Raw genomic sequence first — 54508 nt, 5'->3', positions numbered from 1 at the left:
AATTCAGCGCCAAGTTTGAAGCGGTGCCCGTGGCTGGCAGCACTAAGGCATCCATGAGCACGGGCTCGGCCAGCGTGGACTGGAGCAAGGTGGAACGCATCAAGGCCACGGATGCCTCAGGCGCTGCGCACCAGACCAGCATCTTTGGCGCGCCGGCCTCCCCGGGCAACCTGAAGAACAACACCGTGTTCCTGCCCTGGGGCAATACTGCGGCCAAGGACACCTTGAACGTGACCCACCAGGGCGCAGGCAAGCCCTGGCTCACGCTGCAGTCGGTGGCTGCGGTGCAGCTGAAGGCACCCTTCTTCGCGGGTTACCAAATCAAGAAGACGGTGACGCCTGTGGAGCAGGCCAACAAGAACCTGCCCGCTGGCAGCTACACGCGCGGTGACGTGCTGCGCATCAGCATCGAAGTAAACGCCAGCGCCGACATGACCTGGGTCGCCATCACCGACCCCGTGCCTGGCGGCGCCACCATCCTGGGCAGCGGCCTGGGCCGCGACAGCGAGATCGCTACGCAGGGCGAGAAGAAGGAAGGCTACGGCTGGGCCGCGTTCGAGGAGCGCAGCTTCGAGTCCTTCCGCAGCTACTACGAGTACCTGCCCAAGGGCGTGGTGAAGATGGAATACACCATCCGCCTGAACAACGTCGGCGAGTTCTCGCTGCCACCGTCACGCGTGGAGGCGATGTATGCGCCGGAGATGTTTGGGGAGGCGCCGAATGTGAAGGTTAAGGTGGAAGCGGCGAAGTGAGGCAATTCTTTGCAGCCGGGTTTACAGCACTGGCGATTGCGGCCCAAGCCGCTCCGCCAGTTCCAGCAGGGACATACCTGTTGGAGCAAGGTGAAGGAACCTTGAAGGTCAAGACGAACCAAACTTTCTCTATTGACACCCTTGGTACCAATGCTCACACCTGCAACTTCACTGGAAAAATTTCCGATGAACCAATTCAAGTGGAAGACAGCGCCTGCTATTTGAGCTTCACTTTGCAAGGTGCGAACATCCTTGTCTCTGCTCAAAATCGTTACGTTACAAAAGAAGAACTTGGCTGCAGCTCCTTTTGCGGCTACCGAGCATCATTTGACGGCGGTCTTTTTTACTCATTACCCAATTGCACGCCAGACGCAGTATCCAAAGTGCGTCAAGAATTCAAAACGCAATATGACCGAAAGGACTACGGCACAGCCAAAAGAACGTTGTCAAAACTTCTATCGCGATGCGAACGCATACTGCACTGGTCAGATTTAGATTGGGTCCGCAACGATATGGCGTTGGCCCAATACAAAACCGGGGACAAAGCTGCCTGCCTGCAAACACTCCAACCGTTGACAAATATCGCTTCAATCACAGAGTCCGAACTTCCTGAAAGCTATCCCCCTTTTGAAGCCGAGTTGATCCTTCCCATTGCAAAAGCAACGCGCACCAATCTTAAATTGTGTGGTGCATCTGGGCGCTAGGTCTGTAACACCACCTCACCAAACCGCAGGTGGTGCAAGCTCTCCCGCACGATCACCATCGCCGCATAAAACTCCGGCACCGTAGGCAAGGCCTCATGCCCGCTGGGTCGCCCTTGGCTCACCATGGCGATTCGGTTGAACAGGTCTTCCACTTCGTCCAAATTCCATCGCAATACGGCATCCGGCGCTGCACCCACACCTTGCAGAATCAATGCAGCGCCTGACCCACGCAACTGCAACAGATTCGTACGCACCAGCTTGGAGGCCAGGGGCATCACTACATCTTCGGTCTTCTCGATGGCGTGTTCAATGTCGAGTGGGGTGGGCGGTGTGTGGCGCATCCATTGACGCGCCAGTGATGCGGTGCCCAGCGGCAGGTCTTGCTGGAGGACTACACGGCCGTCTTCGGTGCAGAGCACGGTGCTGCTGTCTGTGCCGAGCTGGAGTGTGGTTTGTGCTGTCATAGGGCGTCCTTATTTAGCAGGCCTTCAAGCAGTGGGCTATATACAAGCGCAGTGGGGCACCTCAAAGCGCCGTCAAGGCATCATCACGCAAGCCCACCAAGACCGCCTCGCCGCTACTGCGGTCGACCCGAAACTCTCCGTAGCGGGCGCTGCTGAAGCGTTCGGCATCACCCTCCTGAAAGAAAAAAGCGTTGGTGCCCAGCCAGACTTGGCCGTTGCGAATGCGGTAGCGCAGCTTGAGTGGGGGCGCCGGTTCGGCAGCGCTAAGGGTGGCCACGTGGTCGGATGCCAGTGCTACGCTGACCCAGCGCACCTCACCTTCGCGTGGCGACTGTGCGGGGTTGCTGGCGCTGGGAGCAAGTGACATCTCCAGCTCTTGTACCAGCGCAAAACGCAAGGCCATATAGTCCCCTTGCATCAACGAGCGGGGGTCTACCGGGACGAGCTGCAGGTAGACGATTTCGCCGTCACTCTTGATGCGTTCTTTGCCGTAAATGGCATAGTTCACCGCGCCCAATACCAGCAATGCACCGAACAGTATCAATAGGCGCGCAACCGTAAAGTGTTTGTTCATGGCTTCGTTTCCGGTGTGGCCTTTGGTGACTGCACGTGAGGCCAGCAACAGTGCCACCCCCATCGCGATCATCAGCAGGGACTTGAGCAACAAGCTCGTTCCAAGCGCGTAGTAAAAGTGAGAAATGTGCAGCAGCACCGCAAGGATGCAGGCGCCCATCAGCGCACGGCTTCGCAGGGTAAAGGCCGCTGCCACGGCGCCCAACGCTGCGCCGGCGGACAGCATAGGCCATAAGGCCAGTCCGTTGAGTTGCACTTCTGCACCATGCCCCCACCAGACAAGATTCTCAAAGGGCTGCGACGCAATCGTGCCAAATGCCAGGCCAATGATCAGGCCCTGCAGCACCGGGCGTGTCATCGCTGCCCAGCCGCGCGCCACCCATTGCGCCTCGGTGCGGAGCAGCCACCATAAGGCCACCAGCATTGGCCCCCACGCCAGGGCCCAGCCGAGTAAGGCATAGCCACGCGAGGGGCTCACGTAACTCGAACTGTTCCACTTGGGTTCGCCGAACAAGCCAAAGCGCAGCATCATGGCCCAGGCGATCATGGCAAACAGCGTTGACATGCTGCGGTGCAGCGGGTTGGGCATCAGCAGCACCATCACCGTTTGCAGCGCGACGGCGGTACCAGCAATGACGGCGATGCTTTGGTTGTCTTCATTGAGCACAAACAGCATCAAGCACTGCCCAGCGACAGACAGTGCGAGCGCCAGTTGTGAGGTAAAGGTACCCTCGCGATCCACCTTGAACAAACCCCAGGCAGAGGCCAGCAGCACCAGAGCACTGATAGCCTCCGCGCCCGCCGAGTCGGGACTAAACACCAGCGCTACGAAAACCAGCAAGAAGGCCCCTGCAAGCCAGCCGCTGGCACCAAGTAGAAGGCTGATGTACCAGGGGCGTGGTGTGCCAGCCTCATTGAAGGCCAGCGTTGCGTCAGCGGGGGCGAGGCCGCGTGTTTGCAACGCACTCAGCAGCTCTTGTGGATTCAGGGCCTTCATGCGTGAACCTCCCGCTTTGCCGCGACTTGCCACGCCCGCACCCAGTGCATCAACAGCATGCCAGCCGCTGTGGACGTACCGATGAGCCAGAACGCCACCATGAAGAAGGCGCTGACATCGTGGAACTGAATGGTCTTGATGAGCCAGGTGGTCGAGATGGCGATCCAACTGGCTGCGATCAAGGCGATGTTGAACACGTCACGGCGCCGCCTCCAGGTCAGTACGGCAATGGCCGCGCAGATCAGCAAAAAAACCAGCATCACGGGGGTACCTGGATTGCCGCTGCGGCTGAGCGCATCTATACACGCGGCCGTTCCATAGGCCATGCCGAAACTTGAGAGCAGGCGGACCAGCCACTGGGGCGCGGCTGCCACGAAGCGTGTGTTGGCCACAGCGCTGAACACCGCTGCGGCGGCGAAGTTGATCAAACAGGGCAGCATCAACAAGTCGGCGTGGCCGATGCCCCAGCCATCGAGCAGACGCCAAAACACATGGCCACTGCCCAACCAGCCACAGAGCAGGGCCAGGCCCACGTTCAGCACACACCACCACAGTGCCCACAGCGCACCCGATCTGCCTGCCAGTGCAAACGGCAAACTCAATGCCGCCCAGGTGAAAAAAAGTTCGTGCACGTCGGCACCCGTTTGGTAGGACTGACCAAAAAGCGCCAACACGGCACCGGTCAGCAGTGTGGCCAATAGAAGCCCTGCTTGACCTAGCCGCTGGGGTGGTGCCCGCCATAGCGCCACAACAACCCCAAAGAGCAGACCTGACTGCAGCAGCACAAAGCGGCCCAGCACGCCATAGTCTTGCCAGTTCGCAGCCACAAAAAACAGCACACCTGCACCGAGTGCCCCCAGGCCGGCACCGCGCAGCAATTGCGCTAAAAAGCGCCGCCACTCTGGGGCGTCGGGGCGACTTCCGCTGAGGCTGAGTACTAGCCCCACACCCTCCGCGTCAAGTTGCTGCTGCTGGCAGAAAGTGTCAAGCGAATGTCGGTTCATGACGCAGAGGTCCATTCATTGTTGCACCAGCGTGCGGTAAGACGGAACGGCCGCGAATGCGTCCGCAGGCTTGCTGAATTCCACCGCGCGGCTACTGGCGTCCTGCAATGACACTGCCCACTTCTTCAGGCGCTCAACGAATGCTTTCTTTTCCGCAGACGCCTGAATGGCGTCCGCCTGCCAGTCCGCGAGATAAGTCCCCCTAACCCCCAACACACTGGCGAGCACCCGAAGGTCTAGGTTATACAAGCGCCCACCACTGCGACTTTGCGTAATACGGATGGCGAAGTTCGTTCCTTCACTTTTTGAAGGGTCAGAAGCGTTCGCATCAATGGTCAAACAGTTGTCATACAGGCTCGCACCTTTGTTGACCGACACGATATGCGTGCCCGCACACGGCGAGCCTCCCATGTAAAGGTTGTCCCCCGTAGAGGTCAGGTTGACCAGGACCGCCATGGAAGCAACAGCTGTACCTGTGGCATCTACCTGCAGCAGGGTCACCTCCCCATGGTGGAGGGACTCTGCAGCCCCCAGTGTGTCCGACATGCTGGTTTCGATCTTCACCAACCGCCATGCGCCTGTGTCCAAGTACATCGGATAGCCGCTGATCGTTGTCGAAGCCGCAATTTCACTCCCCTTTTTCATTGGCACGGGCTTGCCATCCTTGAACAAATCGGCCGAAAACACCGAAGACGTTGCGAAGATGAAGACCAACAAAGTACCAACCAAATGCATAAAGCTCCCTAGAAAATCAATATTTGATGTTATTTGACCTTATGGTCCGTTACTTGGTTATTCTGGAAGTCCCGGCAGCACTCTCGTTGCGTCCCAGCACTTCACGACGCCTCAGAAAGTGCGCGGCAACCCCTGCGCCGAATGCTCCGGTTAGGGCGCCAAAAACGCTGAGTTCTGGCGAGAAGGGGCGGTCTGCACTGCCGACAACAGCCGGCAAGATGTACATGATTGCGGCACCAACAAGCGCCCCCAGGATGGACGCCGACTGTTGTGGCCTCGGTAGGCGGCAGGTGAACGCAAATAGTACGGGCCCCAGACAGAGACTGGTGGGGACCGCGATGAAGCCCGCAAACAGCCAGATTGCGGGACTTGCAAAGAGCACATCGACGGGATGGATCCAGAAGCCACTCGGTGCGACCAGTTCGGCCATGAACCAGAACACCGGTGCCGCAAGTGCTGCTGCCACTCCGCCGAGAAGAGACGCCTTGATCCGCGCCCGCAAAGCGCGGTTGCCATGTTCATCGTGCATCACAACACGACTTGAGCATTTTTTCGAACCGCGTATCCGTGGGCTCGACGCGGTGCAATGCGGCATCTTTGTGCAAGTTTTCCAGCACAGGGGCTCCACCTTGTTGGATTGCCTCACGAATGGTCAACTCCGCCACAGTCACATCACCATTCAAGAACTGGGCGTAGCCCAAATTGGCGAGTACTGCAGCGCATTCTTCTTGCGCGCAAATGAGTGCGGCCTTTTGCAAGTCGGCCACCGCGCGTGCCAGCAGCAGTGTTGGACTCTGGGCATTTAACAGCAGCCGCTTTGATTCCACCACCCGTGTATCTGAGGCGTTGCTCAACGCCCGCGCTACCAGGGTGCTAATTTCGGAGTCATCGTCTTGGGCAAAATGCTCTGCCAGCAAATCGTTTACTCGCCGTTCTTCTTGCAGCTTGTCGGTCATGCCGAAGCCCAGCGCCAAATTGCTCAGGCTTAGGGCCAGCACTTTGCGCACACCGGGCGCTGTGTCTTTCGAAAAATTAGCATGAATCAATTGGTACAAAATCCCAGCATCGGCATACTCTTCTTTAACGGTCAGCTGTTGCGCTGCGTTATAGAGCCTGGCGGCCACATACTCGCGCAGTATCGGGCTCGGGTCTTCACTAAACATTTCTACAACCCGGTCGTAATTCACCCGTACGCTGCGCGTGTCGGAAAGAGCTTTCAGGCTGACAGCGCGGTTAAAAAAAGCAAATGCAACCTGTTCACGCCTTTCGTTTGACAAGTCAACCTGGTAGGTCCGTACCACCCGGTCATACGCCTCAATGGCTTGCCTGTAGCGTTGCAATTTGTGCAGTGTGGCTCCCATGTTCACCGTGCCTTGCAGCACGACTTCCTGCACCGCACTATCACCCCGACGGTCTAGCGCATTGCTGAGTAGCGCGTAGCTAGCAACAGCTTCCTTCAGTTGGCCTTGGTCGGCGAGTGCCGCGCCTTTGTTAAACAGCGATTGCATTGCTACCAAACGCAGCGGTACGTGCGTGCTGGTTCCATAGCGGGTGTAGACCGTGTCGTAGAGCGCCATGGCCTTCGCAGTTTGTCCCAGTGCTGCCAAGCTAATGGCCTTGCCATACCAGGCCCGCCCCAGTTGTACCAACACAGGCGCGGCCTTGTCAGCCGCGTACCGCTGAACGACCCCATCGTAGGTGTACAAGGCCTGCGCCGTTTCGCCCAATCTTTGCAGACCGATGGCCTTGTTCACCTGCGCCTGCGCGACCCGTTGGCGTATCTGTGGCGACGACGCTCGCCCATAACGCTCTTTTATTTGGTCGCACAGGGCAACGGCGGCTCGCACATCGGTATGCGAGAGCTGCACAGCGGCATTGACCAAGGCCACCGCGACGCTGGCTTGCAGGGTGGGTTCAGTCTCCGTACCAAAGCGGGCGTCAATGCGTTTGTAGGCCGCAATAGCGGCCTCAGCGTCTCCGGCCTTTTGCCAATTGATGCCTGTGTTAAATAGCGCATCTGCCAGCTTTTCTTTGAGCACTAGCTCCTGGCGTTGACCGTATTCGCGATCAATCAGCGCATATACCGCGCGCTCAGCTTCCAGTTGCTTCTGCTGGCCCAGGTCGTAGCCTTTGTTGATCAGCGCTTTGAGCACTTGCACCAGTACATTGGGGGCAGGGTCTTGGCCAAACCGTTCGTACACCAGGTCGTAGGTGGCGGCGGACTCTGCGGCCTCGCCGCTTTGCGATAGCGCGTTGGCCTTGTTCAGCATGCCCTGCGCCACTTGTTCGCGGATCCGTGGGTCCTGGCTTTTGCCAAAGCGGGCATACACCAGCTCTGATACAGGCACGTTGCCATACGACTGGGCCTCTGCGCTGGTATACGCCAAGCCCAGCGTTTGGCTGAGGGCAATACCAACAGTCAGCAACCACCCTGCCAACACATTTGCCAATAGCTTGAAAGGTTTGCACTGCATGTCTGTGGTGTAAGTTTTCGTGAGGCTCCGCGTAAAGTCAGCGTCCCTGTTTTTGATGAGCTTACCCACGCTCACTTTTGTCTCGGGTGAACAGCGTCACCAACAGGGGCAGCAGCGCCAAAGTAAACAAGGTGCATAGACAGGCGACCCAGAGCGGGTAGCCATCCGGGTTGCCCAATGCGAAGTACTTGAGCGCCACATAGCCCAGGGCCAGCGCCATCAGCAAGCTGACGCCGGGCAAGAAGACGCGAAACAGAAACGTCATGCCGAAGGCTTGCACTCCCTCCATCGGGCGGCCCAGTGCGTACCAGACCGTGGCCCACAAACAGTAGCCCAGGATAAACAGCATGACGCTCGCCCCCAACCACAGCCCCACGGTGCGGGGACTGAGCTCTGTGGCCGCGTGGTCCCCTGGGGCGTACACCACCGTGAGCTTGGCCCCCTCCATGGGAATCTCGGTCGATGCCACTGTGCTGGACAATTCCAGCGGCACGCCGTCCGGCCCGATAAACCGCACCTGGGCGGTATGCATCAGGCGCTGGCCCCTCACAGTCCGGTCTCGGGAATCTTTTTCTTCGTAGTCGCGCAACTCGGAGGTGTAGCCCACAACTGTCGCGCTATAGCTGGGCTTGGTGGCCAGGGCGTATAGCGCTTGACCTGTCCAGTAGGTAAAGGGGACGAACAAGGCAATCAACGTAAAGAGGATGATGACCACCAGCGTGCTGGTTCCCTTGCCGGGTTGTGAGCGCTGCGACACGCGTCGCCCCAACCAATACGCAGCACCGAGGAACAGAGCGCTGGTAACAAGGAATACCTGGCCTGCAGACGTCAATACCATGGGTTCGGCTCCGAAGGCGGATGTATGAAAGGATGGGTCAAAACTCAGGAATGGGAACACTCCCGCTGATCAGCGTGAGCTGACCCGGTGTGGCTACGTAAATCGTTCGTTCTCGAATCTTCTTCGTGGGCAGCAATTCACCGTTGGTCCCCAATTGGCTCAGTCTGCCGTTGTACAACACCTGCAGATGGTTGCCCTGGAACTTCCACTCGCTTTGAATATCCAGACACTCCCCGCTTCCGTCCGTTGCATCTTCCTTTGCATGTGCAGAATGGTCCAAGGCGCTACAGGCGCCATGGGCACCATCGTTGTCTACCGACAAAGCAATGCCTGGATTCAGCAAGGTCGCTAGATCGCCTTGTAGACCGACGACCACCAACCACCTGCCGCAATAGCCTTGCCAGCAACTTCCCCATTCGGCAGTGACGGCAAAGTGCCCCTCCTCCAATTTGACAATGCTGGTCCTGCCAATGTTGCCTTCTACGCCGCTGGTTGCCACAGAATCCTGTCGGGTCACCATCCTCCACCCTGCGGCACTCTGCTCAAAGAAGTAGGCACCAATCATGCCGGAGGACGCATGACCGTCGTATGGACGATTGTTCTCATCGACGGGTAGAACTTGGGTCACCAGGGCGGCATGTGTGTCGTCCAGCCTCACCACATACAGAGGAGAGATTTCTGCCGGCGTCCCGGCCACGCCCACTTCAACGGGCGTATCGGTGGTGGCCGACAAGTCCACGGGTTGAACTTTGGCGTCACCCGTCGGCGTCCAGCTGGGGAACGGCAGAACCATCAGGTCATTGCGATCCAGGGTTTCGGAATATCGAATGTCGGATTTCTCACACCCCGCCAACAACAGACTGGCCGCGATCAACGCGCAATGAATTACGAACTTGCTAAATAACTTCATTGGATTCACACAAAGGAGCGTTGGAGGGATGGGGCTTGCGGTCGCGAATCATGAGCAGCAAGGGGCCCACTATCCATACGCCCAGCAAATAGACACGCACAAAGTCATCAACCCCCTCTTCCGAAGCGGTTGCAATCGGCATGAAAACCAGTGCCGCACCTACGACTGCGGCACATGCGAAGACCTTTGCGCCAAGCCAGGCGCGTGGTTTGTTTGCCAGAAAAAAAGCGACCACCCATGGCCAACTGATCAAGACGAATATGGGCACTCCCAACAAGCGCTCCATACCGGAAAGATAACGAAACTTCATTGTGGGTGCGCATACCAATGCGCCTACGATGAGCAGCGTGCTCAACAGCAATGACAGGACTACGATGAGACGTGTGTTTCGCATGCGTGGCTTTTGACGTTCGATCTCAGCGGAAGTCGATAGGAGGCGCGAATGTACCATGCACCCCCTGCCTCAGCATCCAGCTGCGCCGCCACTTCACGCTCACTTCACAGACTTCACTTTCACTTCATCGTCGGCCCCTAGACTCGCAGTCTTCTACAAGGAGCGAACAATGAAGGCGATGATTTTTGGCAAGTTTGCCGGGCTGCTGTTGGTGGCGATCTTGCTGCTGCTGGGCCTGGATCAGATCACCAGTCTGGTCCAAGAGCGCCAAGGGCGACACCAGAGCGCGGTAGACAGTGTGGCCAGCAGCCTGGCTGGCAGCCAAACGCTGCTGGGGCCACTGGTACACGTGCGGTGCACCGAGGAATGGAACGCATCCGACAACGAAAAACGCCCGGTGCAGCAGCGGCGCGAATTCACCCTGGTGGCGGCGCCCAGCAGCCTCGCAGCAAGCGGCAGCAGCCAGGTGGAAGCCCGCGCACGAGGCCTGCACGCTACCCAGGTCTACACCTACAAATCACACATCACCGCACAATGGCCTAACTTGAAGGCGGTGGCTATGGGCCGGCAAAACACCGGCTCCAAAGTGCAATGCGACGCCCCGGTGCTGATGCTGGCAGTGTCCGACGCACGCGGCATCCGCCAGGCCGAGGTCAAGATCAACGGTGCAGTGCAGGAAGTGCAGGCCGGCACGCCGCACCCGACCTACCCACGCGGAATCCAGGCCAGCCTGCCCAACAACATCCAAGTCAACGCCCCGCTGGTGGCCGAGGTGGAACTAGAGCTGCTCGGCACCGAAAGCCTGAACTTCGTGCCCGTGGGCAACGCCACCCAGGTCAATCTGACGTCCAACTGGCCTCATCCCAGCTTCACCGGCCAGTTCTTGCCCTCAGAGCGCAACGTCAGCGAAAAAGGGTTTGAGGCCACCTGGCGTATCTCCGCATTGGCCAGCAACGCGCAACAATCGGTGCTGAGCCAAGGTGCACTGTGCAATGGCAACAGCATGGGCAGTTCCATCCATGACAGCCCCCGCGATGCGGTCACGGCCACCGCTGCAGTGGCCGGCAGCACCGACTGCGTGGAGACCCTGGGGCTGAGCTTTATCGACCCGATCAACACCTATTCGCTGTCCGACCGGGCCACCAAATACGGCCTGCTGTTCATCGTGCTGACCTTTGTGGCGGTGGGTTTGTTCGAGTTCATGCGCGGATTGCGAGTCCATCCCGTCCAGTACTTTCTGGTGGGCGCGGCGATCAGCATCTTCTTCCTGCTGCTGGTGAGCCTTTCAGAACACATCGCCTTCCACCTCGCCTACGCGATTGCCGCCAGCGCCTGTGTGCTGCTACTCAGTTACTACGCCAGCCACATGCTGCACAGTTGGAAGCGCGGATTGCCGTTCGGCGCGGGCATCGCCGCCTTGTACGGCCTGCTCTACATGCTGCTGCAGCTGGAGCAGACAGCGCTGGTGGTGGGTGCGTTGGCCCTGTTCAGCGTGCTGGCCGCGGTGATGATGCTGACGCGCAAGGTCGACTGGTACAGCCGGCTGCAAAGCCCACCCATCTCCACCTCTGCCGCCCAGCCTGAAGCGCCATGAATAGCTTCACTTTCCGCCCCCACTGGCTGCTCGCCGCCCTGGCGCTGCTGGCCGTCGAAGTGGCCATCGCCCGCTATGCACCACAGGGTGTATTGCGCGGCTTTGGTGGCGATGTGCTTGTCGTGGTGCTGGTGTACGCCTTGCTGCGGACCTGCGTGGCGCAGCCAGCCGCGCGGCTCGCGCTGTGGGCGCTGTTGTTCGCCTGTGCCATTGAGGGCCTGCAAGGCCTGGGCATGGTCGACGTGCTCGGCCTACACGACCAGACAGCACTGCACCGCATTCTGCGCATCGCGCTGGGCACCACCTTCGACGTGTGGGACCTGGTGGCCTATGGGTGCGGCTGGCTGGTGTGCCGCGCGCTGGATCTGCTCAGGCTTGCTTTTCGCTGGCCAGTATTTCAGCGGCTGGAATAGTCCATAAATTCTGTAAACATCGTATCAAGGCAACGCCCACTCAAGCCGTTGTCTTCGTAGTAATTCCAGCGATAGGCCATTTCTGTGTTGTCCCGACAAGCCACACCGTCGTACAACTTACCGTAGGTGGCTCTGGCACCCGAGGACGATCGATAACTATCCTTACTTTCAGCCACCAGCACGCCGTTTTCGGGATAAACCCTTAACACACCAAAAGACGCGTTGCTCGGTATGTCGTATTCAACATAAAGTGCGTTTCGCTCAGCATCCAGGCCCGTATTTGTTATCAATATAAAAACAGCCTGTTGTTGCGCAACTAGCTCTTGCTGCGTCAGGTGGACAAATGATGGGGATTTTATTTTCGTACTGAATGTCAGTTTTGAGCCTAGCACCAACAGAGGTTTTCGTTCGCCCGTAGCAGCAGAATTAAACCGATGCAGAAGCGTTTTTTTAAACTTGTTGACGACGGCCGAGAAAATTTCATCATCGCTAAAACGTTGATGCTGAAGCTCCAAAGCCCACACAGGGCTTGCGGCATACAGCAGCATTGCAGCTATTAATTTTTGTGTTTTTAAATAGATCATCATTACGCCCTGCCCCTACCCCCGCAACAGCCCTTCCAGCATCGCGACCAAACACCGCTTGGCATCATCCAGCGCCGTAAGCCCTTTGTTGTCATCGGCGGGCATTGAATCCATTGCGCCATACAGCGCCCCCAGGATGATGCGCGCAAGCCTCTCCGCATCATGCCCCCGAAAAATACCATGCGCTTGCAGCGCGTCAATCTGGGCGCGCATGGCGCCCAGGCCTTGCCGCTGCCGAATCTCGCCCCACACCTGCGCGCCCAGCACCGCAGGCGCCTCCACCAGCATGAGGCGGCGTAGCGGCGCATTGGCTCCCGCTTGCAGCACGGTGTCGACGGACGCCAAAAACGCATCCCATACGCCACCACCGCTGTCGACGATGCCTTGACTTGCAGCTACTGCCGCCTGCACCAACTGTGCGTCTACCTGCTCAACCACGGCAGCAAACAAACCTTTTTTGTCGCCGTAGTGGTGGTACAGCGCGCCCACGGTTACGCCAGCATCGGCGCAGATGCTGCCCACGGGCGCCTTCTCATAGCCCTGTTCGCTAAACCAGCGCAGCGCGACACGCTGCAGCGCGGTCTGCGTGGCGCTGGCGTTTTCTTTGCGGCCGTCGCGTTTGATGGGGGTTTCAGCCATGGGTAACGTGGGTGACAACAGGTTTCTTTACAAACATAACGCGATTATGTATTCTCCGCTTCACTTCATCAACCCGAGACTCTTCCATGCACATCGTCGCCCAAATCTTCATCGCCCTGGTCTGCCTGATCCACGTGTACATCTTCTTGCTGGAAACTGTACTGTTCAAGAAACGCGGCGCCAAGGTGTTTGGCATTCCACAGGCCGAGGTGGAGTCCCGCGCCGTGGCCATGTCCAACCAGGGTTGCTACAACGGCTTTCTGGCGGTGGCTCTGCTGCTGGCGCTGGTCGTGCCCGATCCATCCATTGCCAAAGCATTTGCCACGTACGGCCTGGCCTGTGTGGCGGTGGCAGGTATTTGGGGTGCGGCGACGGTGATGGTGCGTATTTTGTACATCCAGACTGTGCCTGCGGTGTTGGGGTTGACTGCGCTCTTTCTGCTCTAGAGAACTGCCTCAGCCGTACTATTTCTCGAGTATTCCTAGCTTCGCAGAGCCTTGGGCTTCGATCTTGTTGCCCATGGTTACCTTGCTGTCAATGTCCTCGATCCATACAGCGGAATAACTGTCGCCCAGTTCGCCATTCACGGCATAACGGGCATTCGCCTTTGGCGTGAATTCGATAACACCCGTCACCTGAAAAACCGTACTGGTCAATGCCTGAATAGGTGCCGCGTATTCGGTCCTTGCCTTGACATGAATCTTGACGGGGCGCTCAGCAACCAACGGTCGCTCCAGAATCTTCGGAGCCATCGACATGCCACGCCCGCGATTGACCACTCTGGTCTCCAACAAACTATCCACGATGCGCGCGTCATCTACACGCTCCGCAACAAAAAAATCCGCCTTCGAGGTGCTGTAGGTTTTTGCCGAGTCGACCAGCTGTGCCCTGGGCCCCGCATAGTTCTCGGGAACCGATGGCGAATAGCTCGAGCAACCGCCAAGGGCCAAAGCGGAACCGAGACAAAGCGCAATAAGGTAGCGATTCATAAATAATTCTTTCTGTGCAGCTACGGATTACACCAAACTCGCCAACGCCGCTGGCGAAAAGTCTGACAGCTCGGCCATGCGGCCATCGCGCACCTTTAGCGCCCAGTCCGGGTCGCTGATGAGTGCGCGGCCCACGGCCACCAGGTCGAAATCCCCGCGGTCAAAGCGGCGCAGCAGTTCGTCCAGCGATGCGGGCTTGGAGCTTTCGCCACCAAAGGCGGCGATGAATTCGCCACTCAGGCCGACCGAGCCCACGGTGATGGTGGGGCGGCCGGTGAGCTTCTTGGCCCAGCCGGCAAAGTTCAGGTCCGAGCCATCAAACTCGGGTTCCCAGAAGCGGCGTTGCGAGCAATGGAAGATGTCGGCGCCCGCGTCGGCCAGGGGCTGCAGCCAGGCGGCCATCTCGTCGGGCGTTTGCGCCATGCGCACGCTGTAGTCCTGTTGCTTCCATTGCGACAGGCGAATGATGACCGGGTAGTCGGGCCCCACTTCCGCACGCACGGCTTTCAGAATGTCGGCTGCAAAGCGGCCGCGTGCCACCAAGTCGCTGCCGCCAAAGCGGTCGTCGCGCTGGTTGGTGCCGTCCCAGAAGAACTGGTCGATCAGGTAACCGTGGGCGCCATGCAGTTCGATGCAGTCAAAGCCCAGGCGCTTGGCCGCGCCGGCGGCCTTGGCAAAGGCGGCAATGGTGTCGGCAATGGCCGAGTCGGTCATGGGTTCACCAAACTGCTTGCCGGGGCGCGACAGGCCGGAGGGCGAATCGATGGGCGACGGCGCCGTCCAGGTGGTGCGCGGGTTGCGTGCGGCGCCCACATGCCAGAGCTGCGGCGCCATCACGCCACCAGCGCTGTGCACGTTATTGATCACGTCTTGCCAGCCGGCCAGGGCTGCATCGCCCCAGAAGTGCGGCACATCAGGGTCGTTGGCGGCCGACGGGCGTTGCACCACCGTGCCCTCAGACACGATGAGGCCGACGGCCGATGCGGCGCGCTTGCGGTAATACTCGCTAACCTCTTTGGTGGGCACACCACCGGGCGAGAACGAACGGGTCATGGGAGCCATGACAATGCGGTTGGCGAGTTTGAGGCCCTTGAACGTGAAGGGTTGGAACAGCGGAGCGGCGTGGGACATACAGGCGGGGATGAATAAGTTGCAGGAAAAACCAGTTTACGGGGACGCGCCCAACCCATGGGGCTGCAGGGTCACCAAGGCTACAGGCGTTCATGCTTGTTAATATGCGGCGGTCAGCGGGATACAGGGATAGCAATGAGAAACACACCCGCTGATGTCTACAACTCTTTACGGGACACCAAAGTAGCAATGAAAAACTCAAGCATGTTCAAAGTCACCGCTCTCTCCACCGTGCTGGCCGCTAGCGCCCTGCTGACCGGTTGTGTTGTAACGCCGATGTACCCTGCGCCCGGCACAGCCAACAACCAGCAGCAACCCGCGACAGCACAGGCTGCAGTGCGTCCGGTGTACACCGCCCGCCTGTATCCCACCAATGACAACGCCGCCGCACTGGGACGTGTATCTGGAACTATCAGCAACCCGGAACGGGGCCACGGCGAGTTTGCATTTATTTTGGCCAATGAGAGCTTTTCTGGTGAAGCGACACGCCCACCCGGCTCCAACAAAGGCACGGCCAACGCTGCGGGCAACCGCGGAAGCTACGTCAAGTGCACTTACACCATGAGCAGTGCGCAGCTGGGCACGGGAACCTGCCTTTTCGCCAACGGCGCCACTTACGACATGCACATCTCTCAATAACTGGACCAGCAGCTTGCACTTACACGGTACGCCTGTGGTGCAAGCACTGCCAATGGGCCATCGTCACAGACATGCGCCCCCGAATAGCAACACGTTCCTGCAGCGTGTTGCTATTTTTTTGCTAGCTGCTTGCACATATTCCACGGGGGCTGCAGCCACTTTTAACGAAGTAAAGGCCGACTACCAGTCTTCCGACACACTGATTCTGGACCGCCACGGCGAACTGCTGCACCGCCTGCGCACCGATGCCACGGTGCGACGCGGGCAGTGGGTGGCGCTGGCCGATGTATCCCCTGCCCTGCGCACGGCGCTGGTGCTGTCGGAGGACAAGCGCTTTTACGAGCACAGCGGGGTGGACTGGCGTGCCGTGTCCGCCGCGGCCTGGGGCAATTTGTGGAACACCAAGACGCGCGGCGCCTCCACCATCACCATGCAGCTGGCGGGTCTGATGGACGAGGACCTGAAGCGCAGCAGTGGTGGGCGCAGTGTGGTGCAGAAGCTGGGCCAAACCTTCTCGGCCCAAAGCCTGGAGCGCGGCTGGCGCAAAGACCAAATTCTGGAGGCCTACCTGAACCTGGTGCCGTTTCGCGGCGAGCTGGTGGGCATAGACGCGCTGAGCCAGACGCTGTTTGGCAAGGCCGCCCACGGCCTGGACAACCGCGAGGCCGCCGTGGCCGCCGCCCTGGTGCGCGCGCCCAACGCCAAAGAGCCGCAAGTAGTGCAGCGCGCCTGCAGCGTGATGAAAACGCTGGAGCCCGCGGGCGCGGCCAATTGCGACGCCATGGACCTGTTTGTGGCCGGCGCGCTGCAGCGGCGCGACTACGCGGCCAGCGAGGGTATTGCGCCACACGTGGCCAGCCAGTTGGCCCGGTCCAGTGCCAACAACGCCCACCGCATCACCACCACGCTGCGCGCGCCGCTGCAACGCTTTGCCGTGCAGACCCTGCAAACCCATGTGCGCGAACTGGCGGGCCGCCATGTGGAAGACGCAGCCCTGCTGGTGCTAGACAACGCCACCGGCGAGGTGCTGGCGTGGGTCGGCTCCAGTGGGCCGCTGAGCAACGCGGCCGATGTGGATGCGGTCACTGCGCTGCGCCAGCCCGGCTCCACACTCAAACCCTTCCTCTACGCGCAGGCCATTGCCGAGCGGCGCATCACCGCCGCCTCGCTCCTGGAGGATTCGGCCACGCAGATCCAGACCACAGGCGGCCTCTACATTCCGCAGAACTACGATCGGCATTTCAAGGGCTGGGTGTCGGCGCGCACGGCGCTGGGTGCGTCGCTGAACGTGCCGGCGGTGCGCACGCTGGTCATGGTGTCGCCCGATGCGTTCCAGAAACAGCTGGTGCGCCTTGGTCTGCCGCTCAAAGAGAGTGGCGACTACTACGGCTACAGCCTGGCGCTGGGCAGTGCCGAGGTCTCGCTGCTGAACCTGACCAACGCCTACCGCGCGCTGGCCAATGGCGGACGCACCAGCCCCACCACGCTGTTGCCCGGCAAAGCAGCGCCTGCCATCCAGGCACTGGACCCGCGCGCTGCGTTCATCGTGGGCGACATCCTCAGCGACCCGCTGGCACGCGCCCGCACCTTTGGTACCGACAGCGTGCTGGCCACGCGCTTCTGGACCGCCGTGAAAACCGGCACCAGCAAAGACATGCGCGACAACTGGGCGCTGGGTTACTCGCAGCGCTACACCGTGGGCGTGTGGGTGGGCAACGCCAGCGGCGCGCCCATGTGGGACGTGAGCGGCACCACGGGCGCAGCGCCCATCTGGGCCGCGGTGATGAATTTCCTGCACGCCAAACAGCCCAGCCGCGCGCCCAAGCCACCCGCAGGCGTAGTGCAAAAGCCCGTGCAGTTTGCCAGCGCCGACAGCGCGTCCAACCTGGAGGCCGCGCGCACCGAGTGGTTTGTGGACGGTACACAGCAGGCAGCGTTTGCTATGGATTCAGGAGCTGCTCGCGCAATGGCTACGGGGGCTAGAGGCCAAAAAGGCTTAAAGAATGGCGCTGCGCCCACCGCCCGCATCACCGCGCCCACCACGGGCACCATCATCGCGCTGGACCCCGACATTCCGCCCAACCGCCAGCGCCTGACGCTGCAGGCCGAAGGCAGCAACCTGCGCTGGCTCATGGACGGCAAGCCGCTGGCCAAAGGCAACAGCGCGCAGTGGGCCCTGTGGCCGGGGCGGCACGTGGTGCAGATTGCTGATGCCAAGGGCCAGGTGCTGGACGAAGTACGCTTGGAAGTACGTGGCGCCGGAGTGAGAATGCGGCATGAATGAAGAACTGAAGGCGCTTGAATCCATGGGCCTGGTGCTTCCCAGCCCGGCTTACCTGGCGGGCGCACTGCTGTTTGGCATCGTGGGCTACATCGCGTTTCGGCGTGGCCGCAAGACCACGCAGCCGGTGCTGGTCTGGACCGGTATCGCCCTGATGCTCTACCCCTACGCCGCGTCAGAAACCTGGCTGCTGTGGGGCATAGGGCTCATCCTCACGGCCTGGGTCTACCTCAAGTGGAACTGAAATAGTCTGGGGACGAGGTGGTATGGTCAAACCATGAAAACACAAATCGATCATCTGGTAGTCGCAGCCGCGTCGTTGGAACAAGGCGTGGCGTGGTGCGAAGCCATGCTGGGCATCACCCCGGCCCCAGGCGGCGAGCACCCGCAGTACGGCACCCACAACCGCCTCTTCAAAATCGCCACGCCTGGCCACCCGCTGGCCTACTTTGAAATCATTGCCATCGACCCCGGCGCCAAGCGCCCGGCCAACGCACCCACCCGCCGCTGGTTTGACCTGGACGATGCCGCCCTGCAAGCCGCCGTGGCCACCGAGCCACGCCTGGTGCACTTTGTGGCCAACACCGACGACATCCGCACCGCGCGCGCCGCACTGAAGGCGCAAGAGATTGACCGCGGCCCGGCCATGCCCGCCAGCCGGCATTCCCGCCGCGGGCTGCTGCAGTGGCAAATCACCGTGCGCGAAGACGGGCAGCGCCTGTTCAACGGCGCACTGCCCAGCCTCATCCAGTGGGGCAAGCCGGACGACGCCGAGCCCCTGCGCCTGCACCCGCGCAACAGCCTGCCACGCTCGGGCGTGGCGCTGCAGAGCATCGCCATCACCCACCCCACCGCCGCCAAGCTACAGGCCGCCTATGACGCCATGGGCCTCACCGGCATCGATATCACCACCGGCCCGGCCAACCTGACCGCCACGTTGAAAACCCCCAAGGGTCTGGTCACGCTGCAAAGCCAGGGCATCTAACAACCTCCGCGTCCATGCCCACCCTCGCCTACGCCGTGTTCCCCACGCCTCTGGGCTGCTGTGGCATTGCCTGGGGTGCACATGGGCTAACCGGGGTGCAGCTGCCCGAAGCGGACGAAGCCGCCACCCGGGCCCGCATGGCAAAGCGCTTCCCGGGTTGCGCGGAGGCACCCCCGCCTCCCGACGTACAAATCGCCATCGCCGCCATCGTGGCCCTGCTGGAGGGCCACCCGACCGAGCCCACCGATCTGTCCCACTTGCCGCTTGACATGACCGGTGTGCCACCGTTCCACCAGCGCGTGTATGAGTTGGCGCGGCGCATTCCCCCGGGTGAGACCTTGACCTATGGTGAACTGGCCCGCCTGCTGGGCGAGCCCGGCGCGGCCCGCGCCGTGGGCCAAGCCCTGGGCGCCAACCCGTTTGCCCCGGTGGTGCCCTGCCACCGCATCCTGGCGGCGCAAAGTGGTGCGGGCGGTTTTTCTGCCCCTGGCGGCGTGTCCACCAAACTGCGCATGCTGCTGACCGAGCGGGCCCGGTTTGGCGGGCCGGGCCTGTTTGACGACTAAAAAACTTACCCCGTGTTCATGTGGGCCACGTTGTGGATAACCCACCGCACAACTGCCGGGAGCCGCACCAGATGGGGCTTCCAACACGACGCCCAAATATTAGGCACTTCATGATGCAGCGCCGCAAATAGTTGGCATATTTGCCAATGGAGAAAAAATTTGTGGTATCGATTGTGATGAATTCATGTATCTGACGAAACCCTGTTCACACGGCCCCGAGTTACCCACCCAGACTGTGCGCCACTTTGTGGATAACTATGTTCACAAGCCATAAAACCCGCGCCAATGCTGGGTTTGCAGGCCGTGCCTGCGAAATGACCACCTGGGGAACCTTCTGCGCCCGGGCACACTCCATATTGGTTGATTTCTTTTACCGCCACCCTATGCACCACACCACCGTCCACCCCACCGCCCACCTGTCCCGCCGCAAGCTCGTGGCCCTGCCCCTGGCAGCCGCCCTGGGGCTAGGCCTGGCGGCCTGTTCCCAACAAGACGCGGCCCCCGCCAAAGCCGCCGCCAGCGGCATGGCTCCGGCACAGGCCTACGACAAGATTGCGGCCGAGGGCAAGGGCTTCACCGTGGGTGCATTAATGAGCGCCAACCCGGTGTATGTGCTGTTTGATCCCCAGTGCCCGCACTGCGGCCACCTGTGGCAGGCCGCGCAGCCGCTGCTGGGCAAGGTGAAATTTGTGTGGGTCCCGGTGTCGTTTCTGAACGGCAAGAGCGCGCCGCAGGGCGCCGCCATCCTGAGCGCCAGCAGTCCGGCCGAATTCATGTCAGCACATGAGGCCTCCATCCTCGCCGGCACGGGCGGCGCGCCGCTGCCCGCCAGCGTGGCGCCCGAGCTGGAAGCCACCATCAAGGCCAACACCGTGCTATTCAACAGCCTGGCGGTGGAGTCGGTCCCCTATGTGGTGGCAAAAAACAGCAAGACAGGCACCGTGGTCAGCAACACCGGCGCCATGGACACCGCGGCACTGGCCGCCTTCCTCGGTGCCAACTAGGCTACGCGCGCCTAGTTCAGGCCTTCGAGCAAATCCCTTTGCAGCTCGGCCTGCGTGCCGATGCCGTCGTGGCGGCGCAGCAGCTTGCCGTCCTGGTACGTCAGGAACACGGGCAGCCCCCCCACACCCAGGGCCTTGGCAAACGGGTCCTGGCCCACGCCCGTCCAAGGGCGGTAGACCACGCGAATGAATTGGGCCGCAGCCCCGCTGTCCTTGGCCAGCGCCTCGTAGGTGGGGTTGCCGCGGATGCAGAAGGAGCAGGTGGTTTCAAACGAAGTGAGTTGCACCACCACCAGGCCCGGAGTTTTGGCCAGATGGGCCTCTACGCGGGTAGGGGCAAACAGAGGCAACACATTAGCGGGTGCAGTTTCTGTGGCTTGGGCCAGGGCGCAAGCCCCAACCAAACAGCCAGCCAAGAGGGCGAAGCCCAGCCCTGGTTTAGTATTTTTCATGGTCCACTCCCTGTCTAATCCAGTGGGTTTGTTCTTATCTGGAGCCGCGAGTGTACGCACGCAAGCAGCCATACTCAAGAAGAAAAATACGGAGATCCCATGAAACGCCAACTATTCCTCACTGTGGCTGCGCTGACCGTCGTTGGCGCCGGCGTGTTCTTCACCCTGCCCCGCATCGTGGATCAGCGCATGAACGGCGTAGCCCTGGCCGCACCCTACAGCGCCAGTGCGCGCGCCACCGCGTTGCACAACAGCCTGTTCGTGGCCGACCTGCACGACGACGCGCTGCTCTGGTCGCGCGATCTGCTCACCCGCTATAGCTACGGCCACACCGACTTGCCCCGGCTGCGGGAGGGCAAGGTCAGCCTGCAGGTCTTCAGTACGGTGACCAAGACACCCAAGGGCCTGAACTTCGAGCGCAACGCGGGCGATACCGACAGCCTCAACGCGCTGGTGATGGCCCAGCGCTGGCCGGTGGCCACTTGGAGCAGCCTGCTACAGCGGGCGCTGTACCAAAGCCAGAAGCTGCACCAGGCAGCGGCAGCCAGCCAGGGCGCCATGCAGGTGGTGCGCAGCCAGACAGAACTGGCAACGCTCACCCAAGGTGCAGCGCCCGCCAGCGGCAAGCTCATCGCCGTGCTGGCCACCGAGGGCCTGCACCCGCTGGAAGGCAAGCTCGACAACATCGACACCCTGTATGACGCGGGCTTTCGCATCATGGGCCTTACCCATTTCTTCGACAACGAAGTGGGGGGCTCGGCCCACGGCTTGGAAAAAGGTGGACTGACACCGTTTGGCAAGCAGGTAGTGGCCCGACTGCAAGAGAAAAGCATGCTGGTGGACCTGGCCCATGCCTCGCCCAAGGTAATCAACGATGTGTTGGCCATGACCAAGCGCCCCGTGCTGGTGTCACACACCGGTGTGCAAGGCACCTGCCCCGGCCCGCGCAACCTCAGCGACGCCCACATCAAGGCCATTGCCGCAACAGGCGGTGTCATCGGCATTGGCTACTTTGAGGGCGCGGTCTGCGGGCTGGACACGGCGGCCATCGTCAAGGCCATCCGCTATGCCGTGAACCTGGCCGGCGTGAAGCATGTGGCCTTGGGCTCGGACTTTGACGGCGCCACCAAAACCGCGTTCGACACCACGGGATTGGTGCTCATTACCCAGGGCCTGCTGGAGGCAGGATTCTCAGAGAACGATGTGACCGATCTCATGGGCAGTAATGTGCTGCGCCTGCTGCAGACCCAGTTGCCTGCCAGGTAAATGGAAACTGGTGCTACAAGACCGCGTAGCGCCCAGGCCGGTGGTTGACGGCGATGAACAGGTTCATCACCACCGCAGCCAACACCGAATAGGCCACACGCACCGGGTCCACCACGGTCAGGGCCAGCAACACGATGGTGCAATCCATGCCCATTTGCACCATGCCGGCGCGCCAGCCGCGCGACTGCTGCAGGTACAGCGAGACGATGGTGGCGCCGCCCAGGCTGGCGCGGTGCCGCGCCAGAAACAGACAACCCGAACCCAGCAGCAAGCCACCCAGCACCGCCGCGTAGGCCGGGTGCAGCCGATCAATGGCAAACAGGCGTGGTGACCACTCCGCCATGGCCGACAGAAAGGTAATGGCCACAAAGGTCTTGAGCGTGAACTCGCGCCCCATGCGCCGCCAGGCAAACCAATAGAACGGCAGGTTGATGAGGAAGAACAGCTTGCCCAGGCTCACGCCCGTGGCGTAGTGCAGAACAAAGGCCACGCCCGCCGTGCCACCGGTCAACAGGCCCGCCTGGCCAAACAGGATCAGCGCCAGGCTGACGAACAGCGTGCCGGTGAAGATGGCCTGCGCGTCTTCAAACAGCGTGTGCGTGTGTACCGGGGTGGTGAGGGTGTTCATGTCAGACATGGAGCAAGCATTGTGCCGCGCTCCATGCCCCAGGTGCTCACCAAGCGGCGGGGTCGACCTTGAAGTACCCGCACAGCTCGGCGTACAGCGCCGGGTACTCGGCAGCCAGCGCACGGCCCTGCTCAAAAAATACCTCGGTCACCACGGCAAAAAACTCGGCCGGGTCTTGTGCCCCATAGTGGTTCAGCAGGCCCTGCTCGTGCATGAAGGCCTGTCCACGCAAGTGCTCATAAGCCTCAGAGAACACCTGCTTCCAGCGCCTGGCGTTGTGCTGGGCATCGCCCCAGGCGGGCAGCGGTGCGCCAATGGCTTGGCCGTTTTCCTGGTCCAGCTGGTGGGCAAATTCGTGGATCACCACGTTGCGGCCATCGTCGGGCGTGGCTGCACCTTCCAGCACGTCCTGCCACGACAAAATGACTTGCCCCTGCGACCACGACTCACCCGCCAGCGCCTGGCGTTGCTCCTGCTGCACACCAGCAGCATCGGTGTGGCTGCGGTTGACCACAAAGGGGCCGGGGTACATCAATATCTGGCGCACCTGCGGAAAGTAGCTGGCCGCACCCGGGCGGTTGAGCAGCAGCAGGCAGGCCTGCGCGGCCACCACCACGCGCATGTCCTCGGTCACCTGCAGGCCGGCGCAGCCAATGAAGGTTTTCTCGGCCACAAACACCTGCATGTGCTTTTTCAGCTGCAGCTGCAGGTCCACCGGCAGGCGCGCCACCAGTGGCACGCGGCGGCGCAGCACCTTGCGCCAGTGCGGCGGAAACGGCTGCTGCTGCACACGGCTGCGGCGCCAGCGCTGCCAGCGTGGGTAGCCCAGCAGGCCCGCCACCAACAAGAGTGCGGCAACGCAAGTCACAAAAAAGGCCACGGGGCTCCGATCACAGGCGTTGGTCAGGCACTGTAACTGGAGGCCCCCTGGCCTTTTTCAAGCGCAGGTGCTTAGCGCGCCACCAGCACAGGCACAGGGCTCTGCGCCACCACTTTGGTGGCCACACTGCCCAGCACCAGGCGCGCCACGCCGGAGCGGCCGTGCGAGCCAATCACGATAAGGTCCGCCCCCTCAGTCTGCGCCGTTTCCACAATGCCATTCACAGCCGTGGCGTCTTCCACCAGGCGGGCCTGTAGCGCCACCGGTGCGCCGCCGCTCTGGCACAGCGCATCCACCTGCGCGTGGGCCTGGGCGGCATGTTGCTGGCCCGCCGCAACATAGGTCTGCAGCCCCATGGGATTGAGCTCTCCCACGCCCATATACGGGTAAGGGTCGGCCACGTACAGCGCGGTCAGCTTGGCGCCATGGATGCGGGCCAGGTCTACCGCCAACGCGGCGGCATGGGCAGAAGTCTTCGATCCATCTGTCGCCAAAAGAATGTGTTTGAACATAAGAGTCTCGCTAGGTAAGGGTTGAAACAAGCCTCCATGCTGCAACCCGGCTGCGCTACAGTCTTTGATCTGGGTCAGCGAAGCAAGAGACACGCTCACCCTAGCTATTTACTACTTTTTGTATAGCGGCTGTCGCACATAGCGTGCAGGCCGGAGCCCTTTTTTGTTACTAATCGTCAATATGAGAAACGCCCTTCTGCGCGGCCTGCTGATGACCGCCCTTCTGACCCATGGCGCCCTGGCGCTGGCCGTGCAAGACTGCGAATTCAACGGCAAATCCGTCAACCCCGACAATGGCAACGAAACCAAAGGACTGAACGGCCTGCTGCGCTGCAAGGACCGCGACACTGGCGAGATTGAGCGCGAGTACGAACTGCGCAACGGCGACTCCGTGGGCCTGTCGCGCTACTTCCGCAAGGGCCAGCTCTACAAGGAATTCACCATCACCGCCAACGGCCCACACGAGGGCCTGGAGCGCGAATGGGCCGCCAACGGCCGGCTGGTACTGGAGTTCACCAATGTGAACGGCAACGCCCGCGGCCTGCGCCGTGCCTGGTACGACGATGGCACGCTCAAGCGCGTGGACTGGGTGGCCGAGAACGAGCGCGAAGGCGCCTCGGTGCAGTACACCCCCAGCAAACAGCTGGCCGGACTGCGCTGCGGCCCCAAGCCGCTACTGGCCCCGCACGTGGACGATGCCGCGTTGTGTGGCTTTGGTGGCAAACCCAGCACCGTGTCCACCTACAGCACCGAAGGCACGGTGCGCAGCACCCAGACCCTGCTGGCGGGTGTGGTGCAGAAAGCCACCAGCTTCTACAGCAACGGCAAGCCGCAAGAGGAAGAAGAACGCCAGGGCAGCAACCGCATCGAGCGCTTCTTTGCGGACGACGGCAGCAAGCGCCGAGAGAAGCTGTGGACCGAGGCCGAAAAGCCCGCCGCGCTGCTGCGCGAATCCGAATACCACGCCAGTGGCACCCTGGTGCGCGAGCGCCTGTACACGCTGGTGGACGTGGGCGGGCGCAAGCGCAGCCGCCTGGCCAGCGAGGCCCGCTTCTACCTGAACGGCCAACCCCAGAGCAAAGACGTCTACACGCAGGAGGGCAACACCGAGTTGCGTGACACCCAGCGCTTCTCCGACAAGGGTTTGCTACGCGCCCAGGGCCGCTATGCGCTGGACGGCCGCTACGGCGAGCGCGCCGTGGGCGTGCACAAGTCGTTCTTTGACAGCGGCAAGCTCGAACTGGAAGAGCACTACGACGACAAGGGCAACGTGAAGCGCCAGCGTTTGTGGGACGAGACCGGCAAGCTGCTCAGCGACGACGAGCTGTTTGAGGACGGATCCCGCAAAGCCTACGCCCGCTAGCAGCACGCCCCGTTTCTGGCTCGCAACGGCGCCGGTTCGGCCTTGGCCCGCTATATGATCCTCCCTGAAAAACAGAGGGCCGCCACAGGCCCCATTCACATTCAAGGAGGATTCCCATGACACAACACAACGACCCGGACGCGCCTGATGCTATCGATGCACTGGACGCCCAAGACACCCTGGTGGCCGCGCCACCTTCCACCAACCTGCTGCGTCTGCGCTTCACCGGTTCGGGCAGTGAGTATTTCCGTATCTGGATCGTCAACCTGCTGCTCACCATCGTCACGCTGACGCTGTACCTGCCTTGGGCACGCGCGCGCAAGCTGCGCTACTTCATGAGCAACACGCTGGTGGACGACCAGCCTCTGGGCTTTCACGGCAAGCCGTTGAAGATGTTCAAGGGTTATCTGCTGGTGTGTGTGCTGTTCGCGCTGTATTCGGTGGCGGGCAAGTTCTCGGCCATGGCCGGCTTCGTCGCGCTGATCGTGGTGGCCCTGATGTGGCCTGCACTGTTCAAGTCGTCCATCCAGTTCCGCCTGGCCAACACCAGCTGGCGCGGGCTGCGCTTCAGCTTCCGTGGCTCGCTGGCCGGTGCGTACCGGGCCATGTTGCCCATCTTCATCCCCGGCCTGGTGCTGATGGGTGCCCGTGCCGTGGGCGTGGACGAAGTCAGCAATTCCCAGAGCTACCTGCTGGTGGCGGGCATTGTGGGGCTCAGCGCCCTGCTGGTCGCGCCCTGGCTTTTCTGGAACATCAAACAGTACCAGCACAACCATTACGCACTGGGCAATCTGCAAACCACGTTCAAAGCCAGCGTAGGTTCGTTTTACGTGCTGGCCCTAAAAATAGTGGGCGTAGTCCTGCTCGTCACCGCACTTCCTGCGGTCGTCGTGGGTGCGTTGGGCTTTGGCATGGGCTATGGTGGGTTCCATGACGACGCTGGCGCTGCGGTCTTGATCATCGCATTTGCCGTAGGCTGGTTGTTCATGGTCGTAGCCATGGTCTGCATTCAACCCTACGCCACCTCACGCCTGCAAAACCTGGTGTGGACCCAAACCGGCAATGTGCAGCTGCGCTTTGTCAGCATCCTCAGTTTCAAGTCCCTGCTGTGGCTGACGCTGAAGAACACCTTCCTGATCGTGATCACGCTGGGCCTGTACTGGCCGTTCGCCATGGTCGCACTGACCCGCCTACGGCTGGAGGCGGTCACCGTCAAAACCCGCATCGACCCCGCACTGCTGGTGGCCGATGCCCAGGCATCCAACGTGGAAGCCGTGGGCGATGCGGCCGGCGATTTCTTTGGCCTGGACGTAGGCCTGTAAAGCATGGAGCTGGACGCCACCTACTTTGATGGCCAGAACGGCCGCGCGCACCCGGTGCGTATTCGCGTGGTGGCGGGCCAACTTCACATCGACGGCCAAGGCTTTGCTCTGAGCGTGCCCGCGCAGTCGGTGGACTGGCCCGAGCGCACACGCCACGGCATGCGCGTGGCGCATTTGGCCAGCGGCGGCCTGGTGCAAACCGAAGACAGCGTGGCCTGGGACACCTGGGCCCAGGCCCAGGGCCTGCACGAATCCATCGTCGTGAAGATGCAGCAAAACTGGCGTTGGGTGGCTGGCAGTGTGGCGGTGCTCATGGCGTTGGTGGTGGGGTTGCAGCAATGGGGCTTGCCACTGGTGGCGAAAGCCGTGGTGGCGGTCACGCCGCAGAGCGTGGACGCAGCCATTGGCGACTCCACACTGCAGGCGCTGGACGGACTCATGTCGCCAACCCAGCTGCCTCTGTCCGAACAGCAACGCGTGCGAGACGCCTTCGCACAGGCTGTGGCGCACCAGCCCGTCGGCAGCGTGCCGGCCTGGAAACTGGAGTTCCGCCATGGCGAACGCATTGGCGCCAACGCCCTGGCCCTGCCGGGTGGCACCATTCTGCTGACCGACGAGATGGTGAAGCTGGTGGACGGCGATGCGGCCGTACTGACTGCGGTGCTGGCCCACGAACTGGGCCACGTGCAGCACCGCCACGGCATACGCATGGTGGTGCAGGCCGGCGTGCTGGGCAGTCTGGGGGCATTGGTGTGGGGTGACTTCAGCTCGCTGCTGGCCGCCGTGCCCGTACTCATGGGCCAGGCTGCCTATTCACGCCAGGCCGAACACGAAGCCGATGTGCATGCGGTGCGCTTCCTCAAAGCCGCCCAGTTGTCTCCCGCACTCATGGTCACGCTATTTGACAGACTGGAAGCCAAGCGCCACCCCGACAAGGACAGCGAGAAGGAAACCGACAAGCGCGGCACGGATGATTCGTGGCTGGGCATTGCCTTCTCCTCCCACCCCTCCGACGCCGCACGCGTGGCATTCTTTCGGGCTGCAGCCCTTTAGGAATATGCGCGATAAGCTCCTTTTTTGATAGCGAGGAATCCACCATGACATCCAGCACACTCCAGGTCCGCGGCACCGAAGTATGGGTAGAAGGCACCGGCCCGCAGACCATCGTGATGATCCATGGCTGGCCCGACACCTACCGCCTGTGGGACGGCATGGTGGCGGCACTGGCACCGCACTACCGTTGTGTGCGCTTCACCCTGCCCGGCTTTGAGACTCCACCGACGGGTGCCACACGCTCGCTGGCCCAGATGACGGCGCAGCTGCTGGCCATCGTCGATGCCGTCAGCCCGGGCCAGCCCGTGACGCTGATGCTGCACGACTGGGGCTGCATCTTCGGCTACGAACTGGCTGCACGTCACCCGCAGCGCGTGGCGCGCATCGTCGGTATCGACATTGGCGACCACAACAGCAAGGCATTCCTGCGGTCGCTCACGGGTGGGCAAAAAATGCAGATTCTGGGCTACCAGCTCTGGCTGGCGCTGGCCTGGGGCCTGGGCACGCTGGGTGCTACGGGTCTGGCCAACGGCATGACGCGCAGAATGGCACGCGCCATGCGCTGCCCCACACCGCAGGCCGACATCGGCTGGCACATGAACACGCCCTACGCCATGGCCTGGCTGGGCGTAGCGGGTGGGCTGCGCCGCACCGCACCGGTGCGGCTGCAATGCCCCACGCTGTATGCCTATGGCGCGCGCAAGCCCTTCATGTTCCACTCGCCCGAATGGCTGCAAACGCTGGGCAATACGCCGGGCAGCGCGGTGCAGGAGTACGCCTGCGGCCACTGGGTGATGGTGGACCGCGCCCAGGCCCTGCAAGCCCAGGTGCTGGCCTGGCTGGTGACTGCGCCGCCAACAGCCGGCTAAGCTGAGGCGGCAGGCCTTTACTGCAACGGCGCGATGTAGCGCTGCACGGCCAGGGGCACTTTGCGCAGCAAAGCACTGCGCGTGCGGTGCCAGAACGCAGACAACAACAGCAAGGCCGCACCCAACGCCAGCGCCGTGATGGCAAAGCCCAGGCCCACATTGCCATACTGCTTGAGCAAGGCGCTGAAGGTGTAGAGCACATAGCCCAGAGCGGACACCATGAGTGCGCGCCGGTCGATCACCAAGGACACCGCGGCGATGGCCCCATAAGCCAGCAACACGACGAGGGCCTGCCACAGCGCAATGGTGTCCCCCGCGAGCGACAGCATGGCAAACAGCGGGTGCACCAGAAGCGGCGCGGCCAGTAGATGCAGCCAGAACGCCACATCGGCCCGGCGGGTCCTGCGCTGGGTGTCGCTGGCATCCCAGCGCAATGCCACGATAAACACGACAACACCGCCCACCAGAATCACCAGCGACATCCAGGAAAAAAGTGTCGGGAAAGATTTCAGCAGCAATGCCCACACTGCGCCGACCAAAGCCGCACAGCCTGCGGCCACCGTAATGGGGACATGAAACCGCTGCCAATGCAGCCACGCGCCGACGGCTGCCAACAAGGCGCCGGCAGCCACCATAAGACCCTGTCCGTCGCCGGCAACGCTAAATATGGAGGTGAACAGGCCACCCACAAACGCCACCAGCAACACGATGGCAGGCAAGGCCATGTGGCGCTTGCGCACAAAGAATTCGGCCAAGCCCCAGGCACATGCGGCCACCGCCAGACTGCCGACCCAATGGGCTGCCGCATTGCCGATCCAGGCTACCGAGACCAGCATCAGCACGCAGGCGATCACTACAAAAATATCGTTGAACCCGGTCACCAGCCGAAAGTGTTCCTCGTCCACCACGGGGGTGGCGCGGCGGCTGGCGGCATGGCTGCGCAGCGCATCGGCCGCATCCGCACTCAGGGCACCCGCTTGCACGGCCGACAGCAAATCATCTTCGGTATACATAGGCTAAACCGCGCCGCGGCCTTGTTGACTGACAAAGTACACGGCCTTGCGCGCGCGCATCACATCGCCCAGCGGGCGGTGGGCGGCCATGGCCTGCCAGGGATCGAACACCGCAGCCTCGGCCTCCTTGGCAAACGCCTGGGCTGCGGCACTGCCCGTGTCTTGCGCGGGCAACGTGAGGCGGGCCACCGTGGTGTAGGGCGTGGGCCAGTTAACGGAGGCGTCTTCGATCGGCGTCAGCGCCTCGTTCACATAGGGCTGCAGCTGCAGGTCCCATTGCAAGGCCTTCTGCTTGAGCCGGCCGGAAAACTCGGCGCCCCAATCGTCCTGCGTGCCTTGCACACCCGCACCATTGGCCGCGGCGGGTACCAGGCGCACGCGCACCGCATAGGGCCCACAGGCGATGGGAGCGGCGCTGAACATGGTTTGCGCGGCAAAGCCGGAAAACGGCTTGGCAAAGGTCTTGATGGTTTGCACCAGTCGCGCGGGCCCGCCTAGCAAACCGTAGCGCGCGAACAGGTGCTTGATCAAGGCACCGCCGCCTTTGGATGCTGCCACCACAAAGTCGACGAACTCGCCGCTTTGGGGGAAGGCGAACACCTCCTGGTTGATCAGCGCAAAGTCCTGGCTCTTGCACGGGCCACCCAGGGCCGACTCGCCCTGCACACCCATGACCCGGAACGAGAAGCCGCGAATGTCGGGCTTGCGGTCGCTGGCATGGTCCATGCCGCCGTTGGACAGGCGTACCCACACGGGGTAGCTGGCGGCCTTGGCAAACAGGCCTTGCTGCGCAAACGCAGGCAAGCCCCCCAGCACCTCCAGTTGCCCTTGCGCAGCGACCAGTTGCTTGCGGTGCAGCGCGCGGCCGTTGCCGTATTTCTTGGACTTGCGCGCCTGCAGTTCGGCAAACTGTTTGCCATACCCCGCGTAGAGCTGGTCCTCGTCGGGCGCGATCTGTTCTTTCCAATCGGTGCTGGGCGTGAGGGACTGGGGCATGGAAGGCCTTTCCTAAAAAAGCGGCAGGGTTTGCGGTGGGGCGGGGGTGTCGGGGTTCAGTGGTGCGGGCGCAGCCGTCAACTCGCTGGCGGGCGCGGCGCGCATCAGGTCCAGGGCCTGCGCCGGGCTGGCGTTCAGCCAGTCGGCGTAGTGCGCGGGCGGCACGATCACGGGCATGCGCTTTTCCTCGTCGGGGCGGTGCATGCGGCCGGTGACCGTGTGGCCATCGGCGTTGACGGTGAGCACCGTGAAGCTGCCCGCCTGCGCGCCCGAGGCGGGATCAGTCCAGCGGTCCCACAGGCCGGCCACCGCAAAGGGCTGGCCGTCGGCGCGGCCTATGCGCCAGCGCGTGGGGCGGCCGCCATGGGCGGGCGCGTCTTCCCAGCAGGGTTCAAAAAAGCATTCCATAGGCACCAGCACCCACTGGCCGGCCGCCCAGGCGCTGCGAAAGCTGGGCTTGCTGGCTGCCGTCTCGCTGCGTGCGTTGTAGGTCTTGCGGCTGATGTCGCGCGCCTGCGCGGCGTCGGCACACCAGTGCGGCACCAGGCCAAACTGGGCCAGACGCAGCGCGGCGGCACTGGCGCCCTGGCTGCGGCAGCGCACTGCCACGGGCGCTACGTAGCCGGGGTAAATATCCTGCGGCCACTGCCCCACGGGTGGTTCCAGCGGGCCCAGGCGCTCGGCCAGAAAGGCCGGGTTGGCAGCGGGCTGGAAGTTGATGCACATGGGTTTGCTACAAATTCAGGAGCTATTGGCGCATATTCTACGGGGGCTAGAGGCCGATTTAGCCTTCACCCTCTTCCGGAACGTCGGGCGCACGCGGTGGCCGGGGAATCTTCTTGAAGCGGATCTGGCGGTCCAGCTCAATGGCGTCTTTCTTCAGCTGGCGCTCGGCGTCCAACTTCTGGCCGGCGGCCAGCCACTGGGCGAATTCCTCGGGCGTCTCCAGGCTGATACGGCCCAGCACGGCGGCGCGGAAGTCATGGATGACGATTTCGGCCGCCTTTTGCAGGTTGATCTTGCCGCCGCTTTGCAGGGCGCCACGCTTGCGGCCCACGGCCTCCAGCAACGCCTCGTCGGCAAGCGCGGCCACCCCCGTGATCTTGTAGCGTGCCTCCACCTCTTTGGCGTAGTGCTGGCGCAGGTAGTCCAGCAACTCCAGCGCCACTTCTTCTTCGTCAAACGCGTTCTTGCCGATGGCGCCGCTGGCGGCCAGGTTGTAGCCGCTCTTGGCCACGATGATGCGCGGCCACAGCACGCCCGGCGTGTCATAGAGGTAAAAGTCGTCGGCAATCGTGATGCGCTGCTCCAGCTTGGTCACGCCGGCCTCGTCGCCCGTCTTGGCGGCGCGCTTGCCCTTCAGGGTGTTGATCAGGGTGGACTTGCCCACGTTGGGAATGCCGCAGATCAGCACCCGCATGGGCTTGGCCATGCCGCCACGGTTGGGGGCCAGTTCGTGGCAGGCGGCCACCAGCGCGCGGGCGGGCGTGGTCATGCTCGCGTCCAAGGGGAGCGCGCGCACGCCGGGCATGGCGTTGTAGTGGGCCAGCCACAGGGCCGTGCAGGCCGGGTCGGCCAGGTCTTGCTTGTTGAGCACTTTGAGCGAGGGCTTGCCGGCCGTCATCTCGGCCAGCATGGGGTTGGCGCTGGAGCCGGGCAGGCGGGCGTCCAGCAGCTCGATCACCACATCAATCGCCTTGATGCGCTCCTGGATCGCCTTGCGGGTCAGGTGCATATGCCCTGGGAACCACTGAATGGCCATGCGCGCGTTCTTTCTGTAGGTAATAGTCAGGGCAGGATTGTCGGGCAGATTGGGGGCAAGCCCGCATTCCACCGCCCAGGGGAGCAGGCTACACTTTGCCGAACAAGAGGAATCAGGGGGCGTCCGCACGTGAATTCACTTTTAAGCGCCAGCCTGCTGCTGGTGGAAGACATGGAAGAGATGCGCAACATCGTGCGCCGCTTGCTCGGCGCCATGGGGTTCACCAACATCACGCTGGCACGCAATGGCGAAGAGGCCTGGCGACTGATCCAGGCGCAGTCGTTTGACCTGGTGCTGTGCGACTGGAACATGCCCAAGATGTCCGGGCGCGAGCTGCTGGAGCGGGTGCGCCAGGAACCCGCCTACGCCCTGCTGCCCTTCATCATGATTACCGGCGAAAACGCGCAGAGTTTTGTCAAAAGCGCGATTGACGGCGGCGTGACCGACTTCATCCTCAAGCCCTTTACTGCAGCACTGCTGGAGCAGCGCGTGCACCACGCGCTGGGCCTTCCACCGGTACCCAACCCATGAGCCTGCCCCAAACCCCTGACAGCGGCACGCCGCTGACCCCCGAGGTGCTGAGCGAAACCCTGCGCCAACTGCAGGCGAGCGAAAGCCATCTGCAGGGCCTGCTGGGATCAGCGCCTGATTCGATCTTGGGCATGGACACCGAGGGTTTTGTGACCGACTGGAACCCCGGCGCCGAGCGCGTGCTGGGCTGGACACGCGACGAGGCCCTGGGCCGGCGCATGTCCGAGCTCGTCATTCCGCACCGCTTCCGCGAAGCCCATGAAAACGGCATGCGCCGCTTTCTGAAGACCGGCCACGCCCAGGTGCTGAACCGCATCATCGAGATTGCAGCGCTACACAAGGACGGCCACGAATTTCCCATCGAACTCTCGATCTGGAGCATCAACAACGAGCGTGGCCAGGGCTTTGGCGCCTCCATCCGCGACGTGACCGAGCGCCACAAGGCCCAGGAGTCGCTGCGCAACTCCGAGGAGCGCTACCGTTCGGTGGTGGAACACCTGGGCGAAGGCATGTTTGTGGCGCAGTACAACCGCATCGTGTTTGCCAACCAGCAGGCCAGCCAGATCCTGCGTGTGCCCAACGAGGAAATCATTGGCTCCGACCCGGTGGAATGGATCCACCCCGACGACCAGGCCGATGTGCTGGAACTACGCCAGCGACTGGCCAGCGGCCAAGAGATTGCCCGCCATTACGAGGCGCGCCACATTGGCCACGATGGCGTGGTGCGCTGGCTCAACATCCGCCCCACGCCGGTGGCCTGGGAAGGCGGCATGGCCACGCTGACTTTCTTCTCGGAAATCACCGAGAGCAAGCAAATCGCCGAGGCCTTGCAACGGTCGGAAGAGCGCTACCGCGCGGTGATCGAGCACTCGGGCGAAGGCATGCTGGTGGTGCAGGATGGTCGCTTTGTGTTTGCCAACCACCGCGCCGCCGAGCTGGTACAGATGACGCGCGAGGACATGCTGCGCGAAGGCTATCTGCACCGCATCCACCCCGACGACCGCGCCATGGTGGACGACCGGCGCCAACGCCGCCTGGCGGGCGAAGAGGTGCCCAACCGCTACGAGATCCGCCTGCTGCTGCCCGACAACGTGGTGCGGTGGATCGACATTGGCGTGACCGTGGTGCCCTGGGACGGCGCGCCGGGCACACTGACCTTTTTCTCTGACATCACCGAGCGCAAGCAGGCCGAGGTGGACCTGCAGCGCACGTCGTCTGAGCGTGAAGCCATCCTGCACAGCGCGCTGGTCGGCATCGTGCTGTCGGTGGACCGCAAGCACCAGTGGGTGAACGACAAATACGCCGAGATGGTGGGCTACACCCGCGAAGAACTGCTGGGCCAGTCCACCGCCCTGGTGCACACCGACCTGGAAGCCTGGGCGCGCTGGGGCGAAGAGCAACGCGTGGCCCTGCAGGCCACCGGCAGCTTCTCCAACGAACGCCAGCTCAAGCGGCGCAACGGCGAGGTGTTTTGGGTGCAGATGGCGGGCAGCCGCGTGCGCGCCGCCGACCCCGACTCGGGCGTGATCTGGACGCTGCTGGACATCACCGAGCGCATCAAGGCCGAGCAAAGCACGCGCTTCGCGCTGGAGCAGCAAAAAGAACTCAACGAACTGCGCAGCCGCTTCGTGGCCATGACCAGCCACGAATTCCGCACGCCGCTGGCCACCATTTTGTCGTCGGCCGAACTGTTGAAGTACTACGGTGACCGCATGCCAGCGGCTGACAAGATCGACGTGATCCAGACCATCGAGAATGGCGTGCAGCGCATGACGCGCATGCTGGACCGCGTGCTGCTGCTGGGCAAGGCCGAAGCCCAGATGCTGGAATTCAAACCCACGCTGCTGGACCTGGTAGCCCTGGGCCACACCCTGGTGGAAGATGCCAAGACCCAGCACCCCGACTGCCGCTGCACCCTGGTCACCGACTTTGAGGTACAGCCCGCCACCGGCCTGTACGACGAGAAGCTCTTGGGCCATATCTTTGGCAACCTGCTGTCCAACGCCATGAAGTACTCGCCCCAGGGAGGCGAGGTGCGTTTCAGCATGTGGCGCGAGGCGGACCAGGTGGTGATGCAGGTGTCCGACCAGGGCATCGGCATTCCCACCGAAGAAATCCCACACCTGTTCGAGTCCTTCCACCGCGCCAGCAATGTGGGTGAGATTCAAGGCACCGGCCTGGGCCTGGCCATCGTCAAAAACTCGGTGGACTTGCACGGTGGCAGCATCCACGTGGCCAGTGCAGCGGGCCAAGGCACCAGCTTCACCGTGCGCCTGGCCTATGCCAGCGGCACCGAAGGGGCCACCGCATGAGCGCAAGGATTGTGATTGCGGAAGACGAAACCGATATCCGCAACAACCTGAGCCTGCTGCTGCGCATGGAAGGCTTCACCGTATTCGCCGCGCCCAATGGGCGTGAGGCGCTGGAGCTGATCCGCACCCACCAGCCCGACATGGTGCTCAGCGACGTGATGATGCCCGAGATGACCGGCCACGAGTTGGTGCGTGCCCTGCGCGCCGATGCCGCCGTGGCGCACACACCCATCGTGCTGCTGACCGCCAAGGCAGACCGCGGCGATGTGCGCCAGGGCATGAACCTGGGCGCCGATGACTACCTGACCAAACCCTTCCAGCGCGATGAGCTGCTGACCTGCATCCAAGCGCAACTGGACAAGGCCGCGGCCCAACAGGTGGCCAGCCAGCGCCGGGTGGAGCAAGCCCACCACCTGCTGCACTACGACCCAGCCACTGACCTGCCCAACCGCGCGCACTTTCTGCTGCTGCTCAACGATGCGCTGAGCGCCCCGCCAGAGCCGCAGGAGGCACTGGTGCTGCTGGTGGTGGGGCTAGACAACCTCGCGCAGATGGCCCAGGTGCTGGGCGCCGGCCCGCTGGACGCCTGCGTGGGCGCGCTGGCACGGCGCTTGGCGGTGCTGAGCCAGGCGGCCCCCATGGCCCAAGCCGGGCGCTGCGTGCTGGCGCGGCTGGGTGACGACCGGCTGGCTGTGCTGGCCCCGCGCTGGCCCGAGGGCTTGTCGCACTCCGTCATCGCCAACCACCTGCTGGGCGCCATGGCGCAGCCTGTATCCGTGGACGGTGACGAACACTTCCCCACCATCTCGGTGGCCGTGTGCACGCAGATTGCTACCGACGACCGGCCCGAGGTGGTGCTGGCGCGGCTGGACCTGGCACTGGCCGCCGCGCGTGCGCAACCCGGCCAGCACATCGCTGTGCACGACGCCAGCGCGGCGCCCGACCTGAGCTCGGCCTTTCGCTTGCACAACGACCTGCACCGCGCGGTGGACCGGCAAGAGCTGGCCGCCTTCTTCCAGCCCCAGGTGCTGGCCCAGGGGGGTGCGGTCAAGGGTTTTGAGGCGCTAATGCGCTGGCGGCACCCCACGCTGGGCCTGGTGTCGCCCGCCAAGTTCATTCCCATTGCCGAGGAGAACGGCCAGATCGTCGGCATGGGCGCCTGGATGCTGCAGCAGGCCTGCCAACAGGCCGTGGCCTGGCAAGCCCTGCGGCCCGCCGGTGCAGCGCCACTGCGCGTGGCCGTGAACCTGTCGTTGCGCCAGTTTGGTGACCCGCAGCTGTTCCGCCACGTGGAGGCGGCGCTGGAAAACTCGGGCCTGCCCGCAGAGCAGCTGGAGCTGGAGATCACCGAAGGCACGGCCATGCTGGACCTGCACCACACACTGGAGCTGCTGCGCCGCTTCAAGGGCATGGGCCTGAAACTGGCGATTGACGACTTTGGCACCGGCTATTCCAGCCTGGCCTATCTCAAGCGCTTTCCGCTGGACGTGCTGAAGATCGACCAGTCGTTTGTGCGCCAGATCTGTACCGACCGCGACGACCAGGTGATTGCGCAGGCCATCATCTCGCTGGCGCACAGCCTGGGCCTCAGCGTGATTGCCGAGGGCGTAGAAACCCAGGCCCAACACACCTTGCTGCAGGACATGGGCTGCGAGGAAATCCAGGGCTATCTCCACGGCAAACCCATGCCGGGCGCAGACGTGGCAGGCTGGCTGAGCGGCCACGCTGCAGGCTGAAGGACTGCGCAACTTAGGCAGCTGGCTCTAGGATAGACACGGGATTTAAGGTGCCTTCACTAGGCGGCCTTTGGAGAATGCAAGGCAGTGTTTCCTATTCAACCTACCTTGCAGGAGTTTTCCATGGCCAATAAAAAGCTGTCCACCGTGACCACCGAACTGATCGAGTCCTACGGCAACACCGCCAAGAACGTGATCAACGCCTATCGGGTGGGCAACGCCCGCGCCGTGGGTTATGTGGACCAGTCCTGGGCCGCCGCCGTCAAGAAGGCTGGCAACCGCATCAGCGCCGAAGTGCGCACCAATGCCCTGGCCGCCCAGAAGAAAGTCACCTCGCTGTACGCCCATGGCGTGACGCTGACCTCTGACAGCGCCGACACCGCCGTGAACAAGGCTGTGGAACTGGCCGGCAAGGGCCTGGAACAAGTGGCTGCCAACGCCAGCCGCTTTGAAAAGTCCACCGGTTTGACCACGTTGAACACCATCGCCGTGGCCGCTGTGCCCGCAGCGGTGGCCGTGAACAACGTGGCGTCCAAGATCGAAGCCAAGAGTGGCGCACTGGTGAGCAAGATCGCCGGCTCCAAGACCAAGGCCAAAGTGGCTGCTGTCAAGCGCACCGTGGCCAAGACAGCCACACGCGCCCGCAAAGCCGCTTAATTCAGCGACCGCGGAAGTCGATCAGGCCAGCACGGCCTTGATCGACTGGGCCTGCAACCTGCGCGGAGCCAAATACTCCTGCAGGTAGATGCCAAAGGGCATGGTGTCGGCCGCCTCAATGGCGCGCTGCGCATCCCACGACTTCTGCGACTCTTGTGCAAACCCCGCCGCGGCTTCAGCCGCCACGGGGGCTTGCAGCATGGCTGCACGCGTCTGCTCCGACTGCGCCCGCACAAAGGACACGAACGAGCCCTCATGGCGCTCGGTGATCTCGCGCAGCACGCGGGCCGAAGGCAAGCTGTCGGGGTGAACCAAGCCATGCTCTGCGGCGCGCAAGGCGTCTTGGTACTGGGTGCCGCCATGGGTTGCGTCCAGCGCCTGCGCATAGGGCAGCATGCCGCTCAGCAGTTCTTCGCCCCAGGCCTTCAACTCCACCATCGCGTCACCGCGCTGCAGTTGCAAGCCAGGCTCGCGGCCCCGCTCGGCCACCGCATGCTGGTTGCGCGCCACGGCGGCAATTTCCTGCGGCGTGTCGGGTGCGCTGGCAGTGGACAGGCAGTGCAGCAGGAACACATCCAGAAAGCGCATGGTCTGGCTATTGATGCCCACCACCTCAAACGGGTCCAGGTCCATCAGGCGTACTTCCACGTACTCCACACCGCGCTCGCGCAGCGCGTGCAGTGGGCGCTCGCCCGCGAAGGTGACACGCTTGGGGCGGATGGTGCCGTAGAACTCGTTCTCGATCTGCAGCAGGGTGGTGGCCAGCTGGTTGTAGCTGCCGTCGGCAGCCTTCACGCCAATCGCCTCGTAGGGTGCATAGGGCTGGGTCAGGGCACCGTGCAGCGAGTGGGCATAGCCCTCCAGACTGTTGTAGCTCACCGCCAGCGATGACTGCGCATCACTCTGGTAACCCAGGCGCCCCATGCGCAGCGAGGTGGCGTAGGGCAAATACATGGTGCCACTGCTCAGCGGCTGCAGCTGGTGCTGGCGCCCGGCCACAAAGGACGAACACACGGCAGGCGACGCGCCGAACAGGTACAGCAGCAAAAAGGCGTGGCGGCGGAAGTTGCGGATCAGCCCGAAGTACTGCTCGCTGCTCACATCGGGCAGCGACCAGTTGTAGTGAATGCCCGAGATGGTTTGCATGCGCCGACCATAGCGGTGGCCCAGGCCCATGCGGTACACGCTCTTGGATTGCCCCACGTTGGAGCTGCCGTACTGACCAATCGGGATGGCATCGTCTTCGGGCAAACAACAGGGCATGCTGGACACCCACAGGCGTTCATCGCCCATGGCGCGCAGCGTGAATTGCTGGATCTGGGTAAGCTCCTCCACGCAGACATCGGGATCGGCCTGGACACTGGTGATGAGTTCTACCTGGGATTCGCTGAAATCGGTGGTGATGTGCGGGTGCGTGAGCGCCGAGCCCAGGGCCTGGGGGTGCGACGTCATGGCCAGCAGGCCGCTGGGCAGCGCGCGCAGGCTTTCTTTCTCCACGCCACGGCGGATACCGCGCAAACGCTGTGCTGTCAGGGCGCTCAAGGCCACTTGATTACTGTCCATGCCTACGGGCCCTTCCTCTTTCTGTGGGGCGCAAAGGTACCACAGGCCGCCATTTATTGCTCGCGGATGGAATAATGCCGCCGATGGATACCTCGGAACTCATTGTCTGGTCCTGCATGCTGGGGGGATTTCTCACCCTGGCAATGGTGGCCATGTCCGACTTGGTGATCAATCCCACCGTGGGCGCCTGGCGTGCACTGGTCTTCGTTCTGTTGACGGGCTGGAGCTGCGTGATCATGTCGGGCCTGGCGGGTCAGCTGTTTCCTGAGATTCCTGAACTGACCATGGAGGTGATGAAAGTCAGCATGGCCCCCCTGAGCGGTGCGCTGGCGCTGACCTACCTGGGTCTGTGGCTCGGAGTCAAGCGGGACGACCGCGCGGTCTACCGCAGCATGGTCTTCGTCTCCCTGGGCCTCATTGCGACCGCGGTGGTGGCTACGGGGTGTGTCTTGTATGGTGACGACCCCCATAGCACCTCGCCCCTGCTGGTCACCGGCCTATTGAGCACACTGGGGGCGTTGGTGGGCCTGGTGATCACCATCCGCGCGGCCCTGCTGGGCGATGATCTGGCACGCTGGATGGTGCTGGCTTGCCTGTTCCTGGTGGCCATGGTGGTGGGCATGTTTGGGCAGGCTTTGTCACCCGGCGCGCTGAGCTGGCCGCTGACGGCATTGATCGCGTTTTGCACGCTGTGCCACTTCTTGCTGATCACGGGCCTCACCGTAAAGCGCAACCGCGTCAACAAGCAGCTGATCCGCCTGACCAAAAAAGCCTCCGGCACCGACCCGGCCACGGGCCTGCACACCGGTTCGGTCCTCGTATCCAAGGTAGACGATGCCTTTTGGCGCAGCGCCCGCCTGAAGCGGGAATGTGCGGTGGTGTGCCTGCATTTGGGCAACTTGTATGAGCTGGGCGAGTCCGCCGGCCACGGTGTGGAGCAACAAATCCTGCAGGCCATGACCGCGCGTATCAGGCGTGCAGTGGGCTTTCGCTACGTGGTGGGGCTGTACCACCCGCGCTGCTTTGTGGTGGTGATCTCTGCCGTGAAGAACGCGCAGGAAGTGGAGCGCATGGTGCTGCGGCTGCGCGCCGTGCTGACCCGGCCGCTGAAGATCTTGGGCATCAAGGATGCCAGCCACACCTTCCAGCCGCGCTTCGGCATTGGCATTTCCCACAAAAGCGCTTCGGAAACCGACCCCACGGCTGTGATGGACGTGGCCGAGCGTCGTGCGCTGGCGCAGTCAGGCGCCACACGCGTGCCGGAAGAGGTGGCGCCCACCGCAGCAGGCGCGCTGTAAGTCAACGCGCCAGTCGCGCGGACGCCCTGCTCACCTCTTGTGCGCCCTGCGCTGCCCCGCTTTGCGGCACGGCTTCGCCATTGCGATCCAGCGCCTCCGACAGCTGGGCGACCAGGCGCTCGGGGCTTTGCGCATCCAGGCCAATCCAGGTGCCCTGGGTCAGCGTGATGTGGGCCGCTTCCACACTGCCCGCGCCGGCGCACAGCGTGGTGCGGGTGGGCGCATCCTCGGCCACCAGTACCAGCATGGCGGGCACCACGGCTTCGGGCTTCAGCGCCTCCAGCACGGCGGGCGGCATCAGGTCTTCGGTCATGCGCGTGGCGGCCGTGGGGGCCAGGCTGTTCACGCGGATGTTGTTTTTGGCGCCTTCAATCGACAGGGTTTGCATCAGTCCCACCAGCGCGAGCTTGGCCGCACCGTAGTTGCTCTGGCCAAAGTTGCCATACAGACCCGATGAAGAGGTGGTCATCAGAATGCGGCCGTATTTTTGTTCGTTCATATACGGCCACACGGCCTTGCAGCAGTGCACCGCGCCCATCAGGTGCACATCCACCACCAGGCGGAAGTCGGCCACCTCCATCTTGGCAAAGCTCTTGTCACGCAGGATGCCGGCGTTGTTCACCAGAATGTCCACGCGGCCCCAGGCGTCGACTGCCTGCTTCACCATGGCCTGCACCGCCTCAAAATCGGTGACCGATGCACCATTGGCCATGGCCTCGCCACCGGCAGCGCGGATCTCGGCCACCACCGCTTCGGCGGCCGACAACGAACCGCCGGAGCCATCGCGTGCACCGCCCAGGTCGTTTACCACCACCTTGGCGCCGCGTGCGGCCAGGGCCAGCGCGTGTTGGCGACCCAAACCGCCGCCCGCACCGGTCACGATGGCCACACGGCCCTTGAAATCCACACCCATGTTTGTCTCCTGCGTGAAGCCGGCGCACACCGGCTCTGTTAGTCTGTGCCTCGCCTGTTCAGGCGCTTTGCAACTTTACCGGAACACCCCTGTGCTGCACGCCACATCCGACCCTCTGAGTAACCCACGCGACTCGGCCACCATCGTCCTGCTGCGCGATGGCAGTTCGGGCCTGGAAGTGTTTTTGCAAAAACGCAGTGGCCTGTCAGACGCCTTTGGCGAGGCCTACGTGTTTCCCGGTGGCAAGCTAGACGACCATGACAGCACACCGGCCGCAGTGGCTGCGCTGGACGTACCTGCCGAGGCCCTGGCCCGGCAATTGGGTGAACCCGATCTGAGTGCGCCCGTGGCTGCCGGTCTGTATGTGGCCGCGCTACGCGAGCTGTTTGAGGAGGCCGGCGTCCTGCTAGCAGCGGGCAGCACGCACCCCGCCAGTGTGAAACCGGAAGACTGGCAAGCCTGGGTAGCCGCATCGGGCGCCACGCTTCAGGCCAGCGCGCTAGTGCCATGGAGCCGCTGGATCACGCCACGCATGGCCGCCCTGAGCAAAAAGCGCTTTGACACGCGCTTCTTTTTAGCGCTGGCGCCTACCGACCAAGAGGCCAGCCACGACAACTTCGAGACCACGGCCAGCATCTGGCTCGCACCCCAAGAAGCCCTGCTGCGCTACCACCGCGGCGAAATTGAAATGGCGCCGCCGCAGATCATGAGCCTGGCCCATCTGGCGCGCTATGGCAGCGCGGCTGAGGCAATGCACGCCGCGCGGCAACGACTGCCACCCTGCATCTGCCCGGAGAATTTCACGCAAGACGGCGAGGTCATCCTCTGCTACCCCGGCGACCCGCAGCACTCGGTGCCCACACGCGCCCTGCCCGGCCCAACGCGGCTGGCTATCCGCAACAAGCGCTTTGTGCCGGTAGAGGGGCTGGAGAGTTTGTGGGCCTAAGGCCTGGCGTGGCTTGCTATGGATTCAGGAGCTGCTCGCGCAATATCTACGGGGGCTAGAGGCCTATTTGGCATGTAAACAGCTGCTCAGTCACTTCTTTGCCCCACTGCGTGCCTTGCTGGCTTTGGGTGAGCGTGAAGCCATGCTTTTCGTACAGATGCCGTGCCGCATGCAGTCCATCAAACGTCCACAAGTGCACCTGACCGTAGCCGCGTGCCCGGCAGAAACCCATGGCCGCCGTCAGCAGCTGCGAGCCGATGCCCTGCCCGCGTGAAGCGTCAGACGTGATGAACCAGCGCAGATGCGCGCCCGATGCCTCGTGATGCGATCCATCAATGGCAATGGAGCCGTGGATCACCCCGTCTTGCTCTACCAGCCAAAGGCCATCCCGATCCACTTGGTAGTCCAGGCAAAACGCAGCCAGGCCGGACGCCACTTTGGCCTCAAACGGTGCGCCAAAGCCCGCGGTGCGCGCGTAGTAGCTGGCGTGCAGCTCGACGATGCGGCCTATGCAGCCGGGGCGGTAACCAAGGTGAATATTCATGGTTGCGGAATTCCAGTGCGCATCCAGTCTTCAACATCACTGGGCTTGACCAGGGTGCGCATCTCGTCAAACGCCGTCTGCGCCTCGGGGTAGTGGCGGCGCAGCAAGTTGAGCCATTGTTTCACGCGGCCGGCTTGCTGCTTTTTCTCTAGATGGGTCGTCGCTATTTGCCAGAAGGCGTGCATCAGGGGGCCCAGTTCTTTCCAGCTCCAGTCGCCCCCCGGCTGGGCAATGCTGCCCGGCACCGTGCCCATGGCCGCCAGCACGCTGCGCGCTAAGGCCGGGCGCGCCACAATGCCGCGCCCCAGCATGACAATGTGGCAGCCGCTTTGCGCCACAGCGGCCTGCGCGTCTTCCACGCTCCAGATCTCGCCATTCACCACGACTGGCACCCGCACCGCCTCGCGCACATCGGCCACGCGGTCCCAATAAGCCGGTGGGCGGTAACCCTGCGCCTTGGTACGCGCATGCACCACAATCTCGGCCGCGCCACCGGCCTCCAGCGCCCGCGCGCAGTCCAGCGCTAGGCTGTCGTCATTGAAGCCCAAACGCATCTTGGCGGTGACGGGAATGGACGCGGGCACTGCCGCGCGCACAGCAGCGACGATGGCGCGCAGGACCTCGGGGTCTTGCAACAGCGCGGCGCCACCGCCATGGCGGTTCACCACCTTGGCCGGGCAGCCAAAGTTCAGGTCAATGCCGGGCGCACCCATCTCCGCCAGCCGCGCTGCGTTTTCGGCCAAACACACCGCGTCCGACCCCAGCAACTGCGGCCATACCGGCACGCCTGCAAAGGTGCGTGCGCCATGGGCCAGCTCGGGCACCGTGCGTAGCAAGGCCTTCTCTGACATCAGCGAGTGCGTGATGCGAATGAACTCCGACACGCACTTCTCCACCCCGCCCACGCGGGTCAGGATGTCACGCAGGACAAAGTCGAGAAGCCCCTCCATGGGGGCGAGGTAGATGCGGACGGGCACTGGGATGAAGAACTGAGAAAGGGACTAAGCAGTCGCGCATTGTCCCCCAACAGGGGGGCTGCCTTTAGAGGGCTTTGGTGCCAGCTTGCAGCAGTGCGCCCGGATCCAGGAAGAACATCTTCTTCCACCCCTGTGTCTCTGAACTAAAGCGCCACGGCAGAGGGATGAGCGACACCACGGCGTAGTGCAGATGTGGCGGTTTGCCTGCGGCGTTTCCGCTTGTGCCAACCAAACCAAGCACCGCCCCCTTGGCGAGGAAGGGGGGCGACGGATCGGCATCGGCCAAGTGTGCGTAGTAGTGCACTCTCCATTTCGGCCCAAGAACCACAACCACGTTGCCACCAATACCGAGGTGGCCTTGATAGATGACAACACCCGGGACGGCGGATACAACATGTCTACCCTGGGGTGCGAAAACATCAATACCTTTGTGCACGCCGGAAACTCCCCATGGCTCATACCAAAATGACTTTGGATTCCAGTCTTTCGAAGTAGCCCCAGCTACAGGAATGCGGGGTTCCTCAGGAATGGCGAAGCCAATGCCTAGCAGCAAAGCGATGGCAGCAAGAAAGGTATACAGACGGCGATGCTTCATCTTACGTCGTGCCAAAGATTTGACGGGCACTGCATAGCGACGGAATCTAGCGCCGTTTGGCCGCAGCACTTGGTTGAGAAAGCCTGATTGAACACCAAAGTAGCGTACAAAAAACTACAGAGAACAAGATGCAAGCGTCCAGACTTTTGGGCGGCGCTGCCAACAGATCGCTAAAAACGGCATACGGTACAACGGGCGCCCAAACGAAGAACGCGGGAAAGTCGCTGAACGGCACATGAGAGTGGCCTTCGTAGTGCGGCCACTTTATGTATAAAACGACTGCGGCACCGGCCAGCAGATAACTGATGACCATTGCAAGACCGATACGTAGTGGTCGGCGGTGATAGCGCAGTTCAAACTTCATGGGGCAGGATCAATAATCAGCATTGACCAAAATAAATTTCACGAGGCAGCCAGTGTGAACCAGAGCCAGCCCATCCATCTGATAGCGGTCGACACGAAAAGCCAGACTGAAGAACTGATCGCCGTCCAGCATTGTTCCCTTGAAGGTGTTCCATCGCTCGCGCGAATTGCCAAACGGCACAAGCTTGCCCGTCTCTCGAATCGGAATCATGTGCTTGGCTTCAACCTCCGCAACCGTGAACGGACCCTCAACGGTGTAGCGTTTGTCAGCCTGCAGCTCCGAAAAAGATCTTTGGTCGCCGACGCACTCAGCTCCTGACACCGCAAAAGCGGCCGGGCCACTCAGCACGACAAAGAGTACCGCTACATGAAGGTGTAAACGCATCGGGTCACTTCCATATCTGCCACCATTTACGGGTTGCCCCTTCACCTAAAGGTATTGACGAAGGTGCGTATACATCGAATTGCTTGTAGTTGAGGGCCGGGTTTTCTTCATCATGTTTGAAGCCAGCAATCTCGTTGGCAGTTTGCAGAGGCACTTCAAAGTAGAAGTCAACTTCCTTTGGCCCCAAGTCCTCCGCATCCTGTTGTTCTTCGGCTTCTTGCAGAGCAACGCCGCAGGGATCAGGAAGTGACCCTTCGAATTTCAGATGCCGCTTGCCCTGTTGTGCATCGTGTTCAACGCACCATACTTTTTCACCCTGCTTCCAGAACTCGGCGGAAGAGAACATTACGTGCTCCTCGACACGACAAGCAAGCACTTCGGCGGCCCTTGACAGCACAGCTAGGCTTGATTCGGAGACCAAAGGGTGGTCACAAACTGGCGCAATGACAAGATGCCACCCGTTGGGCAGCGCGTGGCCCGAAACCGATTTGCGCCCCATTCACCCACACTGCCGGTTTTCGAAAGTCCGAGAATTTCAAGCCCCGCTTCGACAGTAGAGCCCTTGAATGCAAGCCAGGAAAGCGAATAACCCATGGTGATTTTTAACGTCCGAGGCCACCGGCACGCAACACGCGCCGCGAAGCGGCAACCTGATGTTGCTTGTCCGCGTGGGCCGAATTGTTAGACCTGTCTATTAAAGAATTCATGTGCCTCCTTTGCAAGTCGCTCCACCTGCCCTGCCTCGACAACAATAGCGAATTTTGCCGACCAACAGGCCCTTACGTTAGAACCCGGCACCTCAAAGTGAATTGTTATGTGGCCCGTGGAGTCTGAGGTCGCTGATATTCTGAGCTCGCCTTCCATAGCGTCCCATGTCTTGACTCCTTTCCACCCCGACCATTGTTTTGCGATGTCGTCGAACAAAACAGTTGGTGGATGGCCAAAGCCTGGATTCTCGACAAGAGCCGATGCTTTGAAATCTGGAGCCTCTAGATGAACCATATAGGCATCGAGCCATCCATCGGACTCAAATCTCTGGGAATCGAACGTGACAACCACTTGTCGCTCGGCTTTGATAATGAACGAATGCATGAAGGTCTAACGTTGGCGCTGTCTGGCACGCAGCAAGCGCCGCAAAGCGGCATCCTGCTGCTGAGCGTCCGCGACGAGCAACCTGTTAACCCTGGCCAACTGCTGCCTCATTCTTTTTGCGAAAGTTTATTGACGCCTCTTTTGACGCAAACACTGTCCATCGTGCAGTGAATGAGGGATTTTCGAAGGTGCTTCCGTCCTTGAGTTCGTAGAACCCTGTTTCGGCCAGCTCAAAAACTTCCTCGTCATATGGGAGGGACATTTCATCACCGCTGGGTCGCAGAACTCGCACAGTATTTTCATTGAATGAGACAACAGTGCCAAAGAACGTATCAAAGGTTTCTTCGCCCTCGTTATCAATTTTTCGCAACGACACCAAGATGGTCTTATCGTTTAAGTCGAGCATGTTGGTCCAATGGTGGTGCAGGTAAGAGTTAACGTTTGAGCTGAGCGGGCCGAAGCCGGCATAGTGCTTGGGCCGCGAGGCGGAGCATAGACCTGAACCGCCTCGCGGCCCAAGTGCCATGCCGGTGGAGGTCCGCCTCGAGCGAAGGGTTAGGCGTCATCGCGTATTAGGTCCGCAATTCTGCCGCTAGGTAGCCGAACCGGACCCCGCAATGAGCTGTCGCTCGCGAGATGTTCATCCATGAGTTCGAAGCAGCGCGATCGATGGTGCTCAAGCAGCGATGAGTCTCGCGTTTCGAAGTACTCGCCCTCGTCTGTGACCGAAAAAGCATCGAACCAAGGTTTCAGAAGGTCTAGAAGTCTGATGAGTTCTTCGTGCACATTCTGTGGCGCGAACTGCGTCTTTGTGTACTCCTGGACGTAGAGATCGCGGTCGAACTCAAGCCTGATCGGCTCGCTGCTTGGATGTGGCTGGAGTTCGACTCCTCTTGTCGGACCCTCATAGTCCCAGTCCTGCTCGTCGCGGACGCGACCGAGCGTCACTTGATCATTCTCGAAGTGCGCTACAGGCCAAGAGCGAGCGGCAGCGAAGTCCGTTGCGGCCTTGACTACCGCGTCGTACGCATCAGCGTTGCGGAGCTGGCCTTCGAAGTGAACCGTGACACCCATGTTGACGCCTAACGTTGGCGATGACCAGCACGCAGCGACTGCTGCGCAGCAGCCTCTTGCCGCTGGCTGTCTGCGTCGATCAACCTGTTAACCATCAAGCTCACGGTGCAGCCTTAGGGGCAGGACCAACGTCCATTCCGTCATATGAGCCGATAGCACGCTTCTCTGCGAACTCATAAAACTGCACGTTTCGAAGGTTAAGAGACTCTGGCGTATGCGCCTCGACCCGCTCAATGTGCAACCTAAAAAGTGGCCGACCCTGGACTGCTTCTAGGTTGACGATCCGATAGCTCATTGTCTGAAGTTCTGTCGCTGCCCCCTTGAGTTTTTCCATGTCCCGATCGAAAAAGAAATACCCCCAGAGAAGCGGGCCGTCGACGTTCCATGGTGTTTTGGCGCGCATGTCTGCAAACATCGCCTGGAGCTTTTCCAGCGAGATGCGCTTTGATGTTTGAGCTTGCGCTGGGACAAGTTGTCCAACCATCAGAATGGCAAGTCCTGAGGCGATTAACGTGCGTCTGATAGGCATTGGAAGATCGTCCCTTTGACGGTTAACGTTGGCGCTGCCCGGTGCGCAGACTGAGCCGCGAAGCGGCATTCTGCGGCTGCGTGTCCGCGCCGAGCAACCAGTTATGCCGCATCAGCTAGCACCTCGGTTTTTTCCAGGAGCTCTGCAGTGGCGGAGCTGTGCAAAGGTCCCCAGATAAAGGACGTTGCTTGCAGTCGCAAAGTACATCTAAACCTTCGACCCGATTCCGCGACAGCTTCAAAGGTGATCTGCGGGGTTTGTCGGTCCATTTGAAACTTGGTATGTGAACCGACTCGGACTGTCATGTTGGTCGACGCAGCCCATTCGCGCGCGCGCGCAAGGGCTTGTCGTTTCCAGAACCAGTTCGCGAGGAAGAACACCAGACCAACTACAACGATCGTTGCGATGCCGTCCAAAGAGAGGAGTGAGTTCAAGTTGGCTTCTTTCTACAACAGCCAGAATTCAGCGGCATAACGTTTGACTTAAGCGGCGTGCCGTAGGCACGTCCGCTTGAAGGAAGGGTTAGGCCTCGGCTTACACATACGAATGGTGAAGTTCGGCGTCCTTCGGCTCTTGATCGGCTACTGCGACGAAGGCAAGATGGGTGGCGGCAAAGTCGCGCACTACGGTTGATGCCTGCGGGCCCTCACAAATCAGGTTGCCGGGCTTGATCGCTTCCAGTTCAGTTGTTGGCTCAAATCTGTACGTCAGACTTAGCTGACTAATCGCATCGTCGTCTTGAGCTGCCTCTTCAATGAACTGTCGCGTGATGTTCAGTTCAAAGTTTCTGCCAGAGCCCCAGTCGTACGTTCCCCATTGAAACAGAAGCATGTCTCCATCACGTCCGCTGCAACCGACCGGTGCGACCTCATCATAGAACGCAAACATCTGGGCAAGTCCTTCGCGGGGTGTGCAAGCTTCTAGAGCTACTCCTGAAGCACTGCTGAATGCTTGGAATGAGGCGAGAGATTCGGATGGTGTCATGAGAGGCCTAACGTAATGTCCAGAGCAACACTTGCTCTATAAGTTGGGCGCTGCTCCATAAGTTGGACATGAAAATCTCCTGAGAACGGCTTGCAGTCTAGCTATTTGCTGAATATACTGGTTAAACGTCCAGTATTAAAAATTCCATGAAACCCGGCACCCCTCCGCCGCAATCCACCCGTGTGTTGGACCAGTTGCGCGAGCGCATTCGGTACATGCACTATAGCCTCAGTACCGAGCAGGTTTACGTCTACTGGGTGCGGTTTTTCATTCGCTGGGCAGCACGCGGCGGCGAAATGCGGCATCCGCGCGACTTGGGTGCACCGGACGTAGAGGCATTTTTGTCCATGCTGGCAACTGAACGCAAGGTATCGGCCTCCACGCACAACCAAGCACTCAGCGCGGTTTTGTTTTTGTATCGTGAAGTATTGGGTATTGCGTTGCCCTGGCTTGACAACATCAACCGTCCAACCCAAAAACGGCGCATTCCCAGCGTGCTGACCAAGGACGAAGTTGCTGGCCTGCTGGCGCATATGGATGGACAAACCGCGCTGTTGGCGCGCTTGCTGTATGGCACCGGTATGCGGTTGATGGAGGGCATGCGCCTTCGCATCAAAGACGTTGACTTTGACCGCCACGTCATCATCGTGCGTGAGGCAAAGGGAGGCAAAGACCGGGTCGTGATGATGCCGCATTCGCTGGCATCCGCATTGCGTCTGCAATTGTTGGCGTCCCGCGCCCAGTGGGAGGCGGACCGCCAGGCGCAGCGCGGCGGAGTGGAAACCCCGCACGCGCTGGAACAGAAATACCCCAAGGTCGGGCACACCTGGGGTTGGTTCTGGATGTTTCCGTCACCGACGCTGTCCATTGACCCTCGCAGTGGCGTGGAGCGGCGGCATCACCTGTACGAAGACCGGCTACAGCGGTCGCTCAAGAAGGCCGTCGTACTGGCAGGCATTCACAAGACGGTATCCGTGCACACCCTGCGCCACTCCTTCGCCACCCACCTGCTACAGGCAGGCACCGACATCCGCACCGTGCAAGAGTTGCTGGGCCACAGTGATGTGTCTACCACAATGATTTACACGCATGTGCTGAAGGTGGCCGCGGGTGGAACAACAAGTCCACTTGACAGCCTATCAACGATATAACCAATCATTACGCTACAAAAACAATAGCTGCTCGCGCAATGAGAAAGGGCGCCGCAGCGCCCTTTCTCATTCAAACCCAGCGCTTCGACAGGCTCAGCGCGAACGGGAGCTGGGTGTGCGCATCAATTCCGAATCAAGTGGTCAAACGCACTCAGCGCAGCTTTCGATCCCTCACCCGCCGCGATCACGATCTGCTTGAACGGCACGGTGGTGCAGTCGCCCGCTGCAAATACACCAGAGGCGTTGGTGTGGCCTTTGGCGTCCACGATGATTTCGCCGAACTTGCTCAGCTCAATCGTGCCCTTGAGCCATTCGGTGTTGGGCACCAGGCCGATCTGCACGAACACGCCTTCCAGTTCCACCAGATGCTCCACGCCCGTGGCGCGGTCCTTGTACTTCAGGCCGTTCACCTTGCCGTCGGCACCGGTGATTTCGGTGGTCTGGGCGTTGGTGTGCACCGTCACGTTGGGCAGGCTGTTGAGCTTCTTGATCAGCACGGCATCGGCCTTCAGTTGGTCAGCAAACTCGATGACGGTGACGTGGGCCACGATACCAGCCAAATCAATGGCAGCTTCGATACCCGAGTTGCCGCCGCCGATGACCGCGGTGCGCTTGCCCTTGAACAAGGGGCCGTCGCAGTGCGGGCAGTAGGCCACGCCCTTGTTCTTGTACTCCTGTTCGCCGGGCACATTCACATTGCGCCAGCGCGCACCGGTGGAGAGGATCACAGTCTTGGCCTTGAGCGTGCCGCCGTTGGCCAGCACCACCTCGGCCATACCACCCGCTTGTGCTGCGGGGATGATCTTGTCGGCCCGCTGCAGGTTCATGATGTCCACGCCATACGAGCGGGTTTGCGCTTCCAATGCAGCGGCAAACTTGGGGCCGTCGGTCTCTTGGACCGAGATGTAGTTCTCGATCGCCATGGTGTCGTTCACCTGGCCGCCAAAGCGCTCGGCCGCCACGCCCACGCGGATACCCTTGCGGGCAGCGTACACGGCTGCAGCGGCACCGGCGGGGCCACCACCGACGATGAGCACGTCGTAGGGGTCTTTGGCGGACAGTTTGGCGGCGTCTTTGTCAGCAGCGCCAGTATCCAGCTTGGCCACGATTTCTTCGACCAGCATGCGGCCATTGCCGAACAGCGCGCCATTCAGGTAGACGCTGGGAACGGCCATGATTTCACGGGCGTTGATCTCGTCCTGGAAGGCACCGCCTTCGACGACGGTGGTCTTGATCTTGGGATTGAGGATGGCCATGAGGCTCAGAGCCTGCACCACGTCCGGGCAGTTGTGGCAGGTCAGGCTCATGTAGACCTCGAAGTTGAAGTCGCCACCATCTGCCGGGCTCAGGCCTTTGATTTGGTCGATCACGTCCTGCTCCACCTTGGGCGGGTGGCCACCGGTCCATAGCAGGGCCAGCACCAGCGAGGTGAACTCGTGGCCCAGGGGCAGGCCGGCAAAACGCAGGCTGGTGTCAGTGTCGCCGCGCTTCAGGGTGAAAGAAGGCTTGCGGGCGTCCTGTCCGTCATAGGCGACTGTGATCTTGTCGGTACGCAGGCTCTGGATGGTGTGCAGCAGGTCGCGCATTTCCACCGAGTTGTCGTCCTCACCGAGGGACGCCACGATCTCGATCGGCAGCGTCACGCGCTCCAGGTAGGCGCCGAGTTGGGATTTGAGGGTGTCGTCGAGCATGGTGATTCCTTTTGCTATTCATTTGGTAGCTGCTTGCGCACACTACACGCGGGCTACAGCCCAATTTGGGCAAAAAAAAGCCGGACGGCCTGGCGCACACGCACCAGGACGCTGTCCGGCTAGTGAGCGCTCAGGGCGCTCTGCCGTCTTGCCGGATGGGCTTAGATCTTGCCGACCAAGTCCAGGGAAGGCGTAATGGTCTTGGCGCCTTCGTTCCACTTGGCGGGGCACACTTGGCCGGGGTGGGCGGCGGTGTACTGGGCGGCCTTCAACTTGCGCACGGTTTCCTTGACGTCACGGGCGATTTCGTTGGAATGGATTTCCAACGTCTTGATGGTGCCAGTGGGATCAATGATGAAGGTACCGCGCAGTGCCAGGCCTTCTTCGTCGATGTGCACGTCAAACGCACGTGTCAGGGCATGGGTGGGGTCGCCAATCAGGGGGAACTTGGCCTTGCCCACGGCAGGGGAGGTTTCGTGCCACACCTTGTGGGCAAAATGGGTGTCGGTGGTGACGATGTAGACCTCGGCACCAGCCTTCTGGAATTCTGCGTAATGCTCAGCAGCGTCTTCCACTTCGGTGGGGCAGTTGAAGGTGAACGCAGCGGGCATGAAAATGAACACGTTCCACTTGCCCTTGAGGGTCTCGTTGGTCACGGTCACAAACTTGCCGTTGTGAAAGGCTTCGTTCTTGAATGGGACGACTTGGGTGTTGATCAATGACATGGTGGTTTTCCTCTTGAAGTTGCTGTTCTGAACACGAACAACCTGAATCTTAGAGCCTACACACCATGTTTTGGTTTGATTGATCCAATCAAGCGGATTGACTTTGCCTATGACGCCCGAAACACCCGGTGGTGCAGGCGGCGCAATGACCACCATACGGTGCCCGCCACCACCGGAATGGCCGCCGCGGCCGTCAGCTCCGGGCTCCAGGGCCAGCCCCAGTGCTGCGCGGCCTTGGCCCAGTAACTGGCCAAGCCAACGATGTAGTAGGTGATGGCCGCCACCGACAGGCCCTCCACCGTGGACTGCAGCTTGAGCTGCATGTCCTGGCGGCTGTTCATGGTCGCCAGCAGGGCCTGGCTGCTTTGCTGCTGCTCGATCTCGACCCGGGTGCGCAGCAGATTGCTGATGCGCGATACGCGCTGCGACAGCGCATCCTGGCGGCGGCTGGACCAGGCGCAGGTGCTGCGCGCCGGGGTCAATCGGCGCTCCATGAACTCGCCAATGGTTTGCATGCCAGCCAGACGCGACTCGGCAATGTCTTCAATGCGCTTGTCGACCAACTCAAAGTAAGCGGCGCTGGCTGAAAAACGAGAATGGGTGGCCGCGTGCTGGCTCTCCACCTGCCCTGCCAGGCGGGTCAAGCGGTCCAGCAGCGCGGGCTCGTCATCGCGCGTAGCACTGCGGATGGCTTCGGCCAGTTCCGCCAGCTCGCGCTCGGCAGACGCCAGCACCACCGAGGCCTCGCGCGCCGCGGGCAGGCCCAGCAGGGCCGCCATGCGGTAAGTCTCAATCTCCAGCAGGCACTGCACCAGGCGCCCCAGGCGCCGCGGTGTGACACCACCGGCCAGCAGCACCATGCGAGAAAAGCCGTCCGCATGCACCGCAAAGTCGGTGTACACCTCGCCAAAACCGTCGGCCACGGTGGAGGCCACCAGCGTGTCCTCGTGCAGCAGCTGGCGTATCCAGGGACCCGTGTCCACCTCGTTGGTGGACAACACCCACAGGTGCAAGCTGGCCAGGCAGCCACCCGGCAGGTTCGCCAGCCACTGCTGGGGCACGGCGTTCAGCGCCAGCTCGGGCTCTCGGTCCGTGCCCACCTGGTTACTGATCGGGCGCATGAAGGTCCAGGTCACAAACTCGGTGTGCAGCTCCCAACGCAAGCGGTACAGCCCCAAGTCCATGCGGATATGGATGGAATCCGCATCCGGCGCGGCCAGATGGTGGTCCCGCGCCAATGCGGCAATGTGCGCGCGACTAGCCTCTCTCTGCTCGGCATTGCAGACCATGACCACATGCGAGAGCGCCATGGGCGAGGCCATGGACTCAGGCGGGCGGGCGTGAACTTCGTTGTGAAGCGAGAGGCGTTGTGGGTGCTGCGCGGTTTGGATGTTCAAGGGAAGGACGGACTCAATAATTAATCTTCAACAAACGCCTCTTCGCGCTTAGCCTTGATGGAAGGCATCAGCACGACGACCAGCAGCAGCACGGCCGCGGCCAGCAAACTGGCTGACAGCGGACGCGTGAGGAACACGCTCCAGTCCCCGCGGGACAGCAACAACGCACGGCGCAAATACTCTTCCATCATCGGGCCCAAGATAAAGCCCAGCAGCAGCGGAGCAGGTTCTGTGCCCAGCTTGATGAACAGGTAGCCGA

General features: G+C 61.8%; 62 protein-coding genes and 1 pseudogene (1 of these 63 cut by a window edge). 24 read left to right on the top strand and 39 right to left on the bottom strand.

Annotation, left to right across the window (positions count from 1 at the left end; genetic code table 11):
• Positions 1-752: the end of an alpha-2-macroglobulin family protein gene (locus J2X15_RS08270; protein WP_310341382.1), read on the top strand. It extends 5257 nt beyond the left edge of the window; the window shows 752 of its 6009 coding nt (coding positions 5258-6009); its start codon lies beyond the left edge, outside the window; the stop codon is at positions 750-752.
• Complete coding sequence (locus J2X15_RS08265) at positions 749-1456, top strand: hypothetical protein (protein ID WP_310341379.1); 708 nt, start codon at positions 749-751, stop codon at positions 1454-1456. The genes J2X15_RS08270 and J2X15_RS08265 overlap by 4 nt, the downstream gene beginning before the upstream one ends.
• On the opposite strand, the gene J2X15_RS08260 is transcribed toward J2X15_RS08265, so the two are convergent.
• The 9 genes from J2X15_RS08260 to J2X15_RS08220 form a co-directional block, all read right to left on the bottom strand.
• A complete protein-coding gene (locus tag J2X15_RS08260) occupies positions 1453-1920 on the bottom strand; it encodes a hypothetical protein (RefSeq protein ID WP_310341377.1) in 468 nt (155 codons plus the stop codon). The genes J2X15_RS08265 and J2X15_RS08260 overlap by 4 nt on opposite strands.
• A 61-nt stretch (positions 1921-1981) precedes the next feature.
• Complete coding sequence (locus J2X15_RS08255; RefSeq protein ID WP_310341375.1) at positions 1982-3490, bottom strand: GDYXXLXY domain-containing protein; 1509 nt, start codon at positions 3488-3490, stop codon at positions 1982-1984.
• The gene (locus J2X15_RS08250) at positions 3487-4494 is read right to left on the bottom strand and encodes a DUF2157 domain-containing protein (RefSeq protein WP_310341374.1); all 1008 of its coding nucleotides are present in this window, start codon (positions 4492-4494) and stop codon (positions 3487-3489) included. Before J2X15_RS08250 ends, J2X15_RS08255 begins: the two co-directional genes overlap by 4 nt.
• Positions 4495-4509: 15 nt before the next feature.
• Positions 4510-5229 carry a hypothetical protein gene (locus J2X15_RS08245; RefSeq protein ID WP_310341371.1) on the bottom strand — a complete coding sequence of 240 codons (720 nt, stop codon included), beginning with the start codon at positions 5227-5229 and terminating at the stop codon, positions 4510-4512.
• A gap of 49 nt (positions 5230-5278) precedes the next feature.
• Positions 5279-5758: a hypothetical protein gene (locus tag J2X15_RS08240; protein WP_310341370.1), complete on the bottom strand. Its 480-nt coding sequence runs from the start codon at positions 5756-5758 to the stop codon at positions 5279-5281.
• Positions 5748-7388 (bottom strand): tetratricopeptide repeat protein, encoded by a 1641-nt coding sequence (locus tag J2X15_RS08235; RefSeq protein ID WP_310341367.1) that lies wholly within the window; start codon positions 7386-7388, stop codon positions 5748-5750. Before J2X15_RS08235 ends, J2X15_RS08240 begins: the two co-directional genes overlap by 11 nt.
• Positions 7389-7764: 376 nt before the next feature.
• Positions 7765-8541 (bottom strand): hypothetical protein, encoded by a 777-nt coding sequence (locus tag J2X15_RS08230; RefSeq protein ID WP_310341365.1) that lies wholly within the window; start codon positions 8539-8541, stop codon positions 7765-7767.
• A 37-nt stretch (positions 8542-8578) separates the two neighbouring features.
• The gene (locus J2X15_RS08225) at positions 8579-9451 is read right to left on the bottom strand and encodes a hypothetical protein (RefSeq protein ID WP_310341362.1); all 873 of its coding nucleotides are present in this window, start codon (positions 9449-9451) and stop codon (positions 8579-8581) included.
• Positions 9438-9761 carry a hypothetical protein gene (locus J2X15_RS08220; RefSeq protein ID WP_310341361.1) on the bottom strand — a complete coding sequence of 108 codons (324 nt, stop codon included), beginning with the start codon at positions 9759-9761 and terminating at the stop codon, positions 9438-9440. Before J2X15_RS08220 ends, J2X15_RS08225 begins: the two co-directional genes overlap by 14 nt.
• A gap of 253 nt (positions 9762-10014) precedes the next feature.
• Here J2X15_RS08220 and creD point away from each other — a divergent pair, with 253 nt between their 5' ends.
• Positions 10015-11439 (top strand): cell envelope integrity protein CreD, encoded by a 1425-nt coding sequence (gene creD, locus J2X15_RS08215; RefSeq protein ID WP_310341360.1) that lies wholly within the window; start codon positions 10015-10017, stop codon positions 11437-11439.
• Complete coding sequence (locus tag J2X15_RS08210; RefSeq protein WP_310341359.1) at positions 11436-11852, top strand: DUF2809 domain-containing protein; 417 nt, start codon at positions 11436-11438, stop codon at positions 11850-11852. The genes creD and J2X15_RS08210 overlap by 4 nt, the downstream gene beginning before the upstream one ends.
• On the opposite strand, the gene J2X15_RS08205 is transcribed toward J2X15_RS08210, so the two are convergent.
• A complete protein-coding gene (locus tag J2X15_RS08205; protein WP_310341356.1) occupies positions 11837-12439 on the bottom strand; it encodes a hypothetical protein in 603 nt (200 codons plus the stop codon). The two genes, J2X15_RS08210 and J2X15_RS08205, sit on opposite strands and share 16 nt — an antisense overlap.
• A 12-nt stretch (positions 12440-12451) precedes the next feature.
• The gene (locus tag J2X15_RS08200) at positions 12452-13075 is read right to left on the bottom strand and encodes a TetR/AcrR family transcriptional regulator (protein ID WP_310341355.1); all 624 of its coding nucleotides are present in this window, start codon (positions 13073-13075) and stop codon (positions 12452-12454) included.
• Positions 13076-13161: 86 nt separating this feature from the next.
• On the opposite strand from J2X15_RS08200, the gene J2X15_RS08195 reads away from it, so the two are divergent.
• A complete protein-coding gene (locus tag J2X15_RS08195; RefSeq protein ID WP_310341353.1) occupies positions 13162-13521 on the top strand; it encodes a DUF1304 domain-containing protein in 360 nt (119 codons plus the stop codon).
• Positions 13522-13539: 18 nt separating this feature from the next.
• Here J2X15_RS08195 and J2X15_RS08190 read toward each other — a convergent pair whose 3' ends face one another.
• Both J2X15_RS08190 and J2X15_RS08185 read right to left on the bottom strand, forming a co-directional pair.
• Positions 13540-14064, bottom strand: a complete 525-nt coding sequence (locus J2X15_RS08190) for a hypothetical protein (protein ID WP_310341350.1) — start codon at positions 14062-14064, stop codon at positions 13540-13542.
• Between the two features lie 27 nt (positions 14065-14091).
• Complete coding sequence (locus J2X15_RS08185; RefSeq protein ID WP_310341348.1) at positions 14092-15195, bottom strand: NADH:flavin oxidoreductase; 1104 nt, start codon at positions 15193-15195, stop codon at positions 14092-14094.
• Positions 15196-15399: 204 nt separating this feature from the next.
• Between J2X15_RS08185 and J2X15_RS08180 the strand changes: the two genes are divergently transcribed.
• From J2X15_RS08180 to J2X15_RS08155, 6 genes are all read left to right on the top strand, one after another.
• The gene (locus tag J2X15_RS08180; protein ID WP_310341345.1) at positions 15400-15834 is read left to right on the top strand and encodes a hypothetical protein; all 435 of its coding nucleotides are present in this window, start codon (positions 15400-15402) and stop codon (positions 15832-15834) included.
• Positions 15835-15886: 52 nt separating this feature from the next.
• Positions 15887-18118 (top strand): penicillin-binding protein 1C, encoded by a 2232-nt coding sequence (pbpC, locus tag J2X15_RS08175; protein WP_310341343.1) that lies wholly within the window; start codon positions 15887-15889, stop codon positions 18116-18118.
• Complete coding sequence (locus J2X15_RS08170; protein WP_310341339.1) at positions 18111-18359, top strand: hypothetical protein; 249 nt, start codon at positions 18111-18113, stop codon at positions 18357-18359. The genes pbpC and J2X15_RS08170 overlap by 8 nt, the downstream gene beginning before the upstream one ends.
• A gap of 33 nt (positions 18360-18392) precedes the next feature.
• Complete coding sequence (locus tag J2X15_RS08165; RefSeq protein ID WP_310341337.1) at positions 18393-19100, top strand: VOC family protein; 708 nt, start codon at positions 18393-18395, stop codon at positions 19098-19100.
• A 14-nt stretch (positions 19101-19114) separates the two neighbouring features.
• Positions 19115-19666 carry a methylated-DNA--[protein]-cysteine S-methyltransferase gene (locus J2X15_RS08160; protein ID WP_310341334.1) on the top strand — a complete coding sequence of 184 codons (552 nt, stop codon included), beginning with the start codon at positions 19115-19117 and terminating at the stop codon, positions 19664-19666.
• Between the two features lie 383 nt (positions 19667-20049).
• Positions 20050-20670, top strand: coding sequence for a thioredoxin fold domain-containing protein (locus tag J2X15_RS08155; RefSeq protein WP_310341331.1), 621 nt, complete (start codon positions 20050-20052; stop codon positions 20668-20670).
• A gap of 11 nt (positions 20671-20681) precedes the next feature.
• Here J2X15_RS08155 and J2X15_RS08150 read toward each other — a convergent pair whose 3' ends face one another.
• Positions 20682-21122 (bottom strand): thioredoxin family protein, encoded by a 441-nt coding sequence (locus J2X15_RS08150; protein ID WP_310341328.1) that lies wholly within the window; start codon positions 21120-21122, stop codon positions 20682-20684.
• A 99-nt stretch (positions 21123-21221) separates the two neighbouring features.
• On the opposite strand from J2X15_RS08150, the gene J2X15_RS08145 reads away from it, so the two are divergent.
• Positions 21222-22388 (top strand): dipeptidase, encoded by a 1167-nt coding sequence (locus J2X15_RS08145; RefSeq protein WP_310341325.1) that lies wholly within the window; start codon positions 21222-21224, stop codon positions 22386-22388.
• Between the two features lie 13 nt (positions 22389-22401).
• Here the strand turns inward: J2X15_RS08145 and J2X15_RS08140 are convergent, their stop codons facing one another.
• The 3 genes from J2X15_RS08140 to J2X15_RS08130 all read right to left on the bottom strand — a co-directional run bounded on the left by J2X15_RS08140 (position 22402) and on the right by J2X15_RS08130 (position 24408).
• Positions 22402-23016 (bottom strand): DUF6198 family protein, encoded by a 615-nt coding sequence (locus J2X15_RS08140; protein WP_310341322.1) that lies wholly within the window; start codon positions 23014-23016, stop codon positions 22402-22404.
• 46 nt (positions 23017-23062) lie between these two features.
• Positions 23063-23896, bottom strand: coding sequence for a M90 family metallopeptidase (locus J2X15_RS08135; protein ID WP_310341318.1), 834 nt, complete (start codon positions 23894-23896; stop codon positions 23063-23065).
• A 71-nt stretch (positions 23897-23967) separates the two neighbouring features.
• A complete protein-coding gene (locus tag J2X15_RS08130; protein WP_310341316.1) occupies positions 23968-24408 on the bottom strand; it encodes a universal stress protein in 441 nt (146 codons plus the stop codon).
• Between the two features lie 181 nt (positions 24409-24589).
• On the opposite strand from J2X15_RS08130, the gene J2X15_RS08125 reads away from it, so the two are divergent.
• The 4 genes from J2X15_RS08125 (at position 24590) to J2X15_RS08110 (ending at position 29015) form a co-directional block, all read left to right on the top strand.
• Positions 24590-25771, top strand: coding sequence for a toxin-antitoxin system YwqK family antitoxin (locus tag J2X15_RS08125; protein ID WP_310341314.1), 1182 nt, complete (start codon positions 24590-24592; stop codon positions 25769-25771).
• Positions 25772-25887: 116 nt separating this feature from the next.
• A complete protein-coding gene (locus tag J2X15_RS08120) occupies positions 25888-27093 on the top strand; it encodes a YjgN family protein (RefSeq protein ID WP_310341312.1) in 1206 nt (401 codons plus the stop codon).
• 3 nt (positions 27094-27096) lie between these two features.
• Positions 27097-28146 carry a M48 family metallopeptidase gene (locus tag J2X15_RS08115; RefSeq protein WP_310341310.1) on the top strand — a complete coding sequence of 350 codons (1050 nt, stop codon included), beginning with the start codon at positions 27097-27099 and terminating at the stop codon, positions 28144-28146.
• A 44-nt stretch (positions 28147-28190) separates the two neighbouring features.
• Positions 28191-29015, top strand: a complete 825-nt coding sequence (locus tag J2X15_RS08110) for an alpha/beta fold hydrolase (RefSeq protein WP_310341308.1) — start codon at positions 28191-28193, stop codon at positions 29013-29015.
• Positions 29016-29032: 17 nt separating this feature from the next.
• On the opposite strand, the gene J2X15_RS08105 is transcribed toward J2X15_RS08110, so the two are convergent.
• Genes J2X15_RS08105 through ylqF form a run of 4 tightly spaced genes read right to left on the bottom strand, consistent with a single transcriptional unit; the run spans position 29033 to position 32786 of the window.
• Positions 29033-30028: a hypothetical protein gene (locus J2X15_RS08105; protein WP_310341306.1), complete on the bottom strand. Its 996-nt coding sequence runs from the start codon at positions 30026-30028 to the stop codon at positions 29033-29035.
• Between the two features lie 3 nt (positions 30029-30031).
• On the bottom strand, positions 30032-31024 hold the full coding sequence (locus tag J2X15_RS08100; protein ID WP_310341303.1) for a catalase family protein: 993 nt from the start codon (positions 31022-31024) through the stop codon (positions 30032-30034).
• Positions 31025-31036: 12 nt separating this feature from the next.
• Complete coding sequence (locus J2X15_RS08095) at positions 31037-31750, bottom strand: SOS response-associated peptidase (protein WP_310341300.1); 714 nt, start codon at positions 31748-31750, stop codon at positions 31037-31039.
• A gap of 58 nt (positions 31751-31808) precedes the next feature.
• Positions 31809-32786, bottom strand: coding sequence for a ribosome biogenesis GTPase YlqF (ylqF, locus tag J2X15_RS08090; protein ID WP_310341298.1), 978 nt, complete (start codon positions 32784-32786; stop codon positions 31809-31811).
• Positions 32787-32915: 129 nt separating this feature from the next.
• Between ylqF and J2X15_RS08085 the strand changes: the two genes are divergently transcribed.
• The 4 genes from J2X15_RS08085 to J2X15_RS08070 all read left to right on the top strand — a co-directional run bounded on the left by J2X15_RS08085 (position 32916) and on the right by J2X15_RS08070 (position 38022).
• Positions 32916-33317 carry a response regulator gene (locus J2X15_RS08085; RefSeq protein ID WP_310341296.1) on the top strand — a complete coding sequence of 134 codons (402 nt, stop codon included), beginning with the start codon at positions 32916-32918 and terminating at the stop codon, positions 33315-33317.
• On the top strand, positions 33314-35629 hold the full coding sequence (locus J2X15_RS08080) for a PAS domain-containing sensor histidine kinase (RefSeq protein WP_310341295.1): 2316 nt from the start codon (positions 33314-33316) through the stop codon (positions 35627-35629). Before J2X15_RS08085 ends, J2X15_RS08080 begins: the two co-directional genes overlap by 4 nt.
• The gene (locus tag J2X15_RS08075) at positions 35626-37365 is read left to right on the top strand and encodes a putative bifunctional diguanylate cyclase/phosphodiesterase (RefSeq protein ID WP_310341293.1); all 1740 of its coding nucleotides are present in this window, start codon (positions 35626-35628) and stop codon (positions 37363-37365) included. Before J2X15_RS08080 ends, J2X15_RS08075 begins: the two co-directional genes overlap by 4 nt.
• A gap of 123 nt (positions 37366-37488) precedes the next feature.
• Positions 37489-38022 carry a hypothetical protein gene (locus tag J2X15_RS08070; RefSeq protein WP_310341291.1) on the top strand — a complete coding sequence of 178 codons (534 nt, stop codon included), beginning with the start codon at positions 37489-37491 and terminating at the stop codon, positions 38020-38022.
• Between the two features lie 21 nt (positions 38023-38043).
• On the opposite strand, the gene gshA is transcribed toward J2X15_RS08070, so the two are convergent.
• Positions 38044-39585 (bottom strand): glutamate--cysteine ligase, encoded by a 1542-nt coding sequence (gshA, locus tag J2X15_RS08065; RefSeq protein ID WP_310341290.1) that lies wholly within the window; start codon positions 39583-39585, stop codon positions 38044-38046.
• 83 nt (positions 39586-39668) lie between these two features.
• Here gshA and J2X15_RS08060 point away from each other — a divergent pair, with 83 nt between their 5' ends.
• Positions 39669-40883, top strand: a complete 1215-nt coding sequence (locus tag J2X15_RS08060; RefSeq protein ID WP_310341288.1) for a GGDEF domain-containing protein — start codon at positions 39669-39671, stop codon at positions 40881-40883.
• A 1-nt stretch (position 40884) separates the two neighbouring features.
• Here the strand turns inward: J2X15_RS08060 and J2X15_RS08055 are convergent, their stop codons facing one another.
• Positions 40885-41796: an SDR family NAD(P)-dependent oxidoreductase gene (locus J2X15_RS08055; protein WP_310341287.1), complete on the bottom strand. Its 912-nt coding sequence runs from the start codon at positions 41794-41796 to the stop codon at positions 40885-40887.
• A gap of 91 nt (positions 41797-41887) precedes the next feature.
• On the opposite strand from J2X15_RS08055, the gene J2X15_RS08050 reads away from it, so the two are divergent.
• Positions 41888-42742 carry an NUDIX hydrolase gene (locus tag J2X15_RS08050; RefSeq protein WP_310341284.1) on the top strand — a complete coding sequence of 285 codons (855 nt, stop codon included), beginning with the start codon at positions 41888-41890 and terminating at the stop codon, positions 42740-42742.
• A gap of 55 nt (positions 42743-42797) precedes the next feature.
• Here J2X15_RS08050 and J2X15_RS08045 read toward each other — a convergent pair whose 3' ends face one another.
• The 7 genes from J2X15_RS08045 to J2X15_RS21240 form a co-directional block, all read right to left on the bottom strand.
• Positions 42798-43286: a GNAT family N-acetyltransferase gene (locus tag J2X15_RS08045; protein WP_310341283.1), complete on the bottom strand. Its 489-nt coding sequence runs from the start codon at positions 43284-43286 to the stop codon at positions 42798-42800.
• The gene (locus J2X15_RS08040) at positions 43283-44236 is read right to left on the bottom strand and encodes a tRNA dihydrouridine synthase (protein WP_310341281.1); all 954 of its coding nucleotides are present in this window, start codon (positions 44234-44236) and stop codon (positions 43283-43285) included. Before J2X15_RS08040 ends, J2X15_RS08045 begins: the two co-directional genes overlap by 4 nt.
• 91 nt (positions 44237-44327) lie before the next feature.
• Positions 44328-44858: a M23 family metallopeptidase gene (locus J2X15_RS08035; RefSeq protein ID WP_310341279.1), complete on the bottom strand. Its 531-nt coding sequence runs from the start codon at positions 44856-44858 to the stop codon at positions 44328-44330.
• A gap of 46 nt (positions 44859-44904) precedes the next feature.
• The gene (locus J2X15_RS08030; RefSeq protein WP_310341277.1) at positions 44905-45222 is read right to left on the bottom strand and encodes a hypothetical protein; all 318 of its coding nucleotides are present in this window, start codon (positions 45220-45222) and stop codon (positions 44905-44907) included.
• A 9-nt stretch (positions 45223-45231) separates the two neighbouring features.
• The gene (locus tag J2X15_RS08025; protein WP_310341274.1) at positions 45232-45606 is read right to left on the bottom strand and encodes a hypothetical protein; all 375 of its coding nucleotides are present in this window, start codon (positions 45604-45606) and stop codon (positions 45232-45234) included.
• Positions 45607-45610: 4 nt separating this feature from the next.
• The gene (locus J2X15_RS08020) at positions 45611-45952 is read right to left on the bottom strand and encodes a hypothetical protein (RefSeq protein ID WP_310341271.1); all 342 of its coding nucleotides are present in this window, start codon (positions 45950-45952) and stop codon (positions 45611-45613) included.
• A gap of 335 nt (positions 45953-46287) precedes the next feature.
• Entirely contained in the window at positions 46288-46698 is a 411-nt protein-coding gene (locus J2X15_RS21240) for a DUF6228 family protein (protein ID WP_409034261.1), read from the bottom strand.
• On the opposite strand from J2X15_RS21240, the gene J2X15_RS08015 reads away from it, so the two are divergent.
• Positions 46600-46869 carry a hypothetical protein gene (locus J2X15_RS08015; protein WP_310341269.1) on the top strand — a complete coding sequence of 90 codons (270 nt, stop codon included), beginning with the start codon at positions 46600-46602 and terminating at the stop codon, positions 46867-46869. The genes J2X15_RS21240 and J2X15_RS08015 overlap by 99 nt on opposite strands.
• On the opposite strand, the gene J2X15_RS21235 is transcribed toward J2X15_RS08015, so the two are convergent.
• From J2X15_RS21235 to J2X15_RS07995, 5 genes are all read right to left on the bottom strand, one after another.
• Entirely contained in the window at positions 46784-47104 is a 321-nt protein-coding gene (locus J2X15_RS21235) for a hypothetical protein (RefSeq protein ID WP_409034260.1), read from the bottom strand. The genes J2X15_RS08015 and J2X15_RS21235 overlap by 86 nt on opposite strands.
• A 149-nt stretch (positions 47105-47253) precedes the next feature.
• On the bottom strand, positions 47254-47772 hold the full coding sequence (locus J2X15_RS08010) for a hypothetical protein (protein WP_310341266.1): 519 nt from the start codon (positions 47770-47772) through the stop codon (positions 47254-47256).
• 100 nt (positions 47773-47872) lie between these two features.
• A complete protein-coding gene (locus tag J2X15_RS08005; RefSeq protein ID WP_310341264.1) occupies positions 47873-48301 on the bottom strand; it encodes a ribonuclease E inhibitor RraB in 429 nt (142 codons plus the stop codon).
• Positions 48302-48402: 101 nt separating this feature from the next.
• A complete protein-coding gene (locus tag J2X15_RS08000; protein ID WP_310341263.1) occupies positions 48403-48735 on the bottom strand; it encodes a hypothetical protein in 333 nt (110 codons plus the stop codon).
• Between the two features lie 100 nt (positions 48736-48835).
• A complete protein-coding gene (locus J2X15_RS07995) occupies positions 48836-49285 on the bottom strand; it encodes a hypothetical protein (RefSeq protein WP_310341260.1) in 450 nt (149 codons plus the stop codon).
• A 146-nt stretch (positions 49286-49431) separates the two neighbouring features.
• Here J2X15_RS07995 and J2X15_RS07990 point away from each other — a divergent pair, with 146 nt between their 5' ends.
• Positions 49432-50436 carry an integron integrase gene (locus J2X15_RS07990; protein WP_310341258.1) on the top strand — a complete coding sequence of 335 codons (1005 nt, stop codon included), beginning with the start codon at positions 49432-49434 and terminating at the stop codon, positions 50434-50436.
• Between the two features lie 122 nt (positions 50437-50558).
• On the opposite strand, the gene ahpF is transcribed toward J2X15_RS07990, so the two are convergent.
• The 4 genes and pseudogenes from ahpF to J2X15_RS07970 all read right to left on the bottom strand — a co-directional run.
• A complete protein-coding gene (gene ahpF / locus J2X15_RS07985) occupies positions 50559-52127 on the bottom strand; it encodes an alkyl hydroperoxide reductase subunit F (RefSeq protein WP_310341257.1) in 1569 nt (522 codons plus the stop codon).
• Positions 52128-52288: 161 nt separating this feature from the next.
• Positions 52289-52852, bottom strand: coding sequence for an alkyl hydroperoxide reductase subunit C (gene ahpC, locus J2X15_RS07980; RefSeq protein WP_310341256.1), 564 nt, complete (start codon positions 52850-52852; stop codon positions 52289-52291).
• Between the two features lie 107 nt (positions 52853-52959).
• Positions 52960-54249, bottom strand: coding sequence for a DUF3422 family protein (locus J2X15_RS07975; protein WP_310341255.1), 1290 nt, complete (start codon positions 54247-54249; stop codon positions 52960-52962).
• 20 nt (positions 54250-54269) lie between these two features.
• Positions 54270-54508, bottom strand: a pseudogene (locus J2X15_RS07970) (tripartite tricarboxylate transporter permease); the annotation flags it as partial.

It is taken from the genome of Rhodoferax saidenbachensis (assembly GCF_031457975.1).
In the GTDB taxonomy this organism is placed as follows: domain Bacteria; phylum Pseudomonadota; class Gammaproteobacteria; order Burkholderiales; family Burkholderiaceae_C; genus Allorhodoferax; species Allorhodoferax saidenbachensis_A.
Note: the sequence above shows the minus strand (reverse complement) of the source record. Positions and strands in the feature narration are given on the sequence as shown.

What these genes read in the sequence shown, in the direction of transcription:
- J2X15_RS08260 (WP_310341377.1), bottom strand. Translation starts at nt 1,920, where the DNA reads ATGACAGCACAAACCACACTCCAGCTCGGCACAGACAGCAGCACCGTG.
- J2X15_RS08255 (WP_310341375.1), bottom strand. Translation starts at nt 3,490, where the DNA reads ATGAAGGCCCTGAATCCACAAGAGCTGCTGAGTGCGTTGCAAACACGC.
- J2X15_RS08250 (WP_310341374.1), bottom strand. Translation starts at nt 4,494, where the DNA reads ATGAACCGACATTCGCTTGACACTTTCTGCCAGCAGCAGCAACTTGAC.
- J2X15_RS08245 (WP_310341371.1), bottom strand. Translation starts at nt 5,229, where the DNA reads ATGCATTTGGTTGGTACTTTGTTGGTCTTCATCTTCGCAACGTCTTCG.
- J2X15_RS08240 (WP_310341370.1), bottom strand. Translation starts at nt 5,758, where the DNA reads ATGCACGATGAACATGGCAACCGCGCTTTGCGGGCGCGGATCAAGGCG.
- J2X15_RS08230 (WP_310341365.1), bottom strand. Translation starts at nt 8,541, where the DNA reads ATGGTATTGACGTCTGCAGGCCAGGTATTCCTTGTTACCAGCGCTCTG.
- J2X15_RS08225 (WP_310341362.1), bottom strand. Translation starts at nt 9,451, where the DNA reads ATGAAGTTATTTAGCAAGTTCGTAATTCATTGCGCGTTGATCGCGGCC.
- J2X15_RS08220 (WP_310341361.1), bottom strand. Translation starts at nt 9,761, where the DNA reads ATGAAGTTTCGTTATCTTTCCGGTATGGAGCGCTTGTTGGGAGTGCCC.
- creD (WP_310341360.1), top strand. Translation starts at nt 10,015, where the DNA reads ATGAAGGCGATGATTTTTGGCAAGTTTGCCGGGCTGCTGTTGGTGGCG.
- J2X15_RS08210 (WP_310341359.1), top strand. Translation starts at nt 11,436, where the DNA reads ATGAATAGCTTCACTTTCCGCCCCCACTGGCTGCTCGCCGCCCTGGCG.
- J2X15_RS08205 (WP_310341356.1), bottom strand. Translation starts at nt 12,439, where the DNA reads ATGATGATCTATTTAAAAACACAAAAATTAATAGCTGCAATGCTGCTG.
- J2X15_RS08200 (WP_310341355.1), bottom strand. Translation starts at nt 13,075, where the DNA reads ATGGCTGAAACCCCCATCAAACGCGACGGCCGCAAAGAAAACGCCAGC.
- J2X15_RS08195 (WP_310341353.1), top strand. Translation starts at nt 13,162, where the DNA reads ATGCACATCGTCGCCCAAATCTTCATCGCCCTGGTCTGCCTGATCCAC.
- J2X15_RS08190 (WP_310341350.1), bottom strand. Translation starts at nt 14,064, where the DNA reads ATGAATCGCTACCTTATTGCGCTTTGTCTCGGTTCCGCTTTGGCCCTT.
- J2X15_RS08185 (WP_310341348.1), bottom strand. Translation starts at nt 15,195, where the DNA reads ATGTCCCACGCCGCTCCGCTGTTCCAACCCTTCACGTTCAAGGGCCTC.
- J2X15_RS08180 (WP_310341345.1), top strand. Translation starts at nt 15,400, where the DNA reads ATGTTCAAAGTCACCGCTCTCTCCACCGTGCTGGCCGCTAGCGCCCTG.
- pbpC (WP_310341343.1), top strand. Translation starts at nt 15,887, where the DNA reads ATGGGCCATCGTCACAGACATGCGCCCCCGAATAGCAACACGTTCCTG.
- J2X15_RS08170 (WP_310341339.1), top strand. Translation starts at nt 18,111, where the DNA reads ATGAATGAAGAACTGAAGGCGCTTGAATCCATGGGCCTGGTGCTTCCC.
- J2X15_RS08165 (WP_310341337.1), top strand. Translation starts at nt 18,393, where the DNA reads ATGAAAACACAAATCGATCATCTGGTAGTCGCAGCCGCGTCGTTGGAA.
- J2X15_RS08160 (WP_310341334.1), top strand. Translation starts at nt 19,115, where the DNA reads ATGCCCACCCTCGCCTACGCCGTGTTCCCCACGCCTCTGGGCTGCTGT.
- J2X15_RS08155 (WP_310341331.1), top strand. Translation starts at nt 20,050, where the DNA reads ATGCACCACACCACCGTCCACCCCACCGCCCACCTGTCCCGCCGCAAG.
- J2X15_RS08150 (WP_310341328.1), bottom strand. Translation starts at nt 21,122, where the DNA reads ATGAAAAATACTAAACCAGGGCTGGGCTTCGCCCTCTTGGCTGGCTGT.
- J2X15_RS08145 (WP_310341325.1), top strand. Translation starts at nt 21,222, where the DNA reads ATGAAACGCCAACTATTCCTCACTGTGGCTGCGCTGACCGTCGTTGGC.
- J2X15_RS08140 (WP_310341322.1), bottom strand. Translation starts at nt 23,016, where the DNA reads ATGAACACCCTCACCACCCCGGTACACACGCACACGCTGTTTGAAGAC.
- J2X15_RS08130 (WP_310341316.1), bottom strand. Translation starts at nt 24,408, where the DNA reads ATGTTCAAACACATTCTTTTGGCGACAGATGGATCGAAGACTTCTGCC.
- J2X15_RS08125 (WP_310341314.1), top strand. Translation starts at nt 24,590, where the DNA reads ATGAGAAACGCCCTTCTGCGCGGCCTGCTGATGACCGCCCTTCTGACC.
- J2X15_RS08120 (WP_310341312.1), top strand. Translation starts at nt 25,888, where the DNA reads ATGACACAACACAACGACCCGGACGCGCCTGATGCTATCGATGCACTG.
- J2X15_RS08115 (WP_310341310.1), top strand. Translation starts at nt 27,097, where the DNA reads ATGGAGCTGGACGCCACCTACTTTGATGGCCAGAACGGCCGCGCGCAC.
- J2X15_RS08110 (WP_310341308.1), top strand. Translation starts at nt 28,191, where the DNA reads ATGACATCCAGCACACTCCAGGTCCGCGGCACCGAAGTATGGGTAGAA.
- J2X15_RS08105 (WP_310341306.1), bottom strand. Translation starts at nt 30,028, where the DNA reads ATGTATACCGAAGATGATTTGCTGTCGGCCGTGCAAGCGGGTGCCCTG.
- J2X15_RS08100 (WP_310341303.1), bottom strand. Translation starts at nt 31,024, where the DNA reads ATGCCCCAGTCCCTCACGCCCAGCACCGATTGGAAAGAACAGATCGCG.
- J2X15_RS08095 (WP_310341300.1), bottom strand. Translation starts at nt 31,750, where the DNA reads ATGTGCATCAACTTCCAGCCCGCTGCCAACCCGGCCTTTCTGGCCGAG.
- ylqF (WP_310341298.1), bottom strand. Translation starts at nt 32,786, where the DNA reads ATGGCCATTCAGTGGTTCCCAGGGCATATGCACCTGACCCGCAAGGCG.
- J2X15_RS08080 (WP_310341295.1), top strand. Translation starts at nt 33,314, where the DNA reads ATGAGCCTGCCCCAAACCCCTGACAGCGGCACGCCGCTGACCCCCGAG.
- J2X15_RS08075 (WP_310341293.1), top strand. Translation starts at nt 35,626, where the DNA reads ATGAGCGCAAGGATTGTGATTGCGGAAGACGAAACCGATATCCGCAAC.
- J2X15_RS08070 (WP_310341291.1), top strand. Translation starts at nt 37,489, where the DNA reads ATGGCCAATAAAAAGCTGTCCACCGTGACCACCGAACTGATCGAGTCC.
- gshA (WP_310341290.1), bottom strand. Translation starts at nt 39,585, where the DNA reads ATGGACAGTAATCAAGTGGCCTTGAGCGCCCTGACAGCACAGCGTTTG.
- J2X15_RS08060 (WP_310341288.1), top strand. Translation starts at nt 39,669, where the DNA reads ATGGATACCTCGGAACTCATTGTCTGGTCCTGCATGCTGGGGGGATTT.
- J2X15_RS08055 (WP_310341287.1), bottom strand. Translation starts at nt 41,796, where the DNA reads ATGGGTGTGGATTTCAAGGGCCGTGTGGCCATCGTGACCGGTGCGGGC.
- J2X15_RS08045 (WP_310341283.1), bottom strand. Translation starts at nt 43,286, where the DNA reads ATGAATATTCACCTTGGTTACCGCCCCGGCTGCATAGGCCGCATCGTC.
- J2X15_RS08040 (WP_310341281.1), bottom strand. Translation starts at nt 44,236, where the DNA reads ATGGAGGGGCTTCTCGACTTTGTCCTGCGTGACATCCTGACCCGCGTG.
- J2X15_RS08035 (WP_310341279.1), bottom strand. Translation starts at nt 44,858, where the DNA reads ATGAAGCATCGCCGTCTGTATACCTTTCTTGCTGCCATCGCTTTGCTG.
- J2X15_RS08030 (WP_310341277.1), bottom strand. Translation starts at nt 45,222, where the DNA reads ATGAAGTTTGAACTGCGCTATCACCGCCGACCACTACGTATCGGTCTT.
- J2X15_RS08025 (WP_310341274.1), bottom strand. Translation starts at nt 45,606, where the DNA reads ATGCGTTTACACCTTCATGTAGCGGTACTCTTTGTCGTGCTGAGTGGC.
- J2X15_RS08020 (WP_310341271.1), bottom strand. Translation starts at nt 45,952, where the DNA reads ATGTTCTCTTCCGCCGAGTTCTGGAAGCAGGGTGAAAAAGTATGGTGC.
- J2X15_RS08015 (WP_310341269.1), top strand. Translation starts at nt 46,600, where the DNA reads ATGAACCATATAGGCATCGAGCCATCCATCGGACTCAAATCTCTGGGA.
- J2X15_RS21240 (WP_409034261.1), bottom strand. Translation starts at nt 46,698, where the DNA reads ATGCATTCGTTCATTATCAAAGCCGAGCGACAAGTGGTTGTCACGTTC.
- J2X15_RS21235 (WP_409034260.1), bottom strand. Translation starts at nt 47,104, where the DNA reads ATGCTCGACTTAAACGATAAGACCATCTTGGTGTCGTTGCGAAAAATT.
- J2X15_RS08010 (WP_310341266.1), bottom strand. Translation starts at nt 47,772, where the DNA reads ATGGGTGTCACGGTTCACTTCGAAGGCCAGCTCCGCAACGCTGATGCG.
- J2X15_RS08005 (WP_310341264.1), bottom strand. Translation starts at nt 48,301, where the DNA reads ATGCCTATCAGACGCACGTTAATCGCCTCAGGACTTGCCATTCTGATG.
- J2X15_RS07995 (WP_310341260.1), bottom strand. Translation starts at nt 49,285, where the DNA reads ATGACACCATCCGAATCTCTCGCCTCATTCCAAGCATTCAGCAGTGCT.
- J2X15_RS07990 (WP_310341258.1), top strand. Translation starts at nt 49,432, where the DNA reads ATGAAACCCGGCACCCCTCCGCCGCAATCCACCCGTGTGTTGGACCAG.
- ahpF (WP_310341257.1), bottom strand. Translation starts at nt 52,127, where the DNA reads ATGCTCGACGACACCCTCAAATCCCAACTCGGCGCCTACCTGGAGCGC.
- ahpC (WP_310341256.1), bottom strand. Translation starts at nt 52,852, where the DNA reads ATGTCATTGATCAACACCCAAGTCGTCCCATTCAAGAACGAAGCCTTT.